Origin of the sequence: Prevotella marseillensis (assembly GCF_900625065.1) — a bacterium.
Classification (GTDB): Bacteria; Bacteroidota; Bacteroidia; order Bacteroidales; family Bacteroidaceae; genus Prevotella; species Prevotella rara.
On sequence record NZ_UYXY01000001.1, the window covers coordinates 937,844 to 995,514 of the forward strand.

Annotated in this window: 39 protein-coding genes, 1 tRNA gene and 1 pseudogene (2 of these 41 running past the window's edge); 24 read left to right on the top strand and 17 right to left on the bottom strand. The window is 35.3% G+C overall.

Features of this window, described 5'->3' with window-relative positions; translation table 11 throughout:
* The 5 genes from EJL04_RS03955 to EJL04_RS03975 form a co-directional block, all read left to right on the top strand.
* On the top strand, positions 1–871 hold the 3' portion of the coding sequence (locus EJL04_RS03955; protein WP_021854908.1) for a sugar kinase. The gene continues 155 nt to the left of window position 1, outside the view; only the last 871 of its 1,026 coding nucleotides appear in the window; its start codon lies off the left edge, out of view; its stop codon occupies positions 869–871.
* 136 nt (positions 872–1,007) lie between these two features.
* Positions 1,008–1,676, top strand: coding sequence for a bifunctional 4-hydroxy-2-oxoglutarate aldolase/2-dehydro-3-deoxy-phosphogluconate aldolase (locus EJL04_RS03960; RefSeq protein WP_021854907.1), 669 nt, complete (start codon positions 1,008–1,010; stop codon positions 1,674–1,676).
* Between the two features lie 25 nt (positions 1,677–1,701).
* Complete coding sequence (locus EJL04_RS03965) at positions 1,702–5,196, top strand: sensor histidine kinase (protein WP_241209934.1); 3,495 nt, start codon at positions 1,702–1,704, stop codon at positions 5,194–5,196.
* A 13-nt stretch (positions 5,197–5,209) separates the two neighbouring features.
* Positions 5,210–5,935, top strand: coding sequence for a DUF5932 domain-containing protein (locus EJL04_RS03970; RefSeq protein ID WP_021854905.1), 726 nt, complete (start codon positions 5,210–5,212; stop codon positions 5,933–5,935).
* A gap of 136 nt (positions 5,936–6,071) precedes the next feature.
* On the top strand, positions 6,072–6,566 hold the full coding sequence (locus EJL04_RS03975; RefSeq protein ID WP_125104123.1) for an ABC transporter substrate-binding protein: 495 nt from the start codon (positions 6,072–6,074) through the stop codon (positions 6,564–6,566).
* 75 nt (positions 6,567–6,641) lie between these two features.
* On the opposite strand, the gene EJL04_RS03980 is transcribed toward EJL04_RS03975, so the two are convergent.
* The 5 genes from EJL04_RS03980 to EJL04_RS04000 are packed head-to-tail and all read right to left on the bottom strand — an operon-like array spanning position 6,642 to position 12,506.
* Positions 6,642–7,769: a four-carbon acid sugar kinase family protein gene (locus tag EJL04_RS03980; protein WP_125104124.1), complete on the bottom strand. Its 1,128-nt coding sequence runs from the start codon at positions 7,767–7,769 to the stop codon at positions 6,642–6,644.
* Positions 7,770–7,779: 10 nt separating this feature from the next.
* A complete protein-coding gene (gene pdxA / locus EJL04_RS03985) occupies positions 7,780–8,829 on the bottom strand; it encodes a 4-hydroxythreonine-4-phosphate dehydrogenase PdxA (protein ID WP_021854902.1) in 1,050 nt (349 codons plus the stop codon).
* Positions 8,830–8,838: 9 nt separating this feature from the next.
* Positions 8,839–9,987, bottom strand: a complete 1,149-nt coding sequence (locus tag EJL04_RS03990) for an iron-containing alcohol dehydrogenase (RefSeq protein ID WP_125104125.1) — start codon at positions 9,985–9,987, stop codon at positions 8,839–8,841.
* Positions 9,988–9,999: 12 nt separating this feature from the next.
* On the bottom strand, positions 10,000–11,565 hold the full coding sequence (locus EJL04_RS03995; RefSeq protein ID WP_125104126.1) for a sodium:solute symporter family protein: 1,566 nt from the start codon (positions 11,563–11,565) through the stop codon (positions 10,000–10,002).
* A 29-nt stretch (positions 11,566–11,594) separates the two neighbouring features.
* A complete protein-coding gene (locus EJL04_RS04000; RefSeq protein WP_125104127.1) occupies positions 11,595–12,506 on the bottom strand; it encodes a dihydrodipicolinate synthase family protein in 912 nt (303 codons plus the stop codon).
* 179 nt (positions 12,507–12,685) lie between these two features.
* On the opposite strand from EJL04_RS04000, the gene rsmA reads away from it, so the two are divergent.
* The 4 genes from rsmA to EJL04_RS04020 all read left to right on the top strand — a co-directional run bounded on the left by rsmA (position 12,686) and on the right by EJL04_RS04020 (position 17,295).
* The gene (gene rsmA, locus EJL04_RS04005) at positions 12,686–13,489 is read left to right on the top strand and encodes a 16S rRNA (adenine(1518)-N(6)/adenine(1519)-N(6))-dimethyltransferase RsmA (RefSeq protein ID WP_125104128.1); all 804 of its coding nucleotides are present in this window, start codon (positions 12,686–12,688) and stop codon (positions 13,487–13,489) included.
* A 76-nt stretch (positions 13,490–13,565) separates the two neighbouring features.
* Positions 13,566–14,126: a ribosome recycling factor gene (gene frr, locus EJL04_RS04010; protein WP_021854897.1), complete on the top strand. Its 561-nt coding sequence runs from the start codon at positions 13,566–13,568 to the stop codon at positions 14,124–14,126.
* Between the two features lie 5 nt (positions 14,127–14,131).
* Positions 14,132–15,064, top strand: a complete 933-nt coding sequence (gene rsgA / locus EJL04_RS04015; RefSeq protein ID WP_021854896.1) for a ribosome small subunit-dependent GTPase A — start codon at positions 14,132–14,134, stop codon at positions 15,062–15,064.
* A gap of 68 nt (positions 15,065–15,132) precedes the next feature.
* Positions 15,133–17,295, top strand: coding sequence for a helix-turn-helix domain-containing protein (locus EJL04_RS04020; protein WP_125105293.1), 2,163 nt, complete (start codon positions 15,133–15,135; stop codon positions 17,293–17,295).
* Positions 17,296–17,752: 457 nt separating this feature from the next.
* On the opposite strand, the gene htpG is transcribed toward EJL04_RS04020, so the two are convergent.
* Positions 17,753–19,807 carry a molecular chaperone HtpG gene (gene htpG, locus EJL04_RS04025; protein ID WP_125104129.1) on the bottom strand — a complete coding sequence of 685 codons (2,055 nt, stop codon included), beginning with the start codon at positions 19,805–19,807 and terminating at the stop codon, positions 17,753–17,755.
* A gap of 407 nt (positions 19,808–20,214) precedes the next feature.
* On the opposite strand from htpG, the gene EJL04_RS04035 reads away from it, so the two are divergent.
* Together EJL04_RS04035 and EJL04_RS16795 are read left to right on the top strand one after the other, a co-directional pair.
* The gene (locus tag EJL04_RS04035) at positions 20,215–20,730 is read left to right on the top strand and encodes an RNA polymerase sigma factor (RefSeq protein WP_021853704.1); all 516 of its coding nucleotides are present in this window, start codon (positions 20,215–20,217) and stop codon (positions 20,728–20,730) included.
* A gap of 420 nt (positions 20,731–21,150) precedes the next feature.
* A pseudogene (locus EJL04_RS16795) lies at positions 21,151–21,300 on the top strand (IS5/IS1182 family transposase); the annotation flags it as partial.
* Between the two features lie 178 nt (positions 21,301–21,478).
* On the opposite strand, the gene glgP reads toward EJL04_RS16795, so the two are convergent.
* Both glgP and EJL04_RS04045 read right to left on the bottom strand, forming a co-directional pair.
* Positions 21,479–24,037, bottom strand: a complete 2,559-nt coding sequence (gene glgP, locus EJL04_RS04040; RefSeq protein WP_125104130.1) for an alpha-glucan family phosphorylase — start codon at positions 24,035–24,037, stop codon at positions 21,479–21,481.
* A gap of 33 nt (positions 24,038–24,070) precedes the next feature.
* Positions 24,071–25,726 carry a glycogen/starch synthase gene (locus tag EJL04_RS04045; protein ID WP_125104131.1) on the bottom strand — a complete coding sequence of 552 codons (1,656 nt, stop codon included), beginning with the start codon at positions 25,724–25,726 and terminating at the stop codon, positions 24,071–24,073.
* Between the two features lie 293 nt (positions 25,727–26,019).
* Here EJL04_RS04045 and EJL04_RS04050 point away from each other — a divergent pair, with 293 nt between their 5' ends.
* From EJL04_RS04050 to cdd, 3 genes are all read left to right on the top strand, one after another.
* Complete coding sequence (locus EJL04_RS04050; protein ID WP_125104132.1) at positions 26,020–28,575, top strand: ATP-dependent Clp protease ATP-binding subunit; 2,556 nt, start codon at positions 26,020–26,022, stop codon at positions 28,573–28,575.
* A gap of 866 nt (positions 28,576–29,441) precedes the next feature.
* Positions 29,442–30,788, top strand: a complete 1,347-nt coding sequence (locus tag EJL04_RS04055) for a right-handed parallel beta-helix repeat-containing protein (RefSeq protein WP_338142708.1) — start codon at positions 29,442–29,444, stop codon at positions 30,786–30,788.
* A 14-nt stretch (positions 30,789–30,802) separates the two neighbouring features.
* The gene (gene cdd, locus EJL04_RS04060) at positions 30,803–31,282 is read left to right on the top strand and encodes a cytidine deaminase (RefSeq protein WP_125104134.1); all 480 of its coding nucleotides are present in this window, start codon (positions 30,803–30,805) and stop codon (positions 31,280–31,282) included.
* 108 nt (positions 31,283–31,390) lie between these two features.
* On the opposite strand, the gene EJL04_RS04065 is transcribed toward cdd, so the two are convergent.
* The 3 genes from EJL04_RS04065 to EJL04_RS04075 are packed head-to-tail and all read right to left on the bottom strand — an operon-like array spanning position 31,391 to position 39,607.
* Positions 31,391–34,249, bottom strand: a complete 2,859-nt coding sequence (locus EJL04_RS04065) for a PD-(D/E)XK nuclease family protein (protein WP_125104135.1) — start codon at positions 34,247–34,249, stop codon at positions 31,391–31,393.
* 50 nt (positions 34,250–34,299) lie between these two features.
* A complete protein-coding gene (locus tag EJL04_RS04070; protein WP_125104136.1) occupies positions 34,300–37,560 on the bottom strand; it encodes a UvrD-helicase domain-containing protein in 3,261 nt (1,086 codons plus the stop codon).
* A 16-nt stretch (positions 37,561–37,576) separates the two neighbouring features.
* Positions 37,577–39,607 (bottom strand): DUF5686 family protein, encoded by a 2,031-nt coding sequence (locus EJL04_RS04075; RefSeq protein ID WP_125104137.1) that lies wholly within the window; start codon positions 39,605–39,607, stop codon positions 37,577–37,579.
* Between the two features lie 312 nt (positions 39,608–39,919).
* On the opposite strand from EJL04_RS04075, the gene EJL04_RS04080 reads away from it, so the two are divergent.
* The 3 genes from EJL04_RS04080 to EJL04_RS04090 all read left to right on the top strand — a co-directional run bounded on the left by EJL04_RS04080 (position 39,920) and on the right by EJL04_RS04090 (position 43,189).
* Positions 39,920–41,593, top strand: coding sequence for an AMP-binding protein (locus EJL04_RS04080; protein WP_125104138.1), 1,674 nt, complete (start codon positions 39,920–39,922; stop codon positions 41,591–41,593).
* A 260-nt stretch (positions 41,594–41,853) separates the two neighbouring features.
* Entirely contained in the window at positions 41,854–42,237 is a 384-nt protein-coding gene (locus EJL04_RS04085) for an ISAon1 family transposase N-terminal region protein (RefSeq protein WP_125104139.1), read from the top strand.
* Positions 42,203–43,189: an ISAon1 family transposase gene (locus EJL04_RS04090; protein ID WP_125104140.1), complete on the top strand. Its 987-nt coding sequence runs from the start codon at positions 42,203–42,205 to the stop codon at positions 43,187–43,189. The genes EJL04_RS04085 and EJL04_RS04090 overlap by 35 nt, the downstream gene beginning before the upstream one ends.
* 149 nt (positions 43,190–43,338) lie before the next feature.
* On the opposite strand, the gene EJL04_RS04095 is transcribed toward EJL04_RS04090, so the two are convergent.
* Both EJL04_RS04095 and spt read right to left on the bottom strand, forming a co-directional pair.
* A tRNA-Pro gene (locus EJL04_RS04095) sits at positions 43,339–43,412 on the bottom strand.
* A gap of 68 nt (positions 43,413–43,480) precedes the next feature.
* Positions 43,481–44,668, bottom strand: coding sequence for a serine palmitoyltransferase (gene spt / locus EJL04_RS04100; RefSeq protein ID WP_053398316.1), 1,188 nt, complete (start codon positions 44,666–44,668; stop codon positions 43,481–43,483).
* A 162-nt stretch (positions 44,669–44,830) separates the two neighbouring features.
* Between spt and EJL04_RS04105 the strand changes: the two genes are divergently transcribed.
* Positions 44,831–45,868 carry a diacylglycerol/lipid kinase family protein gene (locus EJL04_RS04105; RefSeq protein ID WP_053398317.1) on the top strand — a complete coding sequence of 346 codons (1,038 nt, stop codon included), beginning with the start codon at positions 44,831–44,833 and terminating at the stop codon, positions 45,866–45,868.
* Positions 45,869–45,891: 23 nt separating this feature from the next.
* Here EJL04_RS04105 and EJL04_RS04110 read toward each other — a convergent pair whose 3' ends face one another.
* Genes EJL04_RS04110 through EJL04_RS04120 form a run of 3 tightly spaced genes read right to left on the bottom strand, consistent with a single transcriptional unit; the run spans position 45,892 to position 48,833 of the window.
* Positions 45,892–46,749: an N-acetylmuramoyl-L-alanine amidase-like domain-containing protein gene (locus tag EJL04_RS04110; RefSeq protein ID WP_125104141.1), complete on the bottom strand. Its 858-nt coding sequence runs from the start codon at positions 46,747–46,749 to the stop codon at positions 45,892–45,894.
* 1 nt (position 46,750) lies between these two features.
* Positions 46,751–47,839, bottom strand: a complete 1,089-nt coding sequence (locus tag EJL04_RS04115; RefSeq protein WP_053398319.1) for a DUF4421 domain-containing protein — start codon at positions 47,837–47,839, stop codon at positions 46,751–46,753.
* Between the two features lie 10 nt (positions 47,840–47,849).
* A complete protein-coding gene (locus EJL04_RS04120; RefSeq protein ID WP_021854258.1) occupies positions 47,850–48,833 on the bottom strand; it encodes a Gfo/Idh/MocA family protein in 984 nt (327 codons plus the stop codon).
* 226 nt (positions 48,834–49,059) lie between these two features.
* On the opposite strand from EJL04_RS04120, the gene EJL04_RS04125 reads away from it, so the two are divergent.
* Complete coding sequence (locus tag EJL04_RS04125) at positions 49,060–49,941, top strand: hypothetical protein (protein WP_125104142.1); 882 nt, start codon at positions 49,060–49,062, stop codon at positions 49,939–49,941.
* Between the two features lie 800 nt (positions 49,942–50,741).
* Here EJL04_RS04125 and EJL04_RS04130 read toward each other — a convergent pair.
* Positions 50,742–51,389, bottom strand: coding sequence for a DUF3256 family protein (locus EJL04_RS04130; protein ID WP_125104143.1), 648 nt, complete (start codon positions 51,387–51,389; stop codon positions 50,742–50,744).
* 854 nt (positions 51,390–52,243) lie between these two features.
* On the opposite strand from EJL04_RS04130, the gene EJL04_RS04135 reads away from it, so the two are divergent.
* From EJL04_RS04135 to EJL04_RS04155, 5 genes are all read left to right on the top strand, one after another.
* Entirely contained in the window at positions 52,244–52,945 is a 702-nt protein-coding gene (locus EJL04_RS04135; protein WP_021854263.1) for a cell division ATP-binding protein FtsE, read from the top strand.
* Positions 52,946–52,977: 32 nt separating this feature from the next.
* Positions 52,978–54,306 (top strand): aspartate kinase, encoded by a 1,329-nt coding sequence (locus EJL04_RS04140; protein WP_125104144.1) that lies wholly within the window; start codon positions 52,978–52,980, stop codon positions 54,304–54,306.
* Between the two features lie 2 nt (positions 54,307–54,308).
* Positions 54,309–55,469, top strand: coding sequence for a diaminopimelate decarboxylase (lysA, locus tag EJL04_RS04145; RefSeq protein WP_125104145.1), 1,161 nt, complete (start codon positions 54,309–54,311; stop codon positions 55,467–55,469).
* Between the two features lie 113 nt (positions 55,470–55,582).
* Positions 55,583–56,632: a glycosyltransferase gene (locus tag EJL04_RS04150; RefSeq protein WP_164511721.1), complete on the top strand. Its 1,050-nt coding sequence runs from the start codon at positions 55,583–55,585 to the stop codon at positions 56,630–56,632.
* A 6-nt stretch (positions 56,633–56,638) separates the two neighbouring features.
* On the top strand, positions 56,639–57,671 hold the 5' portion of the coding sequence (locus EJL04_RS04155; protein ID WP_125104147.1) for a glycosyltransferase family 4 protein. The gene runs 314 nt beyond the window's last position; the window shows 1,033 of its 1,347 coding nt (coding positions 1–1,033); it begins with the start codon at positions 56,639–56,641; the stop codon falls past the right edge of the window.

Below are 57,671 nucleotides of genomic sequence, written 5' to 3' on the forward strand. Positions count from 1 at the left end.
TGTAACGAAATTACCTAAACATGAAATAGGGCAGTGTGCCTTAAATGCATTACGCAGATACGGAGTTAATACACAGTTCATTGCGCGTGGTGGTGATCGTTTAGGTATATATTTCCTTGAAACAGGTGCAAGTATGCGTCCTTCAAAGGTCGTATATGACCGTGCTCACAGTTCTATCGCTGAAGCTGATCCTGAAGATTTCGACTTTGATAAGATAATGGAAGGAGCTCAGTGGTTCCATTGGAGTGGAATTACTCCGGCCATTAGTGACAAGGCTGCAGAACTTACACGTCTTGCTTGTGAGGCTGCAAAACGTCATGGCGTAACTGTTAGTGTGGACCTTAATTTCCGTAAAAAACTTTGGACATCAGAGAAGGCTCAGAGTATAATGAAACCTTTGATGAAGTATGTTGATGTATGTATAGGTAACGAGGAAGATGCACAGTTATGTTTAGGCTTTAAGCCGGATGCAGATGTTGAAGGTGGAAAAACAGATGCTGAAGGATATTATGGCATATTCAAGGGCATGATGGAAGAGTTTGGCTTTAAGTATGTCGTTTCAACTCTTCGTGAGTCTTTATCTGCTACCCATAATGGCTGGAAGGCATTGATTTATAATGGAAAAGAATTTTACCAGAGTAAGCATTATGATATAATGCCTATTATTGATCGTGTTGGTGGTGGTGATTCTTTTGCCGGTGGTCTTATACATGGATTGCTGACATATCCGGAAGATCAGGGTAAGGCATTAGAGTTCGCCGTTGCAGCATCTGCCTTGAAACATACAATTCCGGGCGACTTTAATTTGATGTCAGCAGAGGAGGTTGAAAACCTTGCTGGTGGTGACGCTTCTGGTCGTGTTCAGCGTTGATGCTGGCATGAGTAATGTTTTGACATCTGAAATTTATAAACTAAGAAATGCTTTGACAATTTGCGTGTTTAAAGAATAAAACTTTCAAAAGTCCGTATATTGTTTAAGTGTTATTATAAATAAAAAATAGAATATAATGGCTAAATTTGATAAAATTGCGGTATTGAACAAGATAAGTTCAACTGGAATGGTACCAGTCTTTTATCATAAGGATGTAGAAATAGCAAAAAAAGTTATAAAAGCATGTTATGATGGAGGCGTTCGTGCTTTCGAATTCACCAATCGTGGTGATTTTGCTCACGAGGTGTTTGGTGAAGTAGTTAAGTTTGCTGCCGTTGAATGTCCTGAACTTGCTTTAGGTGTCGGTTCTGTTGTTGATCCCGCAACAGCAGCATTGTATATCCAACTTGGTGCTAATTTTGTAGTTGGCCCGTTGTTTAATCCGGAAATTGCTAAGGTTTGTAACCGTCGCTTGGTTCCTTATACTCCTGGATGCGGAAGTGTTTCAGAAGTAGGCTTTGCTCAGGAATTAGGCTGTGATTTATGTAAAGTATTTCCAGGTGACGTTTTAGGACCAAAATTGGTTAAGGGAATGTTGGCTCCTATGCCTTGGTCTAAATTGATGGTAACCGGTGGCGTTTCTCCTGATGAGGAAAATCTTAATTCATGGATTAAAGCAGGCGTGTTCTGTGTGGGAATGGGTTCTAAGTTATTCCCGAAAGATGTTATTGCTGCAGGTAATTGGCAAGCTATTACGGATAAGTGTAAAGAAGCTTTAGGGTATATTGCTAAGGCTCGCGGATAATAAATACGTATTAAAAGGCTCGATTGTGCTTCTTGGCATATTGAGCCTTTTATTTTTTTCAGCTTGTTCTTTTGAAAACGAAAAATCAGAAGTTGACAGGTTGAATGATATATCTTATGTATATCATTACAAGGACTTGGATTCAACTTATTATTATGCCAATAAGGCATTAAGTTTGTCGAAAGGAAATTCTTCTGCATGTGCAGAGGCATATAATAATTTGGCTTTTTTTCATATTTCAAAAATGAATTATGAAAAAGCATATGATTTTCTTGATAGCGTTACTTATGTTACAGATAATCAAGTAGAACTTTTAATTGCTGATATTCAGCGTATGAGATTGTGTCAGCGAGAATCAGAAAATAAAAAGTTTTACGATTTTCGTGAACGTGCTCAAGCCAGGTTAAAGCGAATAAACGAAGAAAAAAAATCTTTACCAGAACGCTTGTCAAGGCGTCTTAATTATGCCGAATCAGAGTTTCTGATAGTTAGTTCTACTTATTACTATTATTTGGGACTTGTTGATAAGGCTAAGCATGCCATATTGCAAATAGACTCTATAACTGAAATATATAAGGATACAGCTCAATATATAAATTATTTATATCAATTAGGGAGCGGCGGATTGATAGAAGGAAAAACACAGTATGATGTTTCTCAAAAAGAATTCGAGTATTTGTTTAAATGTTATTTGTATGCTAAGAAAGGAAAATACAAGTACTGGGAAGCAAACTCTTTGCAAGCGTTAAGTGAACATCTTATAGATAAAGACAATCGAATGTGGTTGTCTTTAAATAATAAATTGGCAATAAACTATCTTAATATTGATAATATGCCTGATAGTTTGTTGGCCGGAAATTTAGCACAAAGAGCATTATCATTATTTGTTAGTTATGGAGATGTATATCAAATTGCAGGAGCATATCGTACTTTGGCTTTTTGTTATTGGACTGTGTGTGATTATACATCTTCTTTGATCTGTTTGGAAAATGCATTGGCAGAGCCTTTAATAAACCAAGCACCTGATTTAGTCGCTAGTATCTGTGAACAATTGAGTTTGGCTTATTCTGCGATTGATGATAAGAATAATAGTGACATTTATCGTAATAAATATCTTGATTTACGAGAAGAAACGCGACAAGATCGGCAATTAGAAGCTCGTGCTGAACAATTGGAAAAAACATCAATGCAACTTAATGTCCTTATAGTATTCATAATCTGTTTAATATGTGTTGTTATTGCATTATTTTTTATTCTTAATGGTTTAAGAAAAAAACGAGATAAAAAATTTTATATAGATGATTTGTTAAAACCTTTACAGGAATGGAATAAGTTGAATTGTAAGTATTTAAATAATCTTGATGAAAGTTATGAAGAGGTTGAAGAACAATTGAATTTATGTCGTTTGAGTATAGAAAAAGCTAAAAGGAGAAACGTGGACAATCGTTCTAAGGTTTTTCTTGTTAATAATGTATTGCCTTATATTGATCGAATAATAAATGAGATAAAGCGGATAGAGATGTCTGTTGAATCAGATGAAATAAGGCGAGAACGATATTGTTATGTTAAAGAATTGATTGATAGAATCAATGAATATAATGATGTACTTACTCATTGGATTCAACTTCAACAAGGTCAGCTTTCTTTGCATATTGAAAGCTTTAAGTTACAAGATGTTTTTAATGTCTTGCTAAAATCAACTGCTTCTTTTCAACTGAAAGGTATAAAATTAGAAGTTCGGTCTTCTTCAGCTGTAGTTAAGGCTGATAAAATAATGACTTTGTTCATGCTTAATACACTTTCAGATAATTCTCGTAAATTTACAAAAGCAGGTGGAACTGTAGTGATTAGTGCAGAAGAAAAAACTGATTACGTTGAAATATCTGTTTCTGATACTGGTGAGGGTATTGATAAGCAAAAGTTGGAAAACTTGTTTGGACACAAAATAAAGAATGGACATGGCTTTGGTCTTATGAATTGTAAAGGTATTATTGACAAGTATCGTAAGACTAGTCAGATATTTAATGTATGTGGTATTTTTGCAGAGAGCGAAATAGGAAAGGGTAGTAGATTTTATTTTCGTTTGCCGTATGGTATTCTACGTGTCTTTTTATTTTTTATAAGCCTTAGTCTGACGATAAATCTTAACGCAGAGGATGTAAAAGAAATAAAAGCAAATACTGTTTTAAAAGTAAAATCAGAATATTTAATAAAAGCAAGTAATTTTGCTGATTCTGCATATTATAGTAATATTAATGGAACATATCAAAAAACTTTGAACTATGCAGATTCTGCAATTTCCTATTTGAATTTATTTTATAAGCAGGCATATCACCAAGGAAAAGACTTGATATCGCTAAAAGGCACAGAGACGGATTTGCCTGCTGATATTATATGGTTTCGTAAGGGGATTAAAACTGATTATGATGTAATTTTAGATATTCGTAACGAATGTGCAGTCGCTTCTTTGGCATTACATAAATGGGATTTGTATGTATATAATAATAAAATTTATACTCAACTATTTAAAGAAATGTCCGCAGATAGAGGTTTGGCTGAATATTGTCTTACAATGCAGCGTTCGAAAACAAATAAAGTAATAGCAGTCATATTTCTTATTATATTATTAATTTCTGCTGCTGGATTATATTATTTGTTATATTATCGCCATGTCTTATATTATCGTTTTTGTGTAGACAAAATTAATGATATTAATAAACTTCTTTTTTCAGACAAGTCTATTTCGCAAAAGATTTCAACTATCTCAGAAGTTGATGTTTCAAGATATCCTCATTCGTTACAAAAAGTGATAGGGCAGATAAAAAGTGTTTTGGATAACTCGATTGACTTGAATGAACGTAAGAAGGCTGATATAGAATATCTTTCAGACGAACTTAATCGGGCTAGATATGAGGATGAAAAACTGTATGTATGTAATAATGTTACAGATAATTGTTTGAGTGCGTTGAAGCATGAAACAATGTATTATCCTTCTCGAATCAGACAGCTTGTTGATGAAGCGGATAAAAATATTCAACCTTTAATTGAAGTTACTGTATATTATAAAGAATTGTATACTCTGTTATGTGAGCAGATACAGCGACAGGTTGATTTAGTATCTTATGAATGCAAACCTGTCTCTTTAAAAGAAATAATCGGTATAGATGAATACGTGTTAGGGGATAGCGTATTGATAAAGTATCTATTTGATATTTTGAAAACTCAATGCGGATGTGTAAATGGTGATGTGATAATTTCCTCTAAAAATAATCAATATATAGTTTTTGATGTTATCTGCCGTAGTTTATCGTCTGATTTGATGAAAACTAATATTGATTTGTTTGTTCCATCAGTAAAAAATATTCCATATTTGATATGTAGACAAATTATACGTGAAAATAGTGAACTGACTAATCTTCATGGATGTGGTATTGTTACAATTTTCGAGGAAAGGGAGAACAAGATGATTTTGCGTATAACTTTGGCTAGGTATATTTGTTCAAATATAAAAACATCTTAAATTAAGAGTTAAAATGAATAGTTTTAAAGTTATTATAGTTGAAGACGTTCCTCTAGAATTAAAAGGAACGGAAGGTATATTAAGAAATGATATACCTGAGGCAGAGATAATAGGTACTGCAGATAGTGAAATTGCGTATTGGCATTTGATTAAGCAGCAATTGCCAAATTTGGTATTGCTTGATTTAGGACTTGGCGGCTCAACAACGGTTGGAGTTGAGATTTGTAGACAAACTAAAGAGTTGTATCCTGATGTTAAAGTCTTGATATTCACTGGCGAAATTCTTAACGAGAAGTTATGGGTTGACGCACTTGATGCCGGCTGTGACGGAATTATACTAAAAAGTGGTGAACTTCTTACGCGGGGCGATATTTCTAGTGTAATGAAAGGGCGTAAGTATGTTTTCAATCAGCCAATACTTGAAAAGATTGTTAAACGCTTTAAGGATAGCGTGAGTAAACAAATAATGCGCCAAGAAGCGTTGGTAAATTATGAGATTGATGAATATGATGAGCGTTTTTTAAGACATCTTGCATTAGGATATACGAAAGAACAGATAACGGGATTGCGTGGTATGCCTTTTGGTGTTAAGAGTCTGGAAAAAAGACAGAACGAACTTATTCGCAGACTATTCCCTGATGGTAATGGAGGTATTGGAATAAATGCGACAAGATTGGTAACCAGAGCGATTGAACTTCATATCCTTGACGTGGACAATATTATACCAGATGATTTATAATTAATGAATTAATTAAATGATGCATCGTAAACAAGTATTGGCTTTATCCGCATTAACATTGTTGTTAATGTTTATTTGTGTGATAGTATTTTCGTGGATTGTCAGTTCTGTTAATCCGTCATTACCAATAAGGTCAATGATAAGTGAAGAAGGGGTGCGTCAGTTTATGGGTGGTTTTGCTTATTGTTTGGCATCTCCACTATTAGTGTGGTTAGTCTTGTGCTCAATTGCATGGGGCACATTTAGGTATAGTGGTTTTTGTGATGCTATTTTATGTGTTTATAGGGGGAGGCCCATCACATATAGAGAGAAACATGCATTAATTATTTCTGCTATATTTTTTATCGTATTTTGTATTGTCATAATTTCTCTGACATTTGTTCCACATGCGGTTCTATTAGGAGTTACAGGCGAATTGTGTCCTAGTGCTTTTACGGCAGGTGCAGTTCCTTTATTTGCATTTATTGTTATAGTTCTTTCTTTGTCATATGGAATTTCATGTGGTAAACTTGGTGATTTGTATCAAGTTTATAAAAGTCTTTATGTTGGAATAAAAATGTCAGCCTCATTATGGCCGATTTATATTTTTGTTATGCAACTTTATTTTGCGGTTATGTTTGTCTTCTTTTGAAAATGAAATCGTATCTGGGGCTTTAGAAAAGATTATAGAAGAATTACAATGCATATCATAGATTTTAATTTGATACTATTTGTTGGATTTAAATATGTCATTCCAAGAGTAACTGCCAGGTTTTAATATTATTTCGGTTTTATCATAAAGCATACTCACTATACCAGGAGAGTATTCTGTCTTAAATTCCAGATTGTACCACTTCAAACTTTGAATTATTGAATATGCAGTAGCTCCTCCTTCTATGATGAGTATGTCCGGTTGATGTATTTTAACGAGAGTTTTTGTGGCTTCAGCCATAATACGTTTAAGTCTGACTGCATATTCTTTTCCTCGATTTTCTTTTTTCCCAACATTGATAATCATTGCTTCATGTTTATCATATAACTTTTTAAGCTTAATAATCCATTTATTTATTCCATGTCCGTTAAATACATCATCAGGCATTACTGCTTCATATCCGTTGTGCTCTGTTATATAAGGTTCATTGGCAAGAGAGTTACTTTGTGTACTTCCGCATACAATTATAATGCGATTCGCATTTGGAATCTTGGCAACTTCTTTTCTTAACGGATAAACATTAAATTCTTTCTTTATTATGCAGTTAAAGAAATCTGCTCCACCGGAAAGTAATGTGTGTTTATGCGCTTTTGATAATTGTATAATGATGTCGTTTTCATTTTGGGCATTTGCAATGTAAATATTATTATCAGATAAAGTAATATCGTCTATATTGAGGATTTTGGCTGAATTATTTAATAATGTATTAACGTTTGATGATAATATTGGATATTCCGGGTCATTCCTGAATTCGGTTTTATCTAATTTATTTTCATAGATGTAATAGATACCATCTTTAATAATTCTCCCCTTAGACGGATTTTGAGGTAACAATAATGCGTTCCTATAATAGGAATATGAGATTATCGTTTTAATTTCTGCTACAATATGGCCACGTAGAACTGAATCTGTCTTTTTGTATATTGTAATAGCTTTATCTTTCAATTTACACATTAAATGTTTGATAGTTTTCATAGAGCCAGACTCGGTATCAGAACGTGTATCAGTAGCAATAATAAGTATATCTGAATGCGGCAGAACATTGGTGATATCTGTTGTAATTATTGTATTTAATCCATATCTTAATGCAATACCTCCAAGTTCTGCTGCACCTGTAATATCGTCTGAAATGACAACAATCATGTTGAAAAATTTATTTCTGATTATTTATTCTTTCCATTGCCATGCGTGATGCATAATCTATTGAAAGCATCATTGCATCAGGGCTTGCTATATTTCTTCCAGCAACGTCGAACGCTGTTCCATGGTCTACGGAAACACGTATTATTGGTAATCCTAATGTAATGTTGACTCCTTTTGCACTTTCCATTTGGCCTGTTTCTCTATTCCAATTGAAACCTACGACCTTAAACGGAATATGCCCTTGGTCGTGATACATGGCCACGCATCCGTCGTATTTTCCACATTTTGCTTTTGCAAATAATGTATCTGGTGGAATCGGACCTTCTACATCATATCCTTTTAAACGCAGTTCTTCTATAGCAGGTATGATTTCATTCCTTTCTTCATCACCGAAGAGTCCATTGTCGCTAGCGTGAGGATTAAGACCGGCAATGCCTATTTGGGGATGTGAAATGCCAAATTGTTGACATGCATTATATATTAGTTCGGTGACGTCAATTATGCGTTGTTTTTTCACTAAGTCACATGCTTTTCGAAGTGGTACATGTGTTGATACATGAATTATACGCATAAATTCATCTGCAAGCAGCATGGCATATTTCTTTGTATTCGTATAATGGGCATATATTTCTGTGTGACCATCAAAATGGTGTCCTGCCATATTTAGGGATTCTTTATTTAGTGGAGCAGTTACAGTGCCGTCAACGATATTTGCCATAGCAAGTTCAATGGCCTTTTTTACCGCCAAAAATGCCGCATTGCCGCATTGAGCATCTACCTTGCCCTGTTTGAATGTATCCATATTGATACATTTTAAATCATATACGTCTATTGTCCCATAGGTAAATATTGCGTCTTTTATATCATCAATAGCATTAATAGATAAAGATATATTGCATTGTTTGACTGCATATTCCATTATTGACGCGTCACCAATAACAACAGGATTACATTTATTATAGGTCTCTTTAAAAGCAAGAGATTTTATTATTATTTCAGGACCAATACCAGCAGGATCGCCCATTGTTAATGCTAATATTGGCTTTTTGTTCGTATCCATGGTCTTGTTTTATTTGTATAGATTGTTGTAAATATCACATGCGTCTGTTTCTGTAACTTCACGTGGATTATTCTTTAGTAACCTTTGTACTTTCATTGCTGCTTTTGCCATACGGCTTACTGCTTCTTGCGGAATGCCAATTTCTGTAAGTGTTGTAGGTATTCCACATTTTATTGAAAGGTTTGTTATATAATCAACTCCATTTAGAGCCGTCTCTTCATCTGTTGTTCCACGTTTTGCACCAAATGCAATTGCTATATCTGCATACTTTTTAGGATTCGCGGTGTAATTAAACTTCATGACAGAAGGTAGCAATATTGCATTTGACAATCCATGTGATATATGAAACTCTCCTCCAAGTGGATATGATAAGGCATGAACAGCAGCTGTATTAACAGGTCCAAGGCATAAACCACCATACATACTTCCTAATGCCATTGCCTCACGTGCTTCAACGTTATTCCCGTCTGTTACAGCTTTAAATATGTTGCTTGCGATTAATTTAATGCCTTGAAGTGCATACATGTCAACTATAGGATGTGCAAACTTGTTTGTATATGCTTCAATGCAATGAGTTAAGGCATCCATACCTGTTTCTGCTGTTATTTTGGCAGGTACGCTCCATGTCAGTTTGGGGTCAATGTATGCCGCATCTGCTATTAAATATGGACTTACAACACCTTTTTTCAAAGAGTCTTTTTCATCAAGTAATATTGCGTTGGGTGATACTTCGCTACCCGTACCGGCTGTAGTCGGCATACACGCAAACCATTTCCCTTTATGGTTAATAAGATCAATGCCGAATAAATCTTCAATTTTTTGATTGCTGTCAATCAATGTGGCAACAAGCTTAGTTATATCAAGAATGCTTCCACCGCCGATGCCAAGAAAACTGTCTGCACCGAATTTTTTTGCTTCTGCCATTAGAACATCAAAGTCTGTTATAGATGGCTCATTGCATATCTTTTCGTAAAACTCAATATGTATGCCGTTTTTATTAAGTCTTTCAACCATATTGGAAATCAAAGGCCTAATTACTGGCATGGTTATAATGAATAGACGGTTAAGACCAAGTTTTAAATAGTCGTTCACAAATTTGTCTATACAATTTGTTCCAAACACAATCTTTTGTGGTTGAAGTAATGTAATTTCTTTCATATATGTAATATGTTATTTTTTATTTTTCTTTTCTTCAAGGTAACCATATATTGTCAGCTCCTTATCTGCAAGAGGTGTCTTGAAAAACAGACTCGCAATATACCCAACGACCAATACAATAAGATGACTATATACGCCGAGCATATAAGTGTGATGTCTGAAATTCCAATCTTCAAGATCTAAAATTATTCCTGCGTCAGGATCGTTGCCAAATTTTGTTGTCGTTAATACTGCATATGCTGTGAATAAGATTGCAGCTGCAATACCTATGTATAATCCTTGCCAATTTGCTCTGCGACTGAACAGACCTAGTAGAAATATGCCGACGATGCCTGCAGACAATATTGCATAAAGCCCGAATAATGTACCTAAAACGCCTTCACCTCCCCAGGCTACATATAATAATGCAATTAGGATAGCTCCTATGCCTATTGCAATTACAGATATGCGTCCGACAAGTAATTTTTGCTTGTCTGTTGCTTTGGGGCGAAAACGTGTATAGTAATCTTCTACAACTACAGCTGATATACAATTAACATCTGCATCCAAACTAGATATCGCTCCTGCAATCAATGCGGAGATTATAAGTCCGGTTATTCCGATTGGCATTTCTGTCGCAATAAAATATGGGAAAATTTCATCACTCTTAATACCTGACGGTAAATCGCCTGCATTTATCTGATAATATGCAAATAAACATGTGCCAACGAACATAAATAAAGCCCATGTCGGTACACTTAGCATAATTCCCAGATATGACGCTTTTTTTGCGCTTTTATCAGTTCTTGCAGTAAGATATCGCTGTACAATACTTTGGTCTGTACCATATTTCTGTATGGCATAGAAGATGCCATTAAACACCATTACAATAAATGTCAATTGTGTGAAATCCCAAGCATATGGACCGAAATCAATTTTGTTATGTTCTGCAGCTATATTTAATATCGCGGAAGCCCCTCCCTCTGTTAGATGGAATAACATGGCAATAGCCATTATTCCGCCAATGATAAGGAGAAATCCTTGGATGACGTCCATCCATATTATAGCTTCCATGCCGCCGAAGTATGTAAGAATAATAACTGCAATACCAATACTAATGATAAACCAAGTGATATTTATTCCGCCAGAAAAAGCAACCATGGCCATGGCTAGTAGATATAGTATGGTTCCCATTTTAGAAAAATGTTCCAACACAAATGCTATAGAACTATAGAATCGTGCAAATGCTCCAAAACGTCTTTCAAAGTATTCGTATGTGCTAAGTTTTATTACTCTTCTGTATAATGGAACGATAAAGCCTATTACCCCAAGTAAAACCAATGGAACCATCAGACCTTGTACTAATAAAATCCAATTTCCTGAATATGCGCTTCCTGGGTATGCTAAAAATGTTACACTACTTATGATTGTCGCAAACATAGACATACCGACAGCCCATGCAGGTATGTTGCCGCTTGCAGCAAAATAAGCTTCTGTTGAGTTTTGTCTTTTTGCAAAATAAATGCCAACACCTATGGCAAGCAATACGGATGCGATCACGATTGTTGTGTCAATCCAGTGTAGACCTTCGTAATTCATGGTATGTTTTTTAAGGTTAGTATTACATGTTATTTATATTTATTAATGATATCCCTGACTTTATTTTGAATGTTAATTACAGTTTCTTCTTCAAGCTCTGTAAGGGGAGGTAGCATATATGTCTCACAAAGTCCATACATCTTCATTATAACTTTTAAACCTGCAAGGGATTCGCCAAGTGTAAGATTGTCTGTATTGATTTTTCCAATCTCAATTGTTTTAGCTTGTAGATCATTTGCAATTTCTGTGTTTCCGCTTATTCCGGCTTCAAACAAGTCATTATATATCTTAGGCAAATAATTACCTACGCTTGGCACAATGCCGTCTGCTCCTAGTGACAGAGCTTTTGCAGAATTAGCTGCGCATCCACAGAAGTATGCAAAATCTTCGCGGTCAGAGAATAGTGTTAACGCCTCTTCCATGCGTTGAATGTTGTTTTCAGAGTCTTTTAATCCAACAATGTTGGGATGATGGCTTAGTTTTTCAATAACGTCAAGTGGTATGCTCATGTGGGTCGTTATAGTTATGTTGTATAGCATTAAAGGAGCAGTAAGCGTGTCTGCAAGATTCTTGTAGTATTCATACATTTGTTTCGGTGTTAATGAATAGTAGCATGGCAGTGTGGCTGCAATGACATCTGCACCTGCTTCAATAAACTTTTCAGCCGCATCATATTGTTCTGAAATACAATTCCCGGCAAGTCCGGCGTATGTTGTTATTCTTCCTGCGGCTGCCTCCGATGCAGCTTTTATCATTTTAACGCCACTTTCAACTGAAACAGAATTACCTTCTCCTGTTGTTCCCATTATCAATGCAGATACATTATATTGAGCAAAATTATTTATAATTCGTTTTACGGCATCAATATCAATTTCGTTATTCTTTGTAATAGGTGTGACCATTGGCACTACAACTCCATGGTATTTGTTTAATGTTTTCATTGGATTTGATTTTAAATTAGTTAATCGTTTGTTATAAATGTGTTTTAAATTTAAGACGGGAAAAAGTAACAATGTAACTTATTTTTGTCATATTATTTTCAGATAATATTATTTTTTCCATGTCAATGTGTCTGTTTTGCAAAATATTTATTTATTTTTGCAAAAACAAAAAATAAGATATGAGAACAGTACGGCCAAAGAAAAATTTAGGACAGCATTTTTTGACGGATCTTAATATTGCCAATGCAATAGCCGATACCGTAGATGCATGCCCTGATATTCCAATTTTGGAGGTAGGTCCAGGTATGGGTGTATTGACTCAGTATCTTGTTCAAAAAAACAGAGATGTAAAGGTTGTTGAAATAGATTCTGAATCTGTTAATTATCTTAATGAAAAATATCCGGATTTAAGAGAAAACATTATTGAGGATGATTTCCTTAAAATGGATCTGAATACAGTATTCAACGGACGGAAGTTTGTTCTTACGGGAAACTATCCTTATGACATATCTTCACAAATCTTTTTTAAGATGTTGGATAATAAAGATTTGATACCATGTTGTACCGGAATGATTCAACGTGAAGTGGCTCAGCGTATGGCTTCCGAACCTGGAACAAAAGCGTATGGAATACTAAGTGTGCTTATTCAGGCCTGGTACGATGTTGAGTATTTGTTCACAGTTGATGAAAACGTATTCAATCCACCGCCAAAAGTTAAAAGTGCAGTTATTCGTATAACTCGTAACAATGTTAATGATTTGGGGTGTGATTGGCATATGTTCAGGCGTGTTGTAAAGGCTGTTTTTAACCAACGGAGGAAGATGCTTCGTGTATCATTAAAACAATTGTTTGACAGAATGCCTGATGACAGCTTTTTTGAACAGGATATAATGACAAAGAGACCTGAGCAACTTTCAATACAGCAGTTTGTTGACCTCACAAATATGGTTCATGAGCAGATGAATAGAAATATTGATAAATAGCAAAAAAGACAATATCTGTAGTGATGTGTTTTGGAGCTTGATTTGAAAATATTTATGTAACAAAATATAATTATATATGTTAGACGTAAAGACAACTTTAAGCGAAAGCGAAGAGAGAATGGAAATGGCTGCTATGTTTTTAGATGAGCAGCTCTCTCGTGTACGTGCCGGACGTGCAAATGTTGCCATTCTTGATGGTATAAGAGTGGATTCATATGGATCAATGGTTCCTTTGAATCAAGTTGCTAATGTGTCAACACCTGATGCGCGGACAATAGCCATACGCCCATGGGATAAAAAAATGATTAGGGATATTGAGAAGGCCATTATGGACTCAGATGTTGGCATAACTCCTGAAAACAATGGCGAGATAATAAGACTTGGCATACCGCAGCCTACAGAAGAGCGTCGTAAGGAACTCGCTAAACAATGTAACAAGATAGGAGAGAAGGCTAAGGTTGAGGTGCGTAATGTGCGTGCTGATGTAAAAGACAAACTTAAAAAAGCTATAAAAGACGGCCTTTCAGAGGATAATGAAAAAGATGCAGAGGCTGAATTGCAGAAACTTCATGATAAGTATATCAAGAAAATCGATGATTTGCTTGCTGCAAAGAATAAGGAAATAATGACAGTATAACAGCAGTGAGAGGACTTGTAATAAAAAATACAGGTAGTTGGTATTCGGTTAAAACCGACGAAGGACACACTGTAGAATGTAAAATTAAAGGCAATTTTAGACTAAAGGGCATCCGCAGCACCAATCCGGTTGCTGTGGGTGACCGTGTTGAGATAATCTGCAATCAGGAAGGTACAGCTTTTATAAAAGATATTGAGGAAAGAAAAAACTATATTATAAGAAAGTCTCCAAATCTCTCTAAACAGAGCCATATTATTGCAGCAAATATAGATCAGGCATTTCTGATTGTTACAGTAAATTATCCGGAGACATCCACAACATTTATTGACAGGTTTTTGGCATCAGCAGAAGCTTACAGAATACCTGTTTCTTTAATATTCAATAAAACCGACATACTTTCGGAAGCTGAACTAAACTATCAGAATTTAATGATAAACCTTTATGAAACAATAGGTTATACATGTTTTGCTGTTTCAGCTCTTGATGCCAAATCGCTGGATTGCCTTGTCCCTGAGCTAAAAGACCGTATAACGCTTTTTAGTGGAAATAGCGGTGTAGGTAAAAGTACCCTGTTAAATCATCTGATACCAGGATTAAACTTACGGACAGCTGAAATTAGTGAAGCTCATAACACAGGAATGCATACTACAACATTCAGTGAAATGCTTCCACTACCTTACGGAGGATGGGTTATTGATACTCCCGGAATAAAGGGATTTGGTACATTTGATATGGAGCCAGAAGAAATCTGTGGATATTTTAAAGAGATATTTAAGTTTTCAAAAGATTGTCGCTTCAATAATTGTACGCATACTCATGAACCGGGATGTGCCGTAAGAAAAGCTGTTGAGGAGCATTATATTTCAGAAAGCAGATACAATTCATATCTCAGCATGCTGAAAGATAAAGAAGAAGGAAAATATCGCGAGGCGTGGTGATTTTTCTGCGCCTTTTTCGATTTTATATTTTAAATACAACTTATCTGTTTTTATTTTAGTATACTATGATGAATGCTGCTTCCGAGCAGGCAATGGCTTGGGATATAATAGAAAATACCGGGGCAAATCTTTTTTTGACCGGTAAGGCTGGAACAGGTAAAACAACGTTTCTAAAGGAAATAAAGAACAAATCAACTAAACGGCTTGTCGTGCTCGCTCCTACAGGTATTGCTGCAATAAATGCAGGAGGAGTAACCATTCATTCCTTCTTTCAACTTCCTCTGTCTCCTTATGTGCCTGGAGCTACCTTTGGAGGTGAAGATCAAAAGTATTATCGTTTCAGTAAGGTTAAGCGTAACATAATACGAACCATGGACTTGCTTGTTATTGATGAGATAAGTATGGTACGTGCAGATTTGCTTGATGCAATAGATTCCGTAATGAGACGATACCGTGACCATGGAAAACCTTTTGGTGGTGTACAGCTGCTGATGATTGGCGATCTGCAACAGCTTGCTCCCGTTATAAAAGATGAAGAATGGGCAATGTTGAGTAAGTATTATCCGACACCTTACTTTTTTTCAAGCAAGGCTCTTAATGCTGCAGAGTATCATACCGTTGAGCTTAATACCGTATACAGACAGCAAGATGAAACGTTTATCTCTCTCTTGAATCAGATACGGGAGAATCGTGCTACAAATGAAACATTGTCAGCTCTAAACAGACGTTATATTCCTGATTTTATTCCAGAGAAAGACAGCGATTATATTCGTTTGACGACACATAACAATCCGGCACATATGATAAATGACAGAGAACTGTCATTGTTGCCTTCGCGTGAATATGAATTTAAGGCTGAGATTGAGGGGGATTTTCCTGAAACTTCATATCCTGCCGATGTTAATTTGGTGCTAAAACAGGGAGCGCAGGTTATGTTTATTAAAAATGACCCTGAGAAACGTTTCTTTAACGGTATGATTGGCGAAGTGGTGTCATTGGATGAAAGTGCTATTATTGTCAGAGATAAGAATGGAGGAGAAAGCTTCAATCTTGAAAAATCAGAGTGGGCAAATGCCAAGTATACTATAGATGAAACTACAAAAGAAATAACAGAAACTGTAGAAGGTGTTTTCAGACAGTATCCTTTACGCCTTGCATGGGCTATAACAATACATAAAAGCCAGGGACTGACTTTTGATCATGCTATAATAGATGTTTCACATTCGTTTGCACACGGACAGGCATATGTCGCATTAAGTCGCTGCAGAACTCTTGACGGAATGGTGTTGAGTGCCCCTTTACAACGTGATGCCATAATCAGTGACAGTACTTTGGATGCATATATTAACACTATCGACAAGCGTGTTCCGTCTGCAGAAACATTATCTGCTTTGCATAATTCTTATGTTATACAGTTGTTGGACGAATTGTTCGATTTTTCGTCATTGAAGTCTTCGTTTGATATGTTGTTGAGAACGCTTGATGAGCATTTGTATAAAAAATATCCGAAACTCTTGGCTGAATATAAACGTATAGGGCTGTCGTTTGAGAGCATTATTGATGTGTCATATCGCTTTAAAATACAATATACAAGAATGTTGCATGCAAATCCTGATATAAGCAGCCCTGATATTCAGACGAGGATACATAAAGCTGCAGCGTATTTCTCTGAAGAGATGAAGGTTTTCACCTTGTTGTGCAACAAAACAAAAGTTGAGATTGAGAATAAGGCTGTTAAAAAACAGTTTGATGACAGATATAGTGTCTTTTTCAGGGATATAGAACTAAAAAAACAGCTTTTCATACATGCGGAAGACAATAATGTTGAATTTTCAATACCGAATTATCTCCGGACAAAATCGAAGATATTATTGAGTATTGATGATGGTGGAAAGAAAATAGTAAAGGCAAGAAAACCAAAGACAGTGAAAGAGCCGAAGATACCAACTTATAAAATTAGCTATGACATGTTTTCTACTGGTATGACAATAGAGCAGATTGCTAAAGAAAGAGGACTTGTTTATGGCACTGTATTTGGACATATTGCCCGTTATGTTGAGGCTGGTGAACTTGAGATGGATCGTCTTGTACCTGAGGAGCATATAAAAGCTATAAAGACTTTTATTATTAATAATCCAAATAATAGGTCCGTAAGTGATATATATTCAGGTGTCGGACCGGTTGTTACGTATAACGAAATACATCTATATCTTAAAATGTTTGGTGAATAACTTGTATTGTTTCGGATATTGCAAGTGTTAGGTTTTTATATGATGGTTGATAGCGTCTTATCTGAATATTTTATGTAATAATTTATTTTGTAATATACATGGAACGTAATTGATAGTTTTTATGTGCGTTTCATGATAAATTATGTCGTGTGCGGTGCTAGAAGTTTGATTTTGGATAAATAACGCTGTATCTTTATTCGATTTGAAACTAATAGACTTTTAAGGTAAAAGTCAATGATTTTTGATGTAAAACTCAGTGGTTTATTATGTGAAAACAGTCAAATTAATTGGCTTAAACACAAGATTAGGAAAAATGATTGCTGAAGATGAAGATCTATTCTTGATAAAACAAAAATAAAATACACCCAAGCTTGAGTTAAAACTCAAATGCTTGGGTGTATTTTTTTATAAGCTGAGTTAATTGATTTTATGTTGCAAAGTGTTACAACGCTGTTTCTTATTTTATTAAAGAAACAGAACGTTTAATAAATGCATCGAGGGATGATCCTTTCAGCATGCCGTTCTGAAGCAGAGCCAAGTCTATTAGCTGATGCACAATTTTGTTATCTTTAGCGTATTCTGAGATGATTTGGTTCTTTTTCTCACGTTGTTCGTTTAATGCTTTTTCTGTATTTGCAAGATCATCCTTTTCTTCTTGAGTAATTTCTTCCGGCTTTTTCTTGCTTTGATTCTGATGTAGAGCTGCAAGGCGTGCTTGTTGACCCTTTATTTCGCTGATTACAGGGTTAAGAGCATCACTGCATTTGCTGGTTTCATCATCAAGAATATTTTTTATGAGCTTATGATCGCTGTTCAGAACAAGACTATAGCTGTCTGGCATCTGAGCATAGAAACTCATTCCGCTTTGGAAACGGCTTATGTCTTTCATTCTGCGCATATACTCACTTTGAGTGATCATTACAGGCATGCCATTCTCTCCCAGGGCTTGAACTTCAATATTGAATTCAACTTTGTTAATTTTAGGCATCTGTGAACGGAATGCTGCTGACAGATTGTCGGCTTGATCGCTGTCAAGTTCTGTCTTCTTGACATCATCTTTGATAATAAGACGGTCTATAATGTCGCTGTCTACGCGCATGAATCTGCTCTTCTCAAATTTCTGCTCAAGCATTGAAACAACAGGAACATCGAGCTGTCCGTCAAGCAACAATACACTATATCCCTTATCTTTTGCAGCTTCAATGTAAGAATATTCTTCTTCTTTATTGTTTGCATAAAGATAAATAAGCTGTCCGTCTTTGTCTGTCTGATTGTCTTTTATTAATTGTTTGTATTCGTCAAATGTGAAATATTTGCCGTCAACATCTTTCAACAGGGCAAAGTCCTTAGCCCTATCATAGAAATCCTCTTGAGACAGCATACCGTAATTTATGAAAAGCTTCAGGTCATCCCATTTGCTTTCATAATCTTTGCGGTTTTCTTTGAATATGCTGTTGAGTCTGTCTGCAACTTTTTTAGTAATGTATGTAGAGATCTTCTTTACGTCTCTGTCACTTTGCAGATAGCTTCGGCTTACGTTCAGAGGTATATCCGGAGAATCAATTACTCCGTGTAATAGTGTAAGGAATTCAGGAACTATGCCTTCAACTTGATCTGTTACGAATACCTGATTGCAGTATAGTTGTATTTTATTACGCTGAAGTTCAATGTTAGACTTGATGCGTGGGAAATATAATATACCTGTTAGGTTGAATGGATAGTCTACATTAAGATGTATCCAGAACAGAGGTTCATCCTGCATAGGATAGAGTTCGTTGTAGAACTTTTTGTAATCCTCGTCCTTAAGCGTACTTGGAGTTTTTGTCCATAACGGCTCTACACTGTTTATTATATTGTCTTCTTCTGTTTCAACTTGTTTTCCGTCTTTCCATTCTGTCTTTTTGCCAAAAGCTACAGGAACGGGCATAAACTTGCAATATTTGTTTAACAGAGACTGTATTCGTGCCTTTTCCAAAAATTCTTTACAGTCATCGTCAATATGAAGTATTATATCCGAACCTCTGTCTGCTTTTTCTGCATCGTCTATTTCGTATGCCGGACTGCCGTCACAGCTCCATTTAACCGCTTTTGCTCCGTCTTTGTAGCTCTTTGTTATGATTTCCACCTTGTTGCTGACCATAAACGAACTATAGAAACCAAGTCCAAAATGTCCGATTATCGCATTGGCGTTGTCTTTATATTTATTAAGGAAATCATTAACACCTGAAAATGCAATTTGGTTAATATATTTGTCAATCTCCTCTTCTGTCATACCGATGCCTCGATCGCTGATTGTAAGTGTGTTGTTTTTCTCGTCGAGAGTAACACGTACCGTCAAATCGCCAAGTTCACCTTTGAATATTCCTTTATCAGCAAGTGTTTTTATTTTCTGTGTTGCATCTACAGCATTGCTTACCATTTCACGAAGGAATATTTCATGGTCTGAATACAAGAATTTTTTGATGACGGGGAAAATGTTTTCTGTTGTAACCCCAATATTTCCTTTTTGCATAGCTATATGTATTTTAAATGTATTTTTGTAATAAGTAATCGTCAAATCAACTTGCAAATACTGTGCCATAATTGTCGCTTACTTTTATTGTTATTAATTAAGTGCGGGAGATCTTTATTGCTTTTGTTATTCGTAATAATATCTGCCTGACATTTTGAAATTAGATATAAGTAACGATTACAGCTATCGTTTTAAATAAAATATTATTGATAATTAATTGATTGTCAGATTCAGATGGTTGTGTTTTATTGCTGGAGATTCTGTTTTTTGTAAATGCTGTTGGCTATAACTTTTTTAGATGTTTCAAAACAATTTGAATTTGTATACGGCAGGAATAAATAGATTGATTCATTTTTTGTGTCGTAGGAAATGAAGTATCTTTGCATATATAAAGCTAATTTACAGCTATGGAAAAACTCGAAACTAAATTTACTACAATTGGCAAGTATTATGCAGAGCATTTTAATGATTTGCGTGCATTCGTTGTAAGCAGAATTAAAGAAACAGAATACGCCGATGATATTGTTCAAAATGTATTTATTAAGTTATTGTCAATAGATAAAATTCTGACAGAAGAGAGTCTTTCAAATTTGGTCTATACTATAACGCGCAATCTTATATATGATTATTATAGGCATAAAAAATCAGTGGATGATTATTCTTGTTATGTTGTGTCTAAAACTAAAAAGGACTCTTGTGATGACTTTCCCAATTATTCATTTGAGGAAATTATCGAAATACTTGATTGCGGAATTCAGAAACTAAATGAAAATCAACGAAAGATTTACAAGATGAATATATACGACGATTTGGCTGTTTCTGAGATATCTAAAACATTAAATATGAATTATAAGAGTGTCGAAAATAAGTTAGGTAGTGCTCGTAAGGTTATTAGAAAGTATATGAGCAAAATGTTAGCATGATAATGGTTAATTAATACATTCGATAGGTTGTTTTAAGGTTGTTGCCCTTACATTCGTAGTGATATGAATGTAGGGCTTTTTATTTGGATAAAAACAGCTTATTATTCTATATGTCAATTATGATTAATAATCAAGGCGAAAGTCGTGAATATCTTTCTTATTTTATTCTAAATTTCTAGGATGATTTTATAAATTTCAAAATGAAATAAATCCATATGGTTTAATTTATAAATAATAGTAGTGTATTTACAGTCACAAATAAGGGGGCATTTATGATGCGAAACAGGTCTGTTCATTACAGGTGAACGATAGGTTAATAATTTAGAAATTTTATATGTCTTTTTGCTTGTGATTTTAAATAAAGCACGTTTTTTATTTAGTTGTCCCTTAAAACCATCATTATCTGTTGGTATTCAGTAATCAGATTACCGATTAGACCGTAACTTTTATAAGGGTGTGGTGGGAGATATTGTAAACGTGCTTATGGTGGCTGCAGCCAATAACTTCAAAAGAGCCATGAAAGCTCTTTGTTGCATGCTTAAAAAATATAAGAGATGCTGTCCAGGATGATGTCTCGTAAGAATAGGCTTTTAGGGATGATTAAATGGATTATTTGATGTGGAACTTGGACAAAGTATAATAAATAATCTCCTTAACTATTGACAAAAAATGTCATTAGTTAAGGAGATTTATCTTTAGTTATATATGTAATAAAAATTACATAATGTCGCTTATAGGCAAATGATTATTAATCAAGCCATTTTACATAACAGAAGTCTTGACGGTGAGGCAGGGCGGAATTTTTTGGATACATTCTGACAGCAGTCTTGTATGTGCCTGCTTCTGATGCCTCTACTGTAGCTTCAAATGTGTAAAGGTTGCCTTCATGTCCGATTAACTTGAATGGGAATACATTTGAAATACGGTCTTCGCCATTATTGTCAACAGTTAATGAAACAAATTCAAGTCCTATTGCGTCATTTAAGCCCTGTTCGTCAATTACGTATCTAATTTTGTATGTAACTCCTGTTTCTAAACCAGTGTTGGGGAACATAGATTCTTTTGATACAACATGTATTGAGTCCCAACGTTCAGCTACGCTTTCTTTCCATTGTGCAATGTCTTTTGCTAAACGATTATCATTTGCTACAAGTTTCTCGAAACGGATAGCTTCTTTTGTATAGAACTTTTCGTAATAATCATCCAATTGTCTCTTCATTGTATAATGAGGAGCAATTTTTGCGATAGAGTTCTTTATCACTTTAATCCAACCTTCACTATATCCGTTTTCATTCTTGTTATAGTATAAAGGTATGATTTCATTTTCCAATAATCCGTAGATCGTTGCAGCATCAAGTTGGTCTTGGTAGCCTTGATTCTTGTATGTACGTTTCTCTGTAAGTGCCCAGCCGGCTCCTTCACGATATCCTTCGAGCCACCAGCCGTCCAAAACAGACAAATTGACAACACCGTTCATTTCAGCTTTTTCACCAGATGTACCAGATGCTTCAAGAGGACGTGTCGGTGTGTTCATCCATATATCAACACCTGAAACCAGGCGGCGTGCAAGCTGCATGTCATAATCCTCGAGGAAGATAATTTTGCCTAAGAATTCAGGACGTTGGCTAATTTCGAAAATCTTCTTTATAAGACCTTGGCCTGCGCCATCTGCAGGATGGGCTTTTCCTGAGAACAGGAATTGAACAGGACGCTCTGGATTGTTGACAATTTTTGCCAAACGGTCGAGGTCAGTAAACAGAAGGTGTGCACGCTTATATGTAGCAAATCTTCTGCAGAAACCTATCATCAAGGCATTTGGATTGATCTTTTCAAGCAAAGAAACAACTCTTGAAGGATCTCCTTGATTCTTTAGCCATGTTTCACGGAATTTATCGCGAATATAATCTGTAAGTTTCTTCTTTAATACCATGCGGGTGTCCCAAATGACATTATCTGGAACTTTGTATATTGCATGCCATATGCTTTCATTGCTTTGGTCTGACATGAAAGCTGAATCAAAATATTTGGCATATAGCTTACGCCATTCTGTTGCTGCCCATGTGGGGAAGTGAACACCATTGGTAACGTAACCAACGTGGTTTTCCTCTGGATAATAACCTTTCCATATTCCTGAGAACATCTTCTGGCTGACCCATCCATGGAGCTTACTTACACCATTCACTTCCTGACAAGTGTTGCAGGCGAATGTTGACATACAGAATTTTTCGTTGTGGTCATCAGGATTAGTGCGTCCCATGCCAATAAATTCATCCCATGTGATGCCAAGCATTGAGGGGTAACCGCCCATATATTTGCCAAACAGACCTTCGTCAAAATAGTCATGACCGGCAGGAACTGGAGTATGAACAGTGTAAAGTGATGATGCTCTAACCAGCTCTATTGCCTGATTGAAAGAGAGTCCGCTTTGTACATAGTCACAAAGACGCTGAAGGTTGCATAATGCTGCATGTCCTTCGTTGCAGTGGTATATTTGTTTCTTTATACCTAGTTTTTTAAGAGTTAAAATACCTCCTATACCTAACAGAATCTCTTGTTTCAGACGGTTCTCCCAGTCACCACCGTAAAGAGAGTGGGTTATTGGTTTGTCAAAATCAGAGTTCATTTCGTTATCTGTATCAAGTAGGTAAAGCGGAATTCTACCAACATTAACTCTCCATACATAAGCATGAACCTGATAGTTCATATATGGAACATCTACAACCAAGGGATTGCCTTCGGCATCAAGTTGGCGAACAATAGGAAGTGAGTTGAAGTTTTGAGCTTCGTAGTTTGCAATCTGCTGTCCGTCCATGCTGAGGGACTGCTTGAAATATCCATAGCGATAAAGGAATCCTACGGCACACATATCAACATTGCTGTCAGATGCTTCTTTCAGATAATCACCGGCTAACATTCCTAGACCGCCTGAATATATCTTAAGAACTTGGTTAAGACCATACTCCATGCTGAAATATGCAACAGAAGGACGTTTTGTATTTGGTTTAACGTCCATATATTTACGGAACAGTGAATATACGTCCTTAACTTTCTTCATTATTATCTTATCCTTGACAATTTCTTCTTTTCTGTCATAGCTAAGACGTTCGAGCAATAAAACAGGATTATGACCAACTTCTTCGTACAATTTTTCATCTAAGCTGCGCCATAAATCTCTTGCTTCGTAGTTCCATGCCCACCACATGTTATGAGCAAGTTCATCTAAACACTTTAATTGTTCAGGTAATCTTGATTTTACAGTCAGTTCTCTCCATTGTGGAGCGTTGACATAGTCTGCTTTAATTTTCATTGTTTATTTAATTTATGTAATTTACAAATTGATTTAATGCTTTCTTGCTTCTGCTCGTCTGAGCGCAAAGTCATATGCTTGGTAATAGTATTTTATAAAATTGCTCCATAATGCTTTTTTAGACAGCTTTTCTGCATTGTTTCGGGCTTTCTTAATCTCGCTGTCGGACATATTGGAGAATTCTACAATTGTATCTTTTATCTTATCAGCAACTTCAGAATAATTGTAATCTGTACGGTGAATAACTTTTACGCCGTCAGTAATTTCTCCATATCTTCCAAATTCGGTATTTGCCCAAAGTCCAAAGCCTGCTAAATCAGATGTTATGCATGGAACCTTAAATGCAATTGCCTCCAATGGAGTATATCCCCAGGGTTCGTAGTATGAAGGATAAACGCAAAGGTCGTTTCCTAATACGAGGTCGTAATATTTCATGTTGAAGATACCATCGTTGCCATTAAGATAACAAGGCAGGAATATCAATTTTACTTTGTCGTCATACCTGTTTTGCATGTCTAAGAATTTCAACATTCCTAATACATTGTCCTGACTCATGTTTTGAAGCCAGTGTGTTATCATTGGTACTGGTAATGGCTCGTTGTATTTCTTTTGTGACTTAATACGTTCTTTTAAGTCTTCGCGAGGTTCACCAACCCATCCGGGAACTTCGATGAATGCAAGTATTTTTTTGTTCAGGCGGTTATCTCTAAGCAACCTGTTCATTGCTTCTATGTATACATCAACTCCTTTGTTCCTGAACTCATATCGTCCACTAGTTGATACAATGAGTGTGTCGTCGTCTAAGTCTGTTCCGAGTAACGCATTCGCAATGTTTAGAACATGTTTGCGGGCAATATTCCTTTTTCTGGTAAACTCTGCGCCTTTGGGTACAAAATCATTCTCAAAGCCATTTGGCAAGATAACGTCTACAGGCTTATCAAGAAGTTCTTTACATTCATTTGCTGTAATTTCACTTACAGTAGTAAAGCAGTCAGTGTATTTAGCAGTTTGTTTCTCAATAGAATGCTTGCTTTGCATATTGAGCTCGTTAGCCATTTGATCACCATTATAAGCAAACAGATAATCATATAACGGCTTATTGTTTCCTGCAATACTTCTTCCTATACTCGTGGCATGAGTGGTGAATATTGTTGCAATTTGTGGTATCTTGTAGCTTAAGTACAGAAGTCCTAACCCGGTCATCCATTCATTTGCATGATATATGACCCTTTGAGAATCGTCAAGATAAAAATTATAGAAACTTTCAACTACCTTGGCAGCTGCATATGAGAACATAGACGCTTCGTCATAATCACCATAGGCATGTAGACTGTCTACCTGAAAATGTTCCCATGTCCATGTGTAAATATTGTTTTTATCTTTATAATATTGATTGAAGTTTACCAATATTGCAATAGGTTGTCCTGGTATATTCCATCTTCCAATTTTAATAACAAGACCTTCTTTGTTGGCTTGTTCATGCCATTCAGAAAACAGTTTGTTATCTTCTATGAAATAAGGATTATCGTTAATAAAAACATCAGGACCGATAAAAATAATTTTGTCTTTCAGAAGATTCTGTAGGGTTTTTGCTCTTGTTGAAAGAACTGTATATATACCTCCGACCTTATTGCAAACTTCCCAACTAGATTCAAAAATATAATCAGGTGTTAATAATTTTGTTGCCATAATTCTTTTGTAATATGGGCGCAAAGTTAATAAAAAATCATACAAAAACAAATTTTGTATGATGTATTTTTAAGAAATGAGAGATTTTATTGATTTATGATTATTTTATTAATAACTATTTAAAATGATTGCAAAATAGTTATTGTTAAATATTAAAGAGGATATATGTTTTTTATTTTGAATGCTAAAATCTGCGCACTTATAATTAAAAATGAAATATGGCATAATATTTGTTTGTGATAAAATGTTTATCTTTGCATCGTAAAATTATTGTAAATAAGAATATATATAAAATGACCAGTCAATTTTCACCAAAAGTGTCTCAAATTCTAGCGTTTAGCAGAGAAGAGGCAGCCAGGTTAGCCAGCAGGTCTGTTGGTCCGGAGCATTTGCTGCTTGGTATACTTCGTGACAAGACGGGCCCTGTGCATGAATTATTTTTGAAATTAGATATAAACTATCAGTCAATAAAAACCGAGTTGGAACAGAAGGTGCGTGAAGATGATTTTATGCAACCTTTAAATACTCGTGAGCTTGTGTTGAATGAAAAGGCCAGTAATATTTTAAAACTTGCTGTTTTGGAGGCCCGTATTCAGTCTATGCAAATGGTTGATGAACAGCATTTATTGTTGGCGATTTTACATGATCATGCAAATAATGGAGCAAAAGAGGTGTTAGAGTTTAATAATATGAGTTATGAAGATGCGTTAACCTATTTTCAGAATAAATCAGGTTATATGACAAATGATGGGATTGACATGCCTGATAAGGATGAAGATGAGGACGGCATGCTTAGTATTAATGGCGGTAATTCACAGAAATCAAATCCGCAGAGTACTGCAACTGGTGTACATAGAAGCCAAGGAAAAACGCCAGTGCTAGATAACTTTGGAACCGATTTGACGAAATGTGCATCGGAAGGAAAACTAGATCCTGTTGTAGGCCGGGAGCGTGAGATTCAGCGCGTTGTAGAAATCTTGTGTCGTAGAAAGAAGAACAATCCAATCTTGATTGGAGAACCTGGTGTAGGTAAAAGTGCAATAGTTGAAGGTCTGGCTCAGCTTATTAACAAGCATCATACATCACCAGTCCTATTCAATAAGCGTATAATTAGTCTTGATATGACTGCTATTGTTGCAGGCACAAAGTATCGTGGACAATTTGAGGAACGTATACGCGCACTGATTAAGGAAATAGAGCAGAATCCTGACGTCGTTATTTTTATTGATGAGATACATACGCTTATAGGAGCCGGTTCTACTCCGGGTTCAATGGATGCCGCCAATATATTGAAACCGGCATTAGCACGTGGCACTATTCAGTGCATTGGAGCAACGACATTAAGTGAATATCGTAATTCAATCGAGAAGGACGGAGCTTTGGAACGAAGGTTTCAGAAGGTTATTGTTGAACCGACAACGTCTGATGAAACTATAACCATCTTGAATAATATAAAAGAGCGTTACGAGAATCACCATCATGTTTCTTATACTAACGATGCCATATTGGCGTGTGTCAAATTGACAGAAAGGTATGTAACCGACAGATTCTTTCCTGATAAAGCTATTGATGTTCTTGATGAGGTGGGTGCACGTGTGCATCTGCGGCACACACAAATGCCTCCTGAGATAAGTGAAAAGGAAAAAGAAATTAATTTTATCAAAGGGAAGAAGCAGGCTGCGGTAAGAAATCAGAACTTTGAGCTGGCTGCAAGTTACAGGGATAAGCAGACAGAATTGGAAGCTGAACTTTCTGAACTTCAGGAAAAATGGGCAAATAATGAGATTGGCACTCGAGATGAAATAACAGAGAATGATGTTACAGAGGTCGTGTCAATGATAACAGGTGTGCCTGTACAACGGATGGCTGAGGCCGAAAGTGCAAGGCTCAAAAATATGGCTAATGATTTGAAAGCTGTTGTAGTTGCTCAAGATAAGGCTATCGAAAAGATGGTTAAGGCTATACAGCGCAACAGGGTTGGTCTGAAAGAGAAAAATCATCCGATAGGAGCGTTTATGTTTTTGGGACCAACGGGTGTCGGTAAGACATATTTGGCGAAGAAACTGGCTGAGCATATGTTTGGCAGTTCTGATGCGTTGATCCGTGTTGATATGAGTGAATACAGTGAGAGCTTTAATACGTCTCGATTAGTTGGCGCTCCTCCGGGATATGTAGGATACGAAGAAGGCGGGCAGCTTACAGAGAAAGTAAGACGTCATCCATATTCAATTGTATTGCTTGATGAGATTGAGAAGGCACACGGCAATGTGTTCAATATGTTATTGCAGGTTCTTGATGAAGGACGTCTGACAGACGGTAACGGCCGCTTGATAGATTTCCGTAATACGGTGATAATCATGACAAGTAATGCTGGAACTCGTCAATTAAAAGAATTTGGACGCGGTATAGGTTTCAATGCAGGTGGCTTTAGCAGTGAAAACATCAATGAAACCGACAAAGAATATGCTAGAAGCATAATACAAAAAAGTTTGAGTAAGCAGTTTAGTCCTGAATTCTTGAATCGTCTTGATGAGATTATAACATTTGACCAGTTGGATCTTGAGGCTATAAAAAGAATTATAGACATAGAGTTAAAGGGGCTTGTCGGCAGAATCAAGGAACTTGGCTGTAACATAAAGATTTCAAATGCTGCAAAAGAGTTTGTCGCCTCAAAAGGCTATGATGTGCAATTTGGCGCAAGACCTTTGAAACGAGCAATACAGAACTATATTGAGGATGGGCTTTGTGAATTGATATTGGATGGAAAATTAAAAGATAATGACGTTATCTTAATAGATAAGAATCCAGATAAAGATAGCCTGTCGTTTAAGATAGAAGGAACAGATTGATTTCTTTGTAATTTAAATATTATTTAATATAGGGGCAAGTCATTTTCAAGATGTTGCCCCTATATTATTTATGTATAGAGAGAACTTCTTTTTTATCAATGGTTTGCTTGGGCTTGGTTATGTAATGGAGCATTTTCATTAATGCATTATCGTCTTTATTTTGAATGTGTGTCGTGCATATAATTTGATTTATAAATTTAGATGTATACTTAATCTTTATTTGTCTAATACTTTTTCTAGTTGTAAAAATTATAACAAATAAAGTTGATTTTGTATTAAAAAGGATTGTTTCGGTTTGTATATGTCTGTTTTGTTAATATAAATACGCGTATGCCTTTCAAATTATTAGTGATTGAGTTTTTGCCCATAAATCAGTTGTTTTTAATCCAAAAGTCATTTGTTTAATGGATGTATTTCATTGGTTTCTTTTGAAGAAAAGGCAGAAATGTTTTTTCGATGTTTTTTATTAGAAGATGTATAGTGAAGCATAAATGGTAATATACAGATTTGCGTTTGTCATAAATAATGAATTGCATATAGAAAAACATAACTCTGTTACTGCTGTATTTGTTATTTCAAGTCGTATATTTTTATTCGGTGAACCCTGTAATAGGGACATTGATAATGTTGAATAAGCAAAAACAAGGATTTATTGTTATTTTGTGAAATAATGTTCTATAAGGAATGAAATAATTTCTTTCAAATTAAGTGCAATATAATATTTCAAACATCGTTATATAATCATGAAGATAAAAAATATTATTTCACTAATAAGTCTTCTTTGTCTGTTTGTGTCGTGTACAGACGATGATTCTTTTTCATTGTCAAAATCTGACATATTGACATTTTCAACTGATACGATAAGTATGGATACCATTTTTTCAACGGTTCCAACTTCTACACGTACGTTTTGGGTTTATAATAAGGCTGGCGACGGGATACGATGTACAAAGGTTAGATTAGCTCGTGGAAACCAGACTGGATTTAGAATAAATGTTGACGGAGAATACCTTAGCCCGACGTCAGGATATCAAATTTCTGACGTAGAGATCCGTAAAAATGACAGTATAAGGGTATTTGTTGAATTAACATCTCCGGAAAACGGAAAGCAGGAGCCTCAACTGCTCGAGGATGAGCTTGTTTTCCTTTTGGAAAGTGGAGTAGAGCAGAAGGTTGCTTTAAACGCTTATACGTGGGATGCCAATTTACTGAAGAATGTGTATGTGCAAAATGACACTACTATCGGAACAGACTCTAAACCGACTGTAATTTATGGTGGACTGACGGTTGACAGCTGTGCTACATTGAATATAGCAGCCGGAACTACTTTGTATTTTCATGGTGATGCCGGAATTAATATATATGGCCGTATGATATCTGAAGGTACGGCAGATAGAAATATTGTGCTTCGTGGTGACAGACTGGATAACATGTTTGACTATCTTCCTTACGATAATGTCAGCGGTCAGTGGCAGGGAATTCGTTTCTATGGTTCTTCTTACGAAAATAAAATCTGCTATACAGACATTCATAGCACATTTAATGGTATTGTTTGTGACTCTTCTGATGTATCGAAGGTTAAACTTCAATTACTTAATAGTACAGTTCATAATTGTCAGGGATATGGCGTTAAATCTGAAAATTGTTCAATAGAGATACGTAACAGCCAAATAACCAATACCTTAAATGATTGTGTGGCAATATTTGGCGGCAGTGCAATAATACAACAATGTACATTGGCACAGTTTTATCCATTTGACTCTAATCGCGGAGCTGCTCTGTATTATTCTAATTTTCAGGGTGAACGTTATATGCCGTTGTTAAAGATGGATTGTCTGAATAGTATTGTTACTGGCTATGCAAACGATGTAATAACTGGTGCGAAGATGGATGATGAAACGAAAGTGTTTAATTATAGATTCGTGAACTCATTATTGCGTACACCAGAAGTTACGGACGATGAGAACATAATTAATGTGACTTTCGAGAATGTTGAGGACACTTCAGCTGTATCAGGAGAAGAAAACTTTGTTTTAGTTGATATAGACAAACAGAGGTATGACTTTCATCTGAACGAAAAATCTCCGGCTATAAACACTGCTGCGATAGAATATTCCTTGCCTGAAGACCGTGACGGAAGACAAAGAGATGAACTCCCGGATGTTGGTTGCTATGAATATTTTAATGATCCGACAAACAACGAAAATGAATAAATATAAACGTAGACATGGAAAAAATCATTATAAAATCAGAATTAAGTCTGTTAAAATTTGAAGAACTTGATGATATGTCAAAAGCATTGGTGAAAAATGCTATTGAAGCTACAGACAAATCATATTCACCTTATTCCCACTTTAAGGTGGGGGCTGCGTTGAGGCTTGAGGATGGTACTATCGTGATTGGGGCCAATCAGGAAAATGCAGCATTTCCCGTTACTATGTGTGCTGAACGTGCTGCGATATTTAATGCTCAGTCTAATCATCCAGAGTTGGCGATAACAGCCATTGCAATCGCTGCAAAAAATATAGAAGGACTGGTTAAAACTCCTGTTTCGCCTTGTGGTTCTTGCCGGCAAGTAATATTAGAAATGGAGCAAAGATACCAATGTAATATAAAGATATTACTTTGTGGAACAGATGGCATTTATGTTATTGACAGCATAAAAGATTTGTTGCCATTGTCATTTGTTGATGAATCTATGCACTAAGTTTATTGATATAGTAACTCAAAAATATCCCAGATGACAGTTTAACGTATATGTCGTCTGGGATATTTGTAATAGTATTCATTTTTTGAAGTATCTTCATGTAGAATTTTAGCAGTTGCACAAGCGTGCATACGGACAGTTTTCACATGTTTTTCTTTCTGTTGTAGGCTTAAATGGAGTAGCAATGTCAAATATTTCAGACAATATAGACTTGACATTCTCCAAAAAATCCGGCAGATATTCAGATATATCGTTAATCTTATTCTTGTTTATTGATATTATCGGATTATATCCTTCTTCTGAAGAGTGCTGTATAAAAAGCAGTGCAGGACTTACAGGCAAACTGCTGCTGTTATATTTCTTATTGCCTCTTACTATTAACGAATATAGCATTATTTGCAGATAATAGTCTGCGTGTATCTCTGTATTTAGCGGACGTATGAATATGTCGTCCAATGATTTCGCATCTTTTAGATTACTGCTTCCTGTCTTATAGTCAACAATTCTTATTTTTTCTGTATTATTTTCTTTATCAACAATTTTGTCCATTCTGTCTATGCGTCCGCCTATGCATATCTTACGTTCGTCACCATTTGCAACAAATTTAATATCCTCATAGACGTCATTTTCAATCCCAATGATAGTAAATGGTGCCAATGCTGAGTCAATTTCAATTAATCTTTTCAGATACCTTATTATTACTTCTCGGTTAATCAGCTGCAGGCCATTATAAAACGATTTGTTATTGTTGTCATTATATTCTTGCTTAAAGTATATCTCGGTAAAGGCCTCATCAACGATCCTTCCAATTAACGATTTGTCTTCCAATGCTTTATTAATGGTTTCTTTTGTAATGATGTGGTTTTCTGCGTTAAGATATTTCCGGTATAATATTTCTGCAGCTCCATGGAATATATTACCAAACATCCTGTTGTCCATTTCGTCACTTTCATCAAGTTCTTTAATCTGGGCAATATTGTAAAAGTAAAATTGCAGCGGACAACGCATATATCTGTTTATTGATGTCGGTGAAATAAATTTCATCGAGTTTAATATATTGACAATGGTTTCATCCTTGGCAATTATATTAGGCTTTGAATATACCAGCTGTTGATCTGTTTTTAGAGATATGCGCTTGATGTCAAAGTTACTGTCTGTCATAAGTTGAAGCATAAATCGGCTCATTTCACCTGTGTGTCCGTCTTCTGTTGAGTTGTTGTATACAATTGTAACGTCAGAGGCTCTCTGTATCAAATTGTAGAAATAATATGCATAAATGGCTACTTTGTTATCTACCGTTGTCAGTTCGTATGCCTTTCTTATCGAATAAGGTATAAAGGACGAGTCCGTTATGCCTTTTGGCATATTTCCCTCATTACATGAGAGAATCAGTACATGCTCAAAATCCAGATTTCTGGTTTCAAGTATACCCATAACTTGGATGCCTTCTGCTGGCTCACCATGAAATGGAATAGAGGTTGAGTTGATCAGTTGCACGATAAGCTTTTGCAATGTTATTACGTCCACATCAAGGTCGCCTGACTTGACCAGTTCATTTAATCTATTGCATAATGTGTACATTCTGAATATCGACTCTTGAAACAATGGGTCTTTGTCTGTATTGCCCATATTTATGGCAACTCGTTTCAAGATGTCCATAAGCCATTGCATCAAATCGTTATTGTTATTCTGTAGCTCAAACAGATGTTTTGTAAATTCATCTTTGTCAAGAATCTGAAATGTTGGATAATAAATGTTCTTTTCTTTTAGTTCATTCAATAGGTCCGAGCATTTTTCTGATATATATTGTGCATAAGGATGCGACAAAATCTGAGCTACATAATGAAGCTGGTATCTGTTTTTGTTGTGTGAATAGCCTTTTAATTTAAGATCGAGTAGCTGTAGAACAAACGATGAAACTGGTGTCTGAAAAAGTGGATAGCCAGAAGTGATGTTTACGCATTCAACTTCTTTGGGTATGCAGTGTATGATTGTTGGTAAAAGAGACTCGTCGCATAAAACTATAGCAGTATTTTTACCATCTTTATATCTTTCTTCTTCTTTCAACCAGTCACTTACGTATCTTGCCTGAATGTTTTCAGTGGATGCGTTAGCATATATAATTCTTTTGCCTGCAGACAAGTTATTATAGATACTTTTGTCAGACGAGTTAAGCTCATTAGGAAAGTCTTTAAGGTATTTTTCAATATAGTGACCGGCTTCGTTTTTATTTGGCGGCATATAAAACGAATCAAAGTCCCAATAAAAACCAGCTCTATTTTTTTTCTGTAAATTTGAGAATATTTTTTGCTCAACCTTTTGAACCATATTAAATCCGACAAACAGATATTTGTCATATTTATAATCAATATCCTGTTGGGCAACTTCTCTATACAGCATTCCTTCGTATGCAATATTTTGTTCACGGAGTCTTGCTTTGTAGTTGTTATATATATCCTCGAAATGTCCCCATAATTTTAAGAAGCGTTTTTTCAGTTCAGATTCATTGTCTGTCGTGAAATTGCTGAAAAATTTATGCAGAATCTCTTTTTGTTCATCTGTAAGATATGAAATGTCGTCTAATTCATGGATGTCTTTAATGTTCTTGAATACATTTGAGGCATCAGCCATATTCTTGTCTATGTCGTCAAAATCAGCCAATAGTAATTGTCCCCATCCATAAAAATGATCTAGCGATTCGTCTATTTGGGTGCATTCAGTAAAACTTTTATGTATCTCGCATATAAGTTTTATTGAATCTCCAATTAACAGCGATGAATGCTGACGAAAAAAGTCGCTGATAGTAATATATGCCGGTGACCATAAAGGACGGCCGGCTTTTATGGCAAGCTGTTCGTTCAAGAATATTGATGCACGTTTATTAGGAAACACAACAGCTATGTTTGACAAATTAGTGCCATATTTATTTACGATGTCTTCTGCTACGTATTCTAAAAATTTCTTCATGTTACTTCCGTTGTATTAGTTACAAATGATGAGAGTGATTGCGAAATGTATTATTCCACCTTGTTGACCTTGTTTGAATAAACAAACCACAGATATCCTTCAACATTTTGATACCCCATTGATTTTAGTAGAGACATATATTGTTTTACTTGATTTATATATTCATTACAAGGTTTGCCAAATTTAAAGTCAATAACTTTCATTCTGGTACCGTCTGTAATTACTCTATCTGGCCGCCTTTCAATAACTTTGTTAGTATTTTTGTCGTATTCAAGAATGCTACATTCGTTAAATACTGTCCAACGTGAGTCAAACCAGTCAGCTACTTGTTTATCAGATAAACGTTTTGCTAGCATACTCCGCATTTTATCTGCCGTTATATCATCATCATAAAGTACACCATCGAATTCGAATTGTTTTAACACATTGTCTATATCATCGGTAGTACGAATCATTGAAAACAATTTGTGTAATACACTACCCATTTTTATATAACGTTCGTGTTCGTTCTCTTCGTTTTCAGATTTTATAAAATCATTACTTTTATTACTTTGTCTGAAATTAGCCACATAGTTTGATGTTTTCATATTTACTTTATATGGCAAAGTTTGTTGTATAAAAACATTTTCTGTTTTTACAGACTTTGTCTCTTCATCACAGCAAAGTTCTCCATACTCAAATATAGTTGGCTCATTTTCCTGTTCAATCCCGGAAATAGAAGCTCTAGGTAATATCTCTGCCAATCCTTTTATGTTATCGTTTAATATCTCAGATCTGTTCCTTATACTTTTGGATGAATTGTTTTTCTTTCCTATAACAAACAGGTTCTTACATGCTCTTGTAAATGCAACATATAGCAAGTTGAGATTATCTACAGTGTTTTGTAAATATTCGTTTTTATAATCATCAACATATATTGTATTGAGCAATTTTTTGTTATAGTCTACAGGAACTATCGGCAATTTGTCAAATGGCTGATATTTGGGATTGCACCATAACGTGGTGTTTCTGTTTTCCAGAGTCCAATCGCAGAATGGAATAATTACATTATCATATTCCAGGCCTTTGCTCTTATGAATACTTATAAGTCTTATACCGTTAATTTCATCACATTGAATTGTTTTTGAATGTATGTTCTCATTCCACTCATTGATGAATTTATCAATATTGCCTGAATTGTTATTTATAAAATCAGAGACCTGATCATAAAAAGCGCATATATAAGCACCTTGTTCATGCATCTTTTCAAGCTCAAAAGTGGAATATATAAATTCAATAATGTCAAACAATGGCTTTTTGATGAGCTGTTGCATATTGTCAATATAGCTTGACGGTAAAAAAGAATCAGCATTGTCAGTTTCTGACACGAAGCTTGTGAGAATTTTACTTACATTCAGATCTTTTTTCAATATTGTATTTTGATATATAACAGCCAAATTAGCTTTTGACATTATGTCGTCAGGATGTACGAGTAACTGTAAGGCAAGCATAATTGTATTAACAGCACTTGATGCATCTAGCCTGAAGGCTTCATCGCTTATAAAAGTCAGGTCGGGTCTTTTTTCCATGAAATAGTCTGCAACAATTGGTATCAACTTATTGTATCTAAATAATATTGCAGTTTTATTCAACGGCATACCTGATTTTATTATCTCATCTATGCAGCTTTCAATATATTCTAATGTCACATCATTATAATCTTCATTCGGTAGCAGTGTTAATCTTACATATCCGGCTTGGGCTTTTCCTTGTCTTGCATTCTGTTTAACATCTCCATACGCAGTTTTGATTTCATTGGCACTGCTGTCAAGTCCGATTTCTTGGCCACGTGTGTATTCATATTGTGCAGCTAAAGTGAAAAAAGCATTATTGAAATCAATGATGTTTTTTTCAGATCTGTAATTCGTTTGAAGTGAACACACATCCACCTGTTCCTTTGAAGACGGAAATTGCTCCTTGATATTGTTAAGTAAGCGCCAGTCTCCGGCACGCCATCTGTATATACTTTGTTTAACATCTCCGACAATGAGGTTGTTGACAGTGTCATTATCATTTGAGCCATGACTCATACATTCTTTAAGCAGGACTTTAAAATTTTGCCATTGAACAGAACTGGTGTCTTGAAATTCATCTATCATTATGTGTTCAAGTTGGCATCCGGCTTTTTCAAATATGAACGGAGAATCATTGTCTTTGATGAGTGAATGAAGCAGGTACTGAGTGTCACTTAGCAGGAATCTGTTGGCATCTTCATTTAATTCTCTTACTTTACTCTCAATTTTATTTAGAAGGCGTAATTTACTAAGGTGTTTCAGAGTAACCTCAACTGTTGCATAAAGCTTCCATTGTTTTGAGCGTTCTGTTTCAGCTTCATGTAGCAGTTTCATTAAGCTTTCATTTACTAATGATATAATAGTATTCCGGTCTGGACTAGTCTTGGTCGTCCAGCTTTCAGCACTGTCAAGGCATTTTTTCAAGGTGTTGTTAACACATTTATCATCACTGAAATCATCTGTTTTAAGTTTTTTGAAATAACTGCATATGCCTTTGCCTTTTGATGCATATGATGTATTAGGGTCTAATCCGGCCTTGGTTGTTTCATTTATAAACCGGTCTGCATATGCTGCCATGCATTTTTTAGCATTACTACGGATTTCTTTTAGTTCCTTAATATATATATCAAAAAAATTATTCTCTGTGATTATCTTATTTAGATTGTCGCTGATTGACTTGTAGTAATCTTGAAAAATGTTTTTTCCAAATGATTTAATCTGACCAATAACATTCCAACCTTTGTTTTCATCGATGTTGGTAAAAATGTAATTTATAAGCCATTGTAATAATTGGCTTGTTGTCGTCAGTGAGTCTATAAGTTGATCTATTGCTTCTTCTTCTACCTGAGAATCATTTAAACCGATTTTTAGGTTTGCTGTTAAATCTAATTCGCGTGCTAGATTACGTAATACAGACTGAAAGAAAGAGTCTATCGTCTCAACTCTGAAATAGTTGTAATTATGAACGAGGCTGTTTAAGGCTATTCCGGCTTGTCGGCTTGCTTGTTCTTCGCTTATATTTAGTTTTCCTGTTATTTCCTTCATGTAAAGATGCGAATCAGGAAGCATTTTCCAAATTCCATATAACTGGCTTAATATTCGCATTTTCATTTCTTCTGTAGCTTTATTGGTAAAGGTTACAGCAAGAATGTTCTTAAAACTCATTGGATTTTTAATCAGGAGTTTTATATATTCAACGGCAAGGGTGAATGTTTTACCGCTTCCGGCGCTAGCTTTATATACTGTTAATTGTTTCATGTTAAAATATTAATTGTTACCAGTCTCTAAACAATTCAAATCCGAATCTACATCCTATACCTTCAAAATCAGCATTTCGAGTAGCTAAAAATAAGCCCATAGAAAAAAATCTGTTTGTGAACCCATATCCACATTCTATATATGGATGTAGATGCTCAACAAAGAGTGTGTTTACATATATACGTTCTATCTCCATCAGTCGCCCTACATATGGTATGCGAGACAATAGCATTAATGGCGATTCGTATGTTGCATTTGTTCGCACATAATATTCCGAAGCATTATACCAATTGCTGTTTAATAATTGAAATTCACCTGTCCAATCGTCATTCCATCCTCCAGGAATATTCTCTTCTCTGAAATTTGTATAGTCTAAGAAATATGATGTTTTACTTTTGGATGTATAAAATCCACTGCCAACTCTAAGAGAAATAGCTTTCAGAGAATGAAATTGTTTTTTCCATGAAGCATCGAACTCAAAGCGTTCATATTCCATATCAGAGTTAAATACATTTTTTACTCCTCTTTCGTAGTCAGTCGTAAATATAGGTCCGTTCCATCCGTATGGCCGGAATTGTATTTGTAATGATGGAGCAAACGAATAATATTCTGTAGGCCTTTTTGCTTGTTCAAAGCCTGTTTTATCAACGGCAGAGCGTTTGTGATATATTATACCAGGTTGTATGCTCCATTTATCCGATAAGTCATAATTTGCTTTGAATTTAAAGTAGAAATCTTTAAAATAGTCTAAATTCATGTTGTCCCAATTGATGGAATCAAGTGTCTCATTTTTTATTTGGTCTACTATACTGGAGTTGGTAATTCTATTTCCATTACCAATTTCAAATTCTGTATATCCATTTCTTCTCTTATTGTATGTAAAACGGATAGGCATTCTGAAATATAGCTGATGCTGTTTAAACGAATATCCTGAATTAAAAGATAAAGAAATATCTTTATTTAAAGAAAAATTATAACTGCCGTTGATTTTTAATTTGTATGTTATACCCTTTCGTCCGCTGTAACTTAATTCCAATGGATTTAAAATTGGAGATATTCTAAAAGCGCCCTGGTTGTTGGTTCCAAAGTTACCTTTTGTGCGATTGATAATGTGATCACCTAAAACATCCCATAAAACTTGGTCCCAACGTTTGTTTTCTTTGACATTCTGGATTGTATCAGTTGTGTTATTATAGCCATATTTGATATAAGCATCTTTAAAGTGGATAGGCAGCGTGTCTGGCCTTATTTCTTCCATTAATTTGATGTCGTGTGAATTTATTATTGAATCGGGTAGGGTGATAGGATTATCATAAACCGAATGATAAGATGCATGAATTTTATTTCCTATAAAATGAAATACGGCGTCAATATCGCATTTCTTAGGTAGTAATGAGTATATGCCATATTTGCCCATTAATACGTCTATATGAAACTTCACCATATCGTATTCGCCCATAAATTGCATTCGTATAATTCTACCTGTAGTTCTTTCGACAATTGCAGAACCACTTATCATTTGTGTATTGTGGAGTTTTGGTCTGAAAACAATTTCAGAACGATTGTCTGTTAAACTTGTAATATCGTATTTGTATAGCTTTGTATTATATGTATTAAATGGAGAAAGAATTTGATTGTCTAATATTGTTACATCATAAATATTCGGCATCAGATATTTCAGCAATGTAGTCATTGCATTTTTATGATGGGGTATGGTTCCAATATTTAATTGGCGTGTCGCTTCAGAAATGTAATTGTCTTTAATATATATATTGCTGTATGTTTCCCCTACATATTCTCGCCTTCCTCTTGATATCGCATACATGGAAGGTATAGCCATTAATGTAATATTTCTTTTATCTGTTTTAAAATAATATCTTAAATAGACATTTGTGTGGATTCCTTTTACTTCTTCTGATACACTTTGTTTGTATTTCAGAACTCGTTGAAGTATTAGCGAGTCTGATGTCGTTTCAGCTTTTGTTCTGTACGGTATAAGACAGAAGACTAAAAGAGATGTTAATATGATTCTTTTAATAATTTCCACTTTGCAAATATACATGTTTTTTTTCAAATCGAGTTATTTCTATATATTATATACTTTTAAATCGGCAATGCCTGTTTTGCCTGTTGTTCAGATTGTTGTCTATTGTAAACATTTGATTTATTTATAGCCTAATAGACGTTGATTGTATGAATTTGATATTAGATAATAGATGTATCTTTGAAAATTACAATATTTATCTTATCAAGATAGATTTATTGATAACTGTAATTAACTTTACAGAAAAATTGCACAAATAATTTTGAAATGTGCAAGTAATGATTTATCTTTGCACAAATTTATTATTTTTGTGCAATGGAAAAAATACCAAGTTTTAATTCGTTTATAGAGAAAAGCATTATTGATAATTGGGATTTAGATGCTTTAACTGATTATCAAGGTGTAACACTTCAATATAAAGATGTTGCAAGAAAAATTGAAAAGTTGCATATAATGTTTGAAAACAGCGGTGTTGTAAAAGGTGACAAAATTGCCATCTGTGGCCGTAATAGTGCAAACTGGGCTGTAGCCTTTATTGCAACACTTACGTATGGAGCTGTTGCTGTTCCTGTTTTGCATGAATTTACACCGGAGCAAGTTTATAATATAGTAAATCATAGTGAAGCAAAACTGCTGTTTGTCGGAGATGTTGTTGCTACAACTATAGATGCAACAAAAATGCCAAGTCTTGAAGGTATAATATATATACCTGATTATTCATTGGTTGTTTCGCGCACAGACAAGTTGACATATGCACGAGAGCATCTAAATGAGTTGTTTGGTAGGAAATATCCTAAGGCATTTAGAAAAAATCATATACATTATTATATTGAACAAAGTCCTGATGAACTTGCTTTGATTAATTACACAAGTGGAACAACGGGTTTCTCGAAGGGTGTTATGTTGCCGTATAGGGCATTATGGGGAAATTTGGATTTCGCAATGAATGCTTTAGGAAAAAATATTTCCAGAGGTTCAAACACTGTAAGTATTTTGCCTATGGCGCATATGTATGGAATGGCTTTTGAGTTTTTGTTTGAATTTTGTCATGGATGCCATATATTCTTCTTGACACGTGTACCTAGTCCTGCGATTATTGCACAAGCATTTAAGGATATAAAACCGGCAATAATTATTGCTGTTCCCTTAGTTGTTGAGAAGATAATAAGAAAAAGAGTCTTTCCTAAGATTCAAAATAATAAGATGCGCTTATTGCTCAACATGCCGGTTATAAGTAAAAAAGTTAAGCAGAGAATATGCGAAGAGGTTTATAATGCCTTTGGTGGTAACCTGTATGAAATAATTGTTGGAGGAGCTGCGTTTAATCAGGAAGTAGAGTCTTTCCTGAAGAGTATAGACTTTCCGATTACCGTTGGTTATGGGGCAACAGAATGTGCTCCGATTATAACATATTCCGATTATCATGATTTTGTCCCGATGTCGTGTGGTAAGGCTGTGATACATATGGAAGTTAAAATTGATAGTCCAGACCCATATAATGTTCCTGGTGAGATTTTGGCCCGTGGAACAAATGTTATGTTAGGATATTATAAAAATGAAGAAGCAACTCGACAGGCTTTGGATTCAGATGGCTGGTATCATACAGGTGATTTAGGCTTGATAGATGCAGACGGTAATGTTTTTATTAAGGGTAGAAGCAAGAATATGCTTTTGGGGGCAAATGGTCAAAATATTTATCCCGAGGAAATAGAGGATAAGCTAAATAGTATGGCAATGGTTGTGGAAAGTCTCGTGATACAGAAAGACGACAAACTTGTTGCATTGGTATATCCTGATTATGAGGAAGCAAGAAATTTAGGCTTTTCGAAAGATGATTTGCAGAATATTATGGAACAGAATATGGCTGAATTGAATCAAGTAATGCCATCTTATTGCAAGATTTCCAAGATAAGACTTCAAGATGAAGAATTTGAAAAGACACCTAAAAAGAGTATAAAAAGATATCTCTATAAAGATATTGATATTTAGAATTTACTTTTCTGAATACGGTTCCTGTATTCATTAATATTGAGATATAAATATTCATCAAGAAAGACGTTGATAACAAATTTGTTATTCAGCCTCTTTCTTGCTTTTTTATAGTAGACTTTATGCTTTTTCTGTTGCAATAAAGAAATTTCTACTGCCCCGCTTCTATGAATGTTCGGTTGATGTATCTCATGTTTGTATTTAAAGGCTCACCCGATAAATAGTGGGGAAAGAAAGAAAAAAAATCTTATCTTTGCATCATGGAAAATTCAATGTTAGAGTCTTTGGTAAGCTTCATGCTGCCATCCAATATATTATCTCGTTTTACAATAGTAAAAGTAGAAAGTAATGCAGAAACGTTATTTATTCATTTGGATGAAATCGCTTCCGCAGATTATGTCAATGAACCGAATATAGAATCCAAAGGATTTCTTGCCCCTGTTACCGTCCGTGACTTTCCGATCCGTGACAAGGCTGTAGACCTGATTGTGAGACGTCGCAGGTGGAAAGACCTCCGTACGGGCAAATGCTTTACGGCTCCCTATGATGATGTCAAGGAAGAAGGAACCCGCTACTCGAAAGAGTTTGCGGCTTTTTTAAAAGATATGTATGGAGAGGAGTCCTACGACCTCCCGTTCGCTTGATTTCTATTATCACATCAATGGGGACACTTTCGAGAAGCAATACAAGGAAGTGCTGAGTGGTTACCGGGAGTGGAAAGACAGGGAGCATGCTGCGGAATGGCTGGTATTTCCGGAAAACACAGGTCCCCGTCTCTGTATAGATGAAATCTCCATCAGCGACGGAGAGCTTTACACCATTGTGTCCAATCCGGATGCCCGGGGAAAGAAAGGAAGCCTGGTCGCTATAATCAATGGCGTCAAATCAGAGTATATTATTAACATACTGAGGCGTAATATTCCCTTTTCAAAGCGTTTAAAGGTAAATGAAATAACTTTGGATATGTCCAACAGTATGGGGAAGATTGCCCGATGCTGTTTCCCTAAGGCCATCCGGACCATAGACCGTTTCCATATTCAACAAATGGCTTTCGAGGCCGTGCAGGAACTGCGTATTGCCCATCGTTGGGAAGCAATACGTCAGGAAGCGGATGACATGAAGAAAGCCAGATTTTGTGGAGAGGCATATTCTCCATTTATTTTTTCGAATGGAGACTCTTTAAGACAGCTATTAGTACGCTCTCGCTATTTACTTTTCAAATCTCCCGAGAAATGGACACAAAGACAAAAAGAGAGGGCGGAAATTCTTTTTGCCCAGTATCCGGATCTGCAGGAAGCTTATTCTCTGTCACATTCCTTACGGATGATTTTCTCAAGGAATATTCACAAGGATGCCGCCAGATTGTCTCTGGCAAAATGGTATGACTGGGCCGACAGGTCCGGATTCAAAAGCTTTCAGGCTATAATTTCTACCTTGACAGAACACCATGACGGAGTCCTGAACTTCTTCGTGAACCGCTCTACCAATGCTTTTGCCGAATGCTTTAATGCCAAAATCAAACAGTTCAGAGCATTGCTCCGAGGAGTTATTGACATACCATTCTTCCTCTTTAGGCTGACTAAAATTTATGCGTAATATTTTCTTTCCCCACTATTTATCGGGTGAGCCTATTTAAATTATCTGATATTAACAACCTTCTACTTATAGTGTGTATTGAAAATAAAAAGCCTAAGAATTTATTATATTCTTAGGCTTTTTATTCTTTTAGTATACTGCTAATTTAGTCGGGGCGACAGGATTCGAACCTGCGACCACCTGGTCCCAAACCAGGCGCGCTACCGGACTGCGCTACACCCCGTAACCAAATCTTTAAATTTGCGATGCAAAGGTACTACTTTTTTTTAAAACATGCAAATTTTACAGCATTTATTTAATTATATTTTGCTCAACAAAGATTTTTTTCAGTGCTTGAACACCTTTCTCTACTTGTTCCACAGTATGGGTTGCCATTAATGCAAATCTAACAAGTGTATCTTGTGGTGCGCATGCAGGAGGGATAACAGGGTTTATAAATACGCCTGCATCAAAAGCCAATTTAGTAACGAGGAAGGTCTTATCTACATCTCTAACATAAAGAGGTATAATAGGACTTTCTGTGTCTCCTATTTCAAAACCTTCTTCACGGAAGCGTTTTAATGCATACTTTGTAACTGTCCAAAGGTTTTCAATACGCTCAGGTTCTTTGCGTATGATGTGCAGGGCTTCCATTGCAGCAGCTGTAGCAGCAGGGGTATTGGATGCGCTGAATATATAAGTTCTGCATGTGTGGCGCAAATAGTTTATGGTATCTTTATCACCGGCAATAAAACCTCCTATGCTGGCGAGGCTTTTAGAGAAAGTACCCATGATAAGATCAACGTCATCAATTACGCCAAAATGGTCGCATACGCCTCTTCCTTCTTTTCCGAAGACTCCTAGCCCATGCGCTTCGTCTACCATTAGAGAAGCATTATATTTTTTCTTTAAACGAACAATTTCAGGTAAATTTGCAAGATCACCTTCCATTGAGAAGACGCCATCAACGACAATAAGTTTTATTGACTCGGGTTTGCATTTTTGGAGTTGTTTTTCCAAGTCTTCCATATCGTTGTGCTTATATTTTAAGCAAGTTGCGAATGAAAGACGTCGTCCGTCAACAATACTTGCATGATCGCGGTCATCGCAAATGATATAATCTTCACGTCCACAAACAACGGAGAGTACACCGGCATTTACAGAGAAACCTGTAGAAAAGCATAATGCTTCGTCTTTATGCTCAAATTCAGCAAGTTCCTTTTCGAGTTGTACATGTATGTCAAGTGTTCCATTCAAGAAACGGCTTCCTGCACAACCACTTCCATATTTGTCTAATGCATCTTTTGCTGCGGCCTCAACACGCGGGTCACCAGTTAATCCAGTGTAAGCATTAGAACCGAACATAAGCACTTCATGTCCGGCCATTTGAACCTCAGTGCCTTGTTTGCCTGTTATTTCACGGAAGTAAGGGTAAACACCAGCTTCCATGAACCTTTGTGGTTCACGGTAATTTTTGTATCTTTCTTGTAATAGTCCCATATTATAAATAGGTGTAGATTTTCTACATTGTTTTGATTAGGCTGCAAAGATACAAAAAAATGTGTAAATCATAAGAAAAAAAATAGAAAAGTGTTTTTTTTGCAAAAATATTATAAGTAATAAAAATGGTTTGTACTAAAATATTATTATTTTTGCAAGACGATGGCAGGAAAGAAAAAGATAATATTTGTTGTGAACCCGATATCTGGAACGACAAGAAAATCGGGTATCTGTAAACTTATTGAGAATAATCTCGATAAGGAATATTATGATTTCTCAATAGTTGAAACCCAATACAGCGGGCATGCTTCTGAGATATCCAGAGAAGCCAAAGATAGAGGGGTTGATGTTGTTGTTGCTGTTGGAGGTGATGGGACAATAAATGAAGTGGCGCGTTCAATTGTTAATTCGGATACGGCATTAGGTATTATTCCGTGTGGTTCAGGAAATGGATTGGCTAGGCATTTAATGATACCGATGGATATGCATAAGGCTCTTGAGGTAATTAATAAGCATACGGTGCATGACTTGGATTATGGTATTATTAACGGAATACCATTTTTCTGTACATGTGGTATGGGGTTTGATGCTTTTATTAGTATGAAGTTTGCCGAGTCAGGAAAGCGCGGTCCTGTTTCATACCTGGAGAATATTTTGCGGGAAGGATTAAAGTATAAACCGGAAACTTACGAGATAGAGGATGAAAACGGAAAAACTAAATATAGGGCTTTTCTTGTTTCATGTGCCAATGCATCCCAATATGGAAATAATGCATATATAGCACCACAGGCATCCATGAGTGACGGATTGCTTGATGTTATAATAATGGAACCTTTTGATATGATTGATGCACCGCAGATTAGTATAGATATGTTTAATAAAACTTTAGATCGGAATGCAAGGATAAAAACATTCCGTACTAGGCATATCTTGGTTCATCGTCAAAAGGAAGGATATATACACTATGATGGCGATCCTGTTATGGCAGGGGCTGATGTGGATATATCCGTTGTCAATAAGGGTATAAAGGTTATAATTAATCCTTTGGCTGATAAAGCAAAAAGGCAGCCAAACATGGTGCAAAATGCCTTCAGTGATTTTTTTAACGATATAAGTAATATGCGTACAGACATTGGCCGTCAAGGACGCCATATTCATATTTTGAATAAAATATTACTTAAACGCTTAAATAATCTGTGACTTCTTATAAGTTTGGACGCTTGCTATTTTATGTTTAGGCGTATGATCCTTATTCCTGTCATTGTCTTTTGCTTTTGCAGGTAATTGTATAAAGTCATAGGTTCTTCAACAACTTTGTGGTGCAGGCTAGATGCGTTAAGCATGTGCAGCCCGTCTTTATGCCATATGGCAAATCCGATGTGTTGAATATCCAGTCCTTTTAGACTTGTTGTGGTAGCAATGATGTCACCATCTTGAATTGTTCTTCTGACAGTGTTAGTGTTCTTAACCTCCGTCTTGGGAATGTATTTGTATGTTTTCTGATTAATGTTCTGTTCTGTTTTTCTTATTGTGGGGATATACTTAGGATTTTCCTTCAGCATCTTATATTTAGAGGGATTTTCAGACATGTAAAATACATTTATTCTTTGGGTATTGGTGAAAGGCGGTGCAGGGCTTTGTATTTCCTTACAAATTCCTTTCTTTGTATTGTTCTCTATCCAATCCGTGAAATAGTGAAGTCTTTGTGTGTAATGAGGTCGTGAGTCGTCCCTGTATCTTATTTTTTTAAGATTGTCACAGAAACTTTTAAATGTGTATTTCTTTTCACTCATGCACATTGAAAGGGCTACGACATTTTCAACATAGGTGGTGCAGTCTAGTTGCCTCAAATTGATAACTAATTTTTCTTTCTTGTTTATCTCTAGTGTGTGTGCTACATAGGGAATACCTTTAAGCTTCCGGGCAAAATATATTATATAGTTGGTGCTTTCCGGTTGTTTTTTCGCGTCGTTTAATAATTTAATAACGCGAATGCTGTCAGATGGTTTGTAGTCAACCTCATAAGCATAGGTTGTTACGTATGACAAAAAAGCAATGAATAATAAAAATAATTTCTTCATATTATTTCCTTCCTATATTTATTCCAAAATAAAAGTTTAATGAACCGAAAACATTATTAGTGGAGAATTGGCTTTTTCTATAATTATATGAGTGAAGAATTGTACTTGCTCCGGCATAAAATTTTGTATTGTTCCATACTATTCCGAATCTTCCAACTCCATCGATATTTACATCTCCAAATTTAAAGTCTCTAAGTGAGAATTCCGATTTATAGTGTAGGTCGCCAGTAGATCTTTTGTATGCTAATGCAACTGACAGTGATGCTGCAAAAAGCCAATTACGTGCAAAAACCCAATTGTATGCGTATCCGCCTGAAATTGAATATGATGTGTAACGTACTTTGTTAAACATTAATCCGGAATCAAGCTTTACGTTCTGGTATTTGTCGCTAATGTTGTTTTCCACAACATTTTTAAGCTTCTCATAATCCAAATCAAGCTTGTGAGTGGTATATCCTATGCCAAGCAACGGAGAGCCGCAGCTGCGTTTCTGGCATGTACTTTGGCTGAAAGCCGCTGGATATGAAAATTTTTTGTGGTTGAATATGTAGTATAAGTCAAAACCTTTAATTCCAACGGTAAGTCCGGAAAATGGAATTCCTTTTAATGTATGGCTGTTAAGGCCGTTTCCTAGGTATGCTTCGCGTATCTTATAGTCGTTGCCCGTTTGTCTATAATACAGATCGATTCCAAACATAGAGCTGTAAAGGCTTAGTTCGAACTCTTTCTTATTGTTGTCGTTGCTGATATGGCCTATGTCAAACGTATACCCAAGAAATATCCATCTCCATCCAACATAAGGTCCGATTCTGATTGTTGGTTCAGGAGCAAATGTGATGTACTGACCTGATTTGCTTTCAAGTCTATATATCTCATATGTATTGGTGTTTTGCAGCATTATTGTATAATTATAATGTTGCGGTTCTATATAGTTTGTGTCTATTTCATTGAAGTCTTTAAATATCTTTGTGAATACCTTTCCTATTCGTCTGAATATTGTGTTTTTCTTTTCGGTTTTTATCGTGTCGTTGGTTGAATAAGCCAATGACACGGCAGAAACCAAAAATAAACTCAAAATCAGACGTTTCATATTCATAAATTTAGAATTTTCCTAATATGCGGTCCATGACCCAATTGACAGGAGTCGCTGATACACTTGTGCATGAGCACGCTCCGAATCCTTGCAGGTCTTCAACAACTGCTTTAATTATTGGCAGCTGAACGTATGGGGGATTTTCTACTGTTATGTATTTTTCGTCATCGTTTGTGACAAGATGGATCGGGTCGTAGTTGTATACAGAAAAGCTCAGCTTTCCCTTACTTCCAACAATATCGATTCTGTCTTCTTTTGCAGATTGGTGGCCAACGAAGCACCATGAGCCACTTCCTGGAACACCGCTTTCAAACCTGAAGCATGCACTTATGCTGTCTTCTGTCTGATAAAGTCCGGCGCGGTTGGCACATATACCTTCAGCTTCTGTTATTACTCCAAACAGATCCTGCATCAAGTCAAGCTGGTGTGGAGCCAAGTCGTAGAAATAGCCACCTCCGGCTATATCCGGTTGTAATCTCCATGGGAGTTTTTCTTTTGAAGAATAATCTAAATCACGCGGAGGACAAGAAAAACGTATTTGCACGTTCATTATCTCACCAATAGTTTTGCTTGTTATGATTTCTTTGACGCGTTTGAAATATGGAAGATACCTTCTGTAGTAGGCGACGAAACATGGAATCCCGGTCTGCTCGCTGACCCTGTTGATTCTTACGCAGTCGTCATAATTAGCAGCCAGAGGCTTTTCTACGTATACAGGTTTTCCTGCTCTCATTGCCATTATTGCGTATGTGGCATGGCTTGAGGGGGGAGTGGCAATATAAATGGCGTTAACGTCAGGGTCGTCGATAAGCTCTTGTGCATCTGTATACCATTTGCTTATTTTATGTCGCTCTGCGTATGAGCGCGCCTTCTTCTCATTGCGGCTCATTACGGCAATCACTTTTGAGCCTTCTATTTCGTTAAAGGCCGGGCCTGATTTTTTTTCAGTAACCTCTCCGCAACCAATAAATCCCCATTTTAACAGTTTCATATTCTTGATGTTAACGATTTTTATTGTGGAAGTATTCTTTTCTTAGTAAACGTTTGGAGCCGCATGCTTTTTATTTATCTTAAAAAGATAATACATTAAGGAGCTTGTTTGACAAACTCTATTTGTTATGCAACTTATCTTCTGCAAAGTTAGCAATTTTTATTGATAATACCATTTCATAATATCCGGAATATTATTACCTTTGCATTAATTAATTAAAAATGAAATGAACAATCTTAAGCAAGAGTTTTTAAATAAGAGCCGTAGTTATACGGCTTGTATCTCTGCATCTCATAGGATGCTGTTTGACAATATACGTGCTATATTCAGACATACATGGTTATACACTTTGCTTTTGGCCATGTCAATAGCTTTGTTATCTATTTTTTATACGAGGGCTTTGACGGATGGTGGCTATACACATCCTTCATACACTCTATTAATGGTCTCTGCTGTCTTGGTCGCTTTTTTTCATGTGGGATATGTCTCGCGTATATTTATGCTTCTTGGCCATCAGTCGATGAAGTGGAATTTAGTTAGATGTATCAGACTCCTTGGTGTGTACTTGTGTATAATGGCTATAGTTTCTGTGGTACAATGGGGGCTTGTTTATCTGGTTATAGGAACTGGTCCGTTTGTCCCTCTTGACAAAATGCCTGTAATTGCATGCGTTATCATTGGAGTTTCATTGTTCTTTTCATGTGTCTTGCTTCCGTATGTTTACGTATTTGTTAAATATTTGATGGAGCCTGATAGTAAATTGAGCAAGATCTTATTAAAGGCATACAAGGTGGGATGGCGTTATTGGGGATTTATATTTATCACACTTTTATTGGCTGCTTTATGTGCTGCCGTTTGCATGTTCTTTGTTTCTATTCCAATGCTTATAATTTCTATGGCTAATACATTGTCGGCAATTGGTGTAGGATATATGGGCGATCCTTCTGGCTTGCCTTCTTATTTTAGTGTATTGCAATATGTTGTTGTGGCTCTGTCGTCATTTATATGCCTTTATGTTTATGTTTTTGTGATTTTCGTATGTTATTTTATGTATGGAAGCATAGAAACTCGTGAGAAAGAGCGAAAAGAATTCTTGAAGATAAAATAATGAGCTTACAAATTTAAGTTTTTGCGTCAGTACATTTTGTAACTATTATAGCTTATATAGTGTCTGTTTGTCAGATTCTGCGTTTCGCGGAAATCTGGCAAATAAGCATAACATTCTAGTTGATTTGTTGTACTTATGGTACTTTTTCGTTGTGTGTTGAGTGTCTTATATCGTAAAATATAGATAAAAGCAGTTGTTTGTGTAGCAAAATACATTGATTTGTAATGTAAAACACATTGTTTTTCATTGCAAATCATGATGTTTTATGGCGTAAAATGTGTCTTTTTATTTGGTATTTTATATGTTGAAGGTGCTTGATTTTTAAATGTTAATCTGTAACTTGCTGAATTATAACGTATTACGTGTTGTGCATGATTTTGTGGCTTTTTAGATTGTATTTTTATTATTTGTGTTTATCTCTTTATTTTGTGGCATTCTTGAAAATCAGGATGATACTTTTTCCTTGTCTTTTGTGATATTTTGATAACGTAATCCGGAATGCTCTGTATGTGATATAAATAAGGTTTTGTCTTTTATCGTAAATGACGTATAGAATGGTAATGTTTAATTTGTATTATTTTATCGACTGACAGATAATGAATGCTTTGTTAATTAAAAGGTGTTGGCTTATATTGTTATTAAGGCTTATTAGAATTAGAACCTATATAAAACAAAAATTGATTGTCTCACGACAACCAATCTTTTATTAACCTTAATAATCTAATACCATGAAAAACACGATGCAAAGGTATTCTAATTATTTCTTTTCTCCAAATATAATCTCTAAAAGAAATGGTTTTCTAACATTTTTTAAAGTTTTGACCATCCCATTTAAAAGAAATTTTCTTTATTATCGCATTTATTTCGTTATTGTTGTCTTTTTGAATAAATGGAATACTCAAGTTAAATGTTATACAGTTTGATTTTTCGTCCCATTGTGCAGCAAGCATAACAGGTTCTATGCAATTATATAGATTTTTAAATTTGTCTTCCGGCATTGAGTCTGGTTTTTGTGTGAACATACTTAAAATGGTATCTTCATCATTATCGACGGGAAGTCCAAATGTTGAGTTTATTGCTTGCCATTCTGTTGAATAGAATTTTACTGTGCTTTCTTTGAGCGGACTTTTAATTGTCTTGATTACGCATAGTATTTGCGTAGAGTCGTTTCCACGCAGAAGCTTGAGCTGCATTTCTGTAGTCTTATTCATGTTGATTTTTGCATAATCAAAGCTAATGGTGTCAATTGAAGTTGCCCCGTTAAAAGTGTTCTTTACTTTTACAGAATCTTTAGAACCTGTAAATTTTAATAATTCTTCTTTCTGATCGTTTGTGATATAAGGTAAAATTTCATCAGGAATGTTACCTATAACTTCTTTAATTGATATTTGGCCCATAATGTTGGTTGTGCAACAAAGCAGGGAAATGAGTAATGCAAATATTTTCATTTTATTCTTATTGATTGAAAGGGTGAATATACTATTGTCTTTTGCAAATAGTGGCCGGCATTTTTTGCCACTATCTTGTATGTTTTTATTGGTTTATTTAAACTTGATATCATGCAATAGATGTATAGAGGAAGCCAATGATATCTTTATCGGTTGTCCAAATAGGTGATGTTGTAATTTATTTAATCTGTTTTGTTCTATAGCTTCTTTTTCTATTGTATTCATGTGTCTGTATTAAATGAGATAATTTTGTTTTTAGTCTGCAATATTACACTTTTATTTTGATATTCGCAATAAAAACTCAGAAAAATACTTTTACTGTAATTTTTATAGCGTTTTTCCTTTCAAATACAATGCTTTAGTGGCACTTTGAGTGTTATACTAAAATTATTAGGATATAATGGTTGATAATTCGGAGTTTTTTAATACTTTTGCAAGTCGAAAGGGTGCATCATTAAAACATTGTAATACAAGAGATGATACCTACTGCAATATAATTGCTTCACTGTTGTGCAAAAACAGAATTGGATGCAGGTCCATAATAAAGCAGAATGTTGTCAGAACAATTTATAAGGACACTTCGTGGAATTTTGTCTTTAAAAGGCGTGATTTGGGAAATGTCTTTGTTAGAGCTGTAAAAGCATATTGAACGGGATGTCCTGACATGTCTTGGAGGCTGTTGTTGATGTTATAAACCGTAAGGATGATCGTTTGATACATGAAGATTCTGATATGTTGTGTTATCTGCTTATGTTGTTTGCGTACAAGGGTTTGAGGATAAAGGTGTTGTAGAGAAGCTACAGGATGTAATGGTCCTGAATGGCATAAACATTAAAATATTAAAAATATAGATTATGTATATTGATTATAAAAATGTAAATATATATCAAGATGATGTATGTGTGCTTGGCAATGTGAATTTTCATGTTGATGAAGGTGAGTTTATTTATATCATCGGAAATGTAGGTACAGGAAAAAGCAGCTTGCTTAAAACTTTGTATTGTGAGCTTGATATTGATGAAGGAGATAATGCAACAATCCTTGGACGAGACCTATTTAAAATTAAACGTAAAGAAGTACCGGCTTTGCGAAAGGAACTAGGAATAATATTTCAGGATTTTCAATTGTTGCATGACAGAAATGTTTATAAGAATCTATGCTTTGTATTGAAATCAACGGGCTGGAAAAATAAAAAGGAAATAGATGAGCGCATTGATGAAGTGCTGGATGCTGTTGGTATGTCAGAAAAGAAAACAAAAATGCCTTATGAACTTTCTGGAGGAGAGCAACAACGAATAGCTATTGCTCGCGCAATATTAAATAAACCGAAAATAATTATTGCAGATGAACCGACCGGTAATCTTGATCCTGAAACAGCGGATAATATTGTAAATTTGCTGAAGCAGATAAGTCAGACCGGGACGGCTGTAGTAATGTCAACACACAACATCTTGATGCTTGATAAGTATCCTGGTATCGTTTACCAGTGTAAGGAAGGTAAAATTAACGACATAACTAATATATATAACAAAAGTCTTTTTGATGAAGAAGACTAATATAAAATAAAAATATAAAAAAAGATACGATTATGATAGTAATGAAGTTTGGTGGCACATCAGTTGGCTCGCCTGAGCGCATGAAGCATGTTGCCTCATTGATTACAAATAGTGGAAAACCAGTTTTTGTCGTTTTGTCTGCAATGTCAGGTACGACAAATTCTTTGATTGAAATATCTGATTATTTATATAAGAAGAATCCGGAGGGCGCAAATGATGTTATAAATCGTTTGGAAAAAGCATATATGAAACATGTAGAAGAACTTTATTCTACAGAGAAATGGAAGAATGAAACAAAAATATTCCTCCAAAATGAATTTAATTATTTACGTTCTTTTACAAAAGATCTTTTCACTAGTTTTGAAGAAAAAAGCATTGTTGCTCAAGGTGAGATAATGAGTACCAATATGGTAACCAATTACTTAAAAGAGTGTGGCTACAATGCTGTTTTGCTTTCTGCGTTGGATTTCATGCGTACTGATAAAAATTCAGAACCAGATTCTTCATACATTAAAGATAAATTACAGAATTTGTTGGAGCAGAATCCTGGCCAACAGGTTTATATTACACAGGGATTTATCTGTCGCAATGCTTACGGAGAAATAGATAATCTGCTTCGTGGAGGCAGTGATTATACTGCATCATTGGCAGGAGCTGCTATAAATGCAGATGAGATACAAATATGGACAGATATAGACGGTATGCATAATAACGACCCGCGTGTGGTTGATAAAACTGAAGCTGTTCGCCAGTTACATTTTGAGGAAGCTGCGGAACTTGCATATTTCGGTGCAAAAATATTACATCCGACATGTGTGCAGCCGGCAAAGTATGCAGGTATTCCTGTGCGTTTGTTGAATACAATGGACCCTGCTGCACCGGGAACGATTATAAATAATGAAACTGTAACAGGTAAAATTAAGGCTATTGCTGCTAAAGATAATATTGTGGCAATTAAGATAAAGAGTAGCCGTATGCTACTTGCTACAGGATTCCTTCGTAAGGTCTTTGAGATTTTTGAGAGTTATCAGACGGCAATAGATATGATAACAACAAGTGAGGTCGGTGTTTCTATGAGCATTGATAACGATGCGCATCTTAATGATATCGTTGCAGAATTAAAGAAATATGGAACTGTAACAGTTGACCGCGATATGTGTATAATATGTGTTGTCGGTGATTTGGATTGGAGTAATGTCGGCTTTGAGACATTTGCTACAGATGCGATGAAGAATATTCCTGTAAGAATGATTTCTTATGGAGGAAGTAATTACAATATATCTTTCTTGGTAAAAGAATCTGATAAGAAACGAGCTTTACAAAGTTTGAGTGATACATTGTTTAATAAAAGTGAAAATTGAAAATGAAGGGTGTTTTTCCAATTGAAAAATTAAAAAAGACGGATACGCCATTTTATTACTATGATACAGATTTGTTGCGTGAAACTTTAAATACGATAAATAAAGAGGCCGGCAAATATGAAAATTTTTGTGTGCATTATGCAATAAAAGCAAATGCTAACCCAAAGGTTTTAAATATAATATGTCAGGCCGGATTGGGAGCTGACTGTGTTAGTGGAGGTGAAATATTAGCGTCACTTAATGCAGGCTTTCCTTCAAATAAAATTGTATTTGCAGGAGTAGGGAAGAATGACAAAGAAATAAAACTCGGTTTAGAAAAAAATATTTTTTGCTTTAATGTAGAGAGTATACCTGAACTGGAAGTGATTAATTGTCTTGCAGAAAACTGCGGTAAGGTCGCTTCTGTAGCATTGCGTATCAACCCTGATGTTGGAGCACATACACATGCTAACATAACGACAGGACTTGCTGAAAATAAGTTTGGAATTGCGATGTCGGATATGGAGAATGTTATTGCTAGAATCTCACATATGAAGAACGTGAGATTCATGGGATTGCATTTCCATATAGGTTCACAAATCCTTGATATGGGCGATTTTGTGGCATTATGTAATCGTATTAACGAGATTCAAGTTAAATTGGAGGCTCATCATATTAATGTTGAGATGATAAATGTTGGTGGCGGACTTGGTATTGATTACCAACATCCAAACCGTGTTTCAATACCGGATTTTAAATCATATTTTGAAACGTATGCAAAACATCTTAAACTCCGTAAGGGGCAGAGTCTTCATTTTGAACTTGGGCGTTCTGTTGTTGGTCAATGTGGATCTTTAATAACGAAGGTGTTATATGTAAAAGAGGGTACAGCTAAGAAGTTTGTAATAGTTGATGCCGGGATGACAGACCTTATACGACCGGCTTTATATCATGCATATCATAAGATTGAAAACATTAGTAATGATGGATGTATAAATACTTATGATGTTGTAGGCCCAATATGTGAGTCTAGTGATGTTTTTGCTAAATCAATAGATTTGGACGAATGCCATCGTAATGATATAATTGCTATACGTTCCGCTGGTGCCTATGGTGAAATTATGGCATCTCAATATAATTGTCGTTCTTTGCCAATTGGCTATATTAAGGAAGATATATTGTAATTAAAAAATAGAATTGAATAATGCTAATTTTAGACAATATAACAATCGTTATTTGTATAATTTTGGTGATTTCTGCACTCTGTTCTTCTTTATTTGATACGTTTTTTAAAAAAATGGTCGATAAAGAAGAAACAGATTCTGCAGAGAATTTAAAGCCTGTATCAGTTGTCATTATTTCGGATAATAATTCTGTAGAGTTGGATAATAATCTGAAATATTTTCTTTCTCAGGATTATTCTGCCGGATATGAAATAATTGTTGTTGTAAGTCGTGATGAAGATGGAACGGCAGATGTTTTGAAAACGTACAATAAGTATAAAAACTTATATACTACATTTGTACCAGAAACATCTCGGTATATGAGTCGACGAAAACTTGCAATAACATTAGGTGTGAAGGCAGCTAAAAATGATTTGATTTTATTAACTGATGCTGTGTGTAAACCTGTTTCTACTCATTGGATTGAAGGCATGAGTACCAAATGTAGGGATGGAATAAATCTTGTTATTGGATATAGTAATTATTCTGATGACACAGGTCAATTTAAAACGTTCTATCGCCTTCATAAGGAATATACCTATATGTATGAAGCGTTTAAAGGTTTTGCTTACAGTACTTATGGTAATAATCTGTTGTTTAAGAAGGCCGATTTTATGTTAGGTCGCGGATTTCAAGGTAACTTGAAATATGTTAGAGGTGAATATGATTTTTTAGTTAATAAATATTCTAAATTCGGGAGCGCAGCTATTGCAATATCTAAAGATGTAATGTTAGTAGAAGATAAGCCCTCAAAAAAAGCTTGGAATAATAAAAACACGTTTTATTTCGAAACGCGTAAACACCTTCAACGTAGTTTTAGACATAGACAAATATTTAATATGGATGTGCTGGGGCTTTATCTTTGTTTCATATTAGTGATTTTTTCTGTAATATATTCAGTTCTTTCTGTCAGGTTTGTAATATTGCCTTTTTCTTTTATGGCATTGGTGGTTCCTTTTATTTCTAGAATAATATGTGCGAAACGTGTGCTTAATAGATTTAATGCAAATGTTAGTTTATGGAAAGTTATTCCATTTGAATTGGCTCTGCCTTTCAGTAATTTCAGATTTGCAATAAAATACATATTATCAGATAAATATGAATATATAAGTCATAAATCATAATGAATTATGAAAGTCTTGCATTTTATACCAAATTTTGCTGATATAAATGAGTCTGTAGGACTTCAGTATAAAATAGCTCTAATTAAGGCTATGGCAGAAAGTGCAGAAGTACATTTATTGTGTGCTGACTATCCTGGTATAGATATGGGAAGTGTGCATGTCCATAAATTCTCTCTCTTGAAGAATTTGTTTGGTAGATGGCATTCTTCCTTCAAGAAGTTTTTGGCAGATATACGTCCGGATGTGGTACATATTCATGCATGTTGGAATATATATGCATACTATCTTCAGAGATGTTGTGAAAAGTATAGAATTCCTACAATCATAACATTTGACAGACAATTGGAGGCCTGGCATTCGTCGGGCCATTATTGTTTATGTAATTTTTTAAAATCTGTTATTTATCAACGATATATAGTGTCGCATGCAAAAGTCTTGCATGCTGTTTGCGATAATGAGATATGTAGCATATCTGATTATGTTGGATATCCAACGTTTTTATGTAAAATCTTAGGGATAAGATCAGAACATGCAAATACGCTCCATATTGATGAATCAAATGGGGATATTGGTAATGTGGAATATGATGTATATGTTTCAAAACAAAATAAGAATATTAGGAATATTGTATTAATTGATATATTCAATGAAATTTATGAAAAATCAATTAGTCCATTGTCTGATAGGCTAATTGGGATGTATCAAATAGTTGTTGACAGTAATCCATTTTGGCTTATGAGTTCTGAAGATTGTTGTGCAGAAGATATTTTGTTGTATGCAGGTGCAACGGAAAATATTGCTGGCTTACAATTGTCAGATAATCAACGTAGGATTCTTTCAATGCTTGATGATAAAGCATGGCGTAGAATTCTTTTACATTCATATAACCAAGGAATATTAGAATTTGTTTTTTCTGGAATTGAAAAATATAATTTATCCCAACCTTTTTCACAAGAACAAATTGGTGGGATATTTTGTCTCTTGGGAAATAAGTCTCAGCGTATTACTAATATAAGAAATACTTCAAAAATTAAGACTG

Excerpts from the sequence above, each read along its gene's own strand:
- EJL04_RS04135 (WP_021854263.1), top strand. The coding sequence starts at position 52,244 with ATGTATATTGATTATAAAAATGTAAATATATATCAAGATGATGTATGT.
- EJL04_RS03990 (WP_125104125.1), bottom strand. The coding sequence starts at position 9,987 with ATGAAAGAAATTACATTACTTCAACCACAAAAGATTGTGTTTGGAACA.
- EJL04_RS04080 (WP_125104138.1), top strand. The coding sequence starts at position 39,920 with ATGGAAAAAATACCAAGTTTTAATTCGTTTATAGAGAAAAGCATTATT.
- glgP (WP_125104130.1), bottom strand. The coding sequence starts at position 24,037 with ATGAAAATTAAAGCAGACTATGTCAACGCTCCACAATGGAGAGAACTG.
- EJL04_RS04115 (WP_053398319.1), bottom strand. The coding sequence starts at position 47,839 with ATGAAACGTCTGATTTTGAGTTTATTTTTGGTTTCTGCCGTGTCATTG.
- pdxA (WP_021854902.1), bottom strand. The coding sequence starts at position 8,829 with ATGGATACGAACAAAAAGCCAATATTAGCATTAACAATGGGCGATCCT.
- lysA (WP_125104145.1), top strand. The coding sequence starts at position 54,309 with ATGAAGGGTGTTTTTCCAATTGAAAAATTAAAAAAGACGGATACGCCA.
- EJL04_RS04120 (WP_021854258.1), bottom strand. The coding sequence starts at position 48,833 with ATGAAACTGTTAAAATGGGGATTTATTGGTTGCGGAGAGGTTACTGAA.
- EJL04_RS04105 (WP_053398317.1), top strand. The coding sequence starts at position 44,831 with ATGGCAGGAAAGAAAAAGATAATATTTGTTGTGAACCCGATATCTGGA.
- EJL04_RS04050 (WP_125104132.1), top strand. The coding sequence starts at position 26,020 with ATGACCAGTCAATTTTCACCAAAAGTGTCTCAAATTCTAGCGTTTAGC.
- EJL04_RS04110 (WP_125104141.1), bottom strand. The coding sequence starts at position 46,749 with ATGAAGAAATTATTTTTATTATTCATTGCTTTTTTGTCATACGTAACA.
- EJL04_RS04150 (WP_164511721.1), top strand. The coding sequence starts at position 55,583 with ATGGTCGATAAAGAAGAAACAGATTCTGCAGAGAATTTAAAGCCTGTA.
- EJL04_RS03960 (WP_021854907.1), top strand. The coding sequence starts at position 1,008 with ATGGCTAAATTTGATAAAATTGCGGTATTGAACAAGATAAGTTCAACT.
- EJL04_RS04065 (WP_125104135.1), bottom strand. The coding sequence starts at position 34,249 with ATGAAGAAATTTTTAGAATACGTAGCAGAAGACATCGTAAATAAATAT.
- EJL04_RS04035 (WP_021853704.1), top strand. The coding sequence starts at position 20,215 with ATGGAAAAACTCGAAACTAAATTTACTACAATTGGCAAGTATTATGCA.
- EJL04_RS03980 (WP_125104124.1), bottom strand. The coding sequence starts at position 7,769 with ATGATTGTTGTCATTTCAGACGATATTACAGGTGCAGCAGAACTTGGA.
- htpG (WP_125104129.1), bottom strand. The coding sequence starts at position 19,807 with ATGCAAAAAGGAAATATTGGGGTTACAACAGAAAACATTTTCCCCGTC.
- spt (WP_053398316.1), bottom strand. The coding sequence starts at position 44,668 with ATGGGACTATTACAAGAAAGATACAAAAATTACCGTGAACCACAAAGG.
- EJL04_RS03970 (WP_021854905.1), top strand. The coding sequence starts at position 5,210 with ATGAATAGTTTTAAAGTTATTATAGTTGAAGACGTTCCTCTAGAATTA.
- EJL04_RS03995 (WP_125104126.1), bottom strand. The coding sequence starts at position 11,565 with ATGAATTACGAAGGTCTACACTGGATTGACACAACAATCGTGATCGCA.
- EJL04_RS04085 (WP_125104139.1), top strand. The coding sequence starts at position 41,854 with ATGGAAAATTCAATGTTAGAGTCTTTGGTAAGCTTCATGCTGCCATCC.
- EJL04_RS04125 (WP_125104142.1), top strand. The coding sequence starts at position 49,060 with ATGAACAATCTTAAGCAAGAGTTTTTAAATAAGAGCCGTAGTTATACG.
- rsmA (WP_125104128.1), top strand. The coding sequence starts at position 12,686 with ATGAGAACAGTACGGCCAAAGAAAAATTTAGGACAGCATTTTTTGACG.
- EJL04_RS04130 (WP_125104143.1), bottom strand. The coding sequence starts at position 51,389 with ATGAAAATATTTGCATTACTCATTTCCCTGCTTTGTTGCACAACCAAC.
- EJL04_RS03975 (WP_125104123.1), top strand. The coding sequence starts at position 6,072 with ATGATAAGTGAAGAAGGGGTGCGTCAGTTTATGGGTGGTTTTGCTTAT.
- frr (WP_021854897.1), top strand. The coding sequence starts at position 13,566 with ATGTTAGACGTAAAGACAACTTTAAGCGAAAGCGAAGAGAGAATGGAA.
- EJL04_RS04140 (WP_125104144.1), top strand. The coding sequence starts at position 52,978 with ATGATAGTAATGAAGTTTGGTGGCACATCAGTTGGCTCGCCTGAGCGC.
- EJL04_RS04000 (WP_125104127.1), bottom strand. The coding sequence starts at position 12,506 with ATGAAAACATTAAACAAATACCATGGAGTTGTAGTGCCAATGGTCACA.
- EJL04_RS04045 (WP_125104131.1), bottom strand. The coding sequence starts at position 25,726 with ATGGCAACAAAATTATTAACACCTGATTATATTTTTGAATCTAGTTGG.
- EJL04_RS04090 (WP_125104140.1), top strand. The coding sequence starts at position 42,203 with ATGGAGAGGAGTCCTACGACCTCCCGTTCGCTTGATTTCTATTATCAC.
- EJL04_RS04070 (WP_125104136.1), bottom strand. The coding sequence starts at position 37,560 with ATGAAACAATTAACAGTATATAAAGCTAGCGCCGGAAGCGGTAAAACA.
- cdd (WP_125104134.1), top strand. The coding sequence starts at position 30,803 with ATGGAAAAAATCATTATAAAATCAGAATTAAGTCTGTTAAAATTTGAA.
- EJL04_RS04055 (WP_338142708.1), top strand. The coding sequence starts at position 29,442 with ATGGATACCATTTTTTCAACGGTTCCAACTTCTACACGTACGTTTTGG.
- EJL04_RS04020 (WP_125105293.1), top strand. The coding sequence starts at position 15,133 with ATGAATGCTGCTTCCGAGCAGGCAATGGCTTGGGATATAATAGAAAAT.